Source organism: Peribacillus tepidiphilus, assembly GCF_009466385.1.
Lineage (GTDB): Bacteria > Bacillota > Bacilli > Bacillales > DSM-1321 > Bacillus_BN > Bacillus_BN tepidiphilus.
In genome coordinates, this window is the sequence record NZ_WIAQ01000004.1 from 115,344 (window position 1) to 165,467 (window position 50,124).

General features: G+C 36.8%; 50 protein-coding genes and 1 pseudogene (1 of these 51 cut by a window edge). 8 read left to right on the top strand and 43 right to left on the bottom strand.

Annotated features, from left to right (window positions below; translation table 11 throughout):
* The 20 genes and pseudogenes from ftsA to GD441_RS04740 all read right to left on the bottom strand — a co-directional run.
* On the bottom strand, positions 1–1,174 hold the 5' portion of the coding sequence (gene ftsA, locus GD441_RS04645) for a cell division protein FtsA (RefSeq protein ID WP_153124212.1). The gene continues 122 nt to the left of window position 1, outside the view; 1,174 of the gene's 1,296 nt are visible here — the first part of the coding sequence; it begins with the start codon at positions 1,172–1,174; the stop codon falls past the left edge of the window.
* Positions 1,175–1,404: 230 nt separating this feature from the next.
* Complete coding sequence (locus GD441_RS04650) at positions 1,405–1,758, bottom strand: small basic family protein (RefSeq protein WP_153124214.1); 354 nt, start codon at positions 1,756–1,758, stop codon at positions 1,405–1,407.
* Positions 1,759–2,481: a DUF881 domain-containing protein gene (locus GD441_RS04655; protein WP_225434129.1), complete on the bottom strand. Its 723-nt coding sequence runs from the start codon at positions 2,479–2,481 to the stop codon at positions 1,759–1,761.
* Between the two features lie 36 nt (positions 2,482–2,517).
* On the bottom strand, positions 2,518–3,210 hold the full coding sequence (locus GD441_RS04660) for a DUF881 domain-containing protein (RefSeq protein WP_153124215.1): 693 nt from the start codon (positions 3,208–3,210) through the stop codon (positions 2,518–2,520).
* The gene (locus GD441_RS04665) at positions 3,194–4,000 is read right to left on the bottom strand and encodes a cell division protein FtsQ/DivIB (RefSeq protein WP_153124217.1); all 807 of its coding nucleotides are present in this window, start codon (positions 3,998–4,000) and stop codon (positions 3,194–3,196) included. The genes GD441_RS04660 and GD441_RS04665 overlap by 17 nt, the downstream gene beginning before the upstream one ends.
* 338 nt (positions 4,001–4,338) lie before the next feature.
* The gene (gene murB, locus GD441_RS04670; RefSeq protein WP_153124219.1) at positions 4,339–5,247 is read right to left on the bottom strand and encodes a UDP-N-acetylmuramate dehydrogenase; all 909 of its coding nucleotides are present in this window, start codon (positions 5,245–5,247) and stop codon (positions 4,339–4,341) included.
* 62 nt (positions 5,248–5,309) lie between these two features.
* The gene (gene murG, locus GD441_RS04675) at positions 5,310–6,407 is read right to left on the bottom strand and encodes an undecaprenyldiphospho-muramoylpentapeptide beta-N-acetylglucosaminyltransferase (protein ID WP_153124221.1); all 1,098 of its coding nucleotides are present in this window, start codon (positions 6,405–6,407) and stop codon (positions 5,310–5,312) included.
* 382 nt (positions 6,408–6,789) lie between these two features.
* Entirely contained in the window at positions 6,790–7,890 is a 1,101-nt protein-coding gene (gene spoVE, locus GD441_RS04680; protein WP_153124223.1) for a stage V sporulation protein E, read from the bottom strand.
* Positions 7,891–8,168: 278 nt separating this feature from the next.
* Entirely contained in the window at positions 8,169–9,521 is a 1,353-nt protein-coding gene (murD, locus tag GD441_RS04685) for a UDP-N-acetylmuramoyl-L-alanine--D-glutamate ligase (protein WP_153124225.1), read from the bottom strand.
* Positions 9,522–10,499 (bottom strand): phospho-N-acetylmuramoyl-pentapeptide-transferase, encoded by a 978-nt coding sequence (mraY, locus tag GD441_RS04690; protein ID WP_153124227.1) that lies wholly within the window; start codon positions 10,497–10,499, stop codon positions 9,522–9,524.
* A gap of 116 nt (positions 10,500–10,615) precedes the next feature.
* Entirely contained in the window at positions 10,616–12,097 is a 1,482-nt protein-coding gene (locus GD441_RS04695; protein WP_153124229.1) for a UDP-N-acetylmuramoyl-L-alanyl-D-glutamate--2,6-diaminopimelate ligase, read from the bottom strand.
* Between the two features lie 369 nt (positions 12,098–12,466).
* Complete coding sequence (locus GD441_RS04700) at positions 12,467–14,380, bottom strand: stage V sporulation protein D (protein ID WP_153124230.1); 1,914 nt, start codon at positions 14,378–14,380, stop codon at positions 12,467–12,469.
* 101 nt (positions 14,381–14,481) lie between these two features.
* Positions 14,482–16,671: a penicillin-binding protein gene (locus GD441_RS04705; RefSeq protein ID WP_153124233.1), complete on the bottom strand. Its 2,190-nt coding sequence runs from the start codon at positions 16,669–16,671 to the stop codon at positions 14,482–14,484.
* On the bottom strand, positions 16,671–17,024 hold the full coding sequence (gene ftsL / locus GD441_RS04710; RefSeq protein ID WP_153124315.1) for a cell division protein FtsL: 354 nt from the start codon (positions 17,022–17,024) through the stop codon (positions 16,671–16,673). The genes GD441_RS04705 and ftsL overlap by 1 nt, the downstream gene beginning before the upstream one ends.
* 30 nt (positions 17,025–17,054) lie before the next feature.
* Positions 17,055–17,993 (bottom strand): 16S rRNA (cytosine(1402)-N(4))-methyltransferase RsmH, encoded by a 939-nt coding sequence (gene rsmH, locus GD441_RS04715; RefSeq protein WP_153124235.1) that lies wholly within the window; start codon positions 17,991–17,993, stop codon positions 17,055–17,057.
* A gap of 43 nt (positions 17,994–18,036) precedes the next feature.
* Entirely contained in the window at positions 18,037–18,468 is a 432-nt protein-coding gene (gene mraZ / locus GD441_RS04720; RefSeq protein ID WP_153124237.1) for a division/cell wall cluster transcriptional repressor MraZ, read from the bottom strand.
* A 393-nt stretch (positions 18,469–18,861) separates the two neighbouring features.
* A pseudogene (locus GD441_RS17095) lies at positions 18,862–18,994 on the bottom strand (transposase); the annotation flags it as partial.
* Positions 18,995–19,423: 429 nt separating this feature from the next.
* Positions 19,424–21,058, bottom strand: coding sequence for a bacillithiol biosynthesis cysteine-adding enzyme BshC (gene bshC / locus GD441_RS04730; RefSeq protein WP_153124242.1), 1,635 nt, complete (start codon positions 21,056–21,058; stop codon positions 19,424–19,426).
* A gap of 113 nt (positions 21,059–21,171) precedes the next feature.
* The gene (locus GD441_RS04735; protein WP_153124243.1) at positions 21,172–21,558 is read right to left on the bottom strand and encodes a DUF3397 domain-containing protein; all 387 of its coding nucleotides are present in this window, start codon (positions 21,556–21,558) and stop codon (positions 21,172–21,174) included.
* A complete protein-coding gene (locus tag GD441_RS04740) occupies positions 21,559–22,446 on the bottom strand; it encodes a 2-dehydropantoate 2-reductase (protein WP_153124245.1) in 888 nt (295 codons plus the stop codon).
* Between the two features lie 270 nt (positions 22,447–22,716).
* Here GD441_RS04740 and GD441_RS04745 point away from each other — a divergent pair, with 270 nt between their 5' ends.
* Positions 22,717–23,166, top strand: a complete 450-nt coding sequence (locus tag GD441_RS04745) for an N-acetyltransferase (RefSeq protein ID WP_153124247.1) — start codon at positions 22,717–22,719, stop codon at positions 23,164–23,166.
* A gap of 75 nt (positions 23,167–23,241) precedes the next feature.
* Here the strand turns inward: GD441_RS04745 and GD441_RS04750 are convergent, their stop codons facing one another.
* The 4 genes from GD441_RS04750 to GD441_RS04765 all read right to left on the bottom strand — a co-directional run bounded on the left by GD441_RS04750 (position 23,242) and on the right by GD441_RS04765 (position 25,639).
* Entirely contained in the window at positions 23,242–23,865 is a 624-nt protein-coding gene (locus tag GD441_RS04750; RefSeq protein WP_153124249.1) for an RsfA family transcriptional regulator, read from the bottom strand.
* 88 nt (positions 23,866–23,953) lie between these two features.
* On the bottom strand, positions 23,954–24,703 hold the full coding sequence (locus GD441_RS04755) for an enoyl-CoA hydratase/isomerase family protein (protein ID WP_153124251.1): 750 nt from the start codon (positions 24,701–24,703) through the stop codon (positions 23,954–23,956).
* A 169-nt stretch (positions 24,704–24,872) separates the two neighbouring features.
* Positions 24,873–25,046, bottom strand: a complete 174-nt coding sequence (gene rpmF, locus GD441_RS04760) for a 50S ribosomal protein L32 (protein WP_108669800.1) — start codon at positions 25,044–25,046, stop codon at positions 24,873–24,875.
* A gap of 74 nt (positions 25,047–25,120) precedes the next feature.
* Entirely contained in the window at positions 25,121–25,639 is a 519-nt protein-coding gene (locus GD441_RS04765; RefSeq protein ID WP_153124253.1) for a YceD family protein, read from the bottom strand.
* A 171-nt stretch (positions 25,640–25,810) separates the two neighbouring features.
* Here GD441_RS04765 and GD441_RS04770 point away from each other — a divergent pair, with 171 nt between their 5' ends.
* A complete protein-coding gene (locus tag GD441_RS04770) occupies positions 25,811–27,007 on the top strand; it encodes a nucleotidyltransferase (RefSeq protein WP_191992095.1) in 1,197 nt (398 codons plus the stop codon).
* Positions 27,008–27,151: 144 nt separating this feature from the next.
* On the opposite strand, the gene GD441_RS04775 is transcribed toward GD441_RS04770, so the two are convergent.
* Together GD441_RS04775 and GD441_RS04780 are read right to left on the bottom strand one after the other, a co-directional pair.
* Positions 27,152–28,168, bottom strand: coding sequence for a SepM family pheromone-processing serine protease (locus GD441_RS04775; RefSeq protein ID WP_153124255.1), 1,017 nt, complete (start codon positions 28,166–28,168; stop codon positions 27,152–27,154).
* Positions 28,152–28,961: a patatin-like phospholipase family protein gene (locus GD441_RS04780; protein ID WP_153124256.1), complete on the bottom strand. Its 810-nt coding sequence runs from the start codon at positions 28,959–28,961 to the stop codon at positions 28,152–28,154. Before GD441_RS04780 ends, GD441_RS04775 begins: the two co-directional genes overlap by 17 nt.
* Positions 28,962–29,185: 224 nt before the next feature.
* On the opposite strand from GD441_RS04780, the gene ylbJ reads away from it, so the two are divergent.
* Positions 29,186–30,400, top strand: coding sequence for a sporulation integral membrane protein YlbJ (gene ylbJ / locus GD441_RS04785; protein ID WP_153124258.1), 1,215 nt, complete (start codon positions 29,186–29,188; stop codon positions 30,398–30,400).
* A 76-nt stretch (positions 30,401–30,476) separates the two neighbouring features.
* Here the strand turns inward: ylbJ and coaD are convergent, their stop codons facing one another.
* The 3 genes from coaD to GD441_RS04800 all read right to left on the bottom strand — a co-directional run bounded on the left by coaD (position 30,477) and on the right by GD441_RS04800 (position 33,384).
* On the bottom strand, positions 30,477–30,962 hold the full coding sequence (gene coaD / locus GD441_RS04790; protein ID WP_153124260.1) for a pantetheine-phosphate adenylyltransferase: 486 nt from the start codon (positions 30,960–30,962) through the stop codon (positions 30,477–30,479).
* Positions 30,963–30,973: 11 nt separating this feature from the next.
* The gene (gene rsmD / locus GD441_RS04795; protein WP_153124262.1) at positions 30,974–31,543 is read right to left on the bottom strand and encodes a 16S rRNA (guanine(966)-N(2))-methyltransferase RsmD; all 570 of its coding nucleotides are present in this window, start codon (positions 31,541–31,543) and stop codon (positions 30,974–30,976) included.
* Between the two features lie 428 nt (positions 31,544–31,971).
* The gene (locus GD441_RS04800; RefSeq protein ID WP_153124264.1) at positions 31,972–33,384 is read right to left on the bottom strand and encodes a stalk domain-containing protein; all 1,413 of its coding nucleotides are present in this window, start codon (positions 33,382–33,384) and stop codon (positions 31,972–31,974) included.
* 172 nt (positions 33,385–33,556) lie between these two features.
* Between GD441_RS04800 and GD441_RS04805 the strand changes: the two genes are divergently transcribed.
* Positions 33,557–33,946: a DUF7147 family protein gene (locus GD441_RS04805; protein WP_153124266.1), complete on the top strand. Its 390-nt coding sequence runs from the start codon at positions 33,557–33,559 to the stop codon at positions 33,944–33,946.
* 136 nt (positions 33,947–34,082) lie between these two features.
* Here the strand turns inward: GD441_RS04805 and GD441_RS04810 are convergent, their stop codons facing one another.
* The 5 genes from GD441_RS04810 to GD441_RS04830 form a co-directional block, all read right to left on the bottom strand.
* Positions 34,083–34,358 (bottom strand): YlbG family protein, encoded by a 276-nt coding sequence (locus tag GD441_RS04810; protein ID WP_153124268.1) that lies wholly within the window; start codon positions 34,356–34,358, stop codon positions 34,083–34,085.
* Positions 34,359–35,150: 792 nt separating this feature from the next.
* Positions 35,151–35,591, bottom strand: coding sequence for a YlbF/YmcA family competence regulator (locus tag GD441_RS04815; RefSeq protein WP_153124270.1), 441 nt, complete (start codon positions 35,589–35,591; stop codon positions 35,151–35,153).
* 61 nt (positions 35,592–35,652) lie between these two features.
* Complete coding sequence (locus GD441_RS04820) at positions 35,653–36,084, bottom strand: hypothetical protein (RefSeq protein WP_153124271.1); 432 nt, start codon at positions 36,082–36,084, stop codon at positions 35,653–35,655.
* A gap of 55 nt (positions 36,085–36,139) precedes the next feature.
* Positions 36,140–36,382, bottom strand: coding sequence for a YlbE-like family protein (locus tag GD441_RS04825; RefSeq protein ID WP_153124273.1), 243 nt, complete (start codon positions 36,380–36,382; stop codon positions 36,140–36,142).
* 20 nt (positions 36,383–36,402) lie between these two features.
* Positions 36,403–36,810, bottom strand: a complete 408-nt coding sequence (locus GD441_RS04830) for a YlbD family protein (protein ID WP_153124276.1) — start codon at positions 36,808–36,810, stop codon at positions 36,403–36,405.
* A 167-nt stretch (positions 36,811–36,977) separates the two neighbouring features.
* On the opposite strand from GD441_RS04830, the gene GD441_RS04835 reads away from it, so the two are divergent.
* On the top strand, positions 36,978–37,460 hold the full coding sequence (locus tag GD441_RS04835; protein ID WP_191992097.1) for a PaaI family thioesterase: 483 nt from the start codon (positions 36,978–36,980) through the stop codon (positions 37,458–37,460).
* A gap of 165 nt (positions 37,461–37,625) precedes the next feature.
* Here GD441_RS04835 and GD441_RS04840 read toward each other — a convergent pair whose 3' ends face one another.
* A complete protein-coding gene (locus tag GD441_RS04840) occupies positions 37,626–38,660 on the bottom strand; it encodes a CAP domain-containing protein (protein ID WP_153124280.1) in 1,035 nt (344 codons plus the stop codon).
* Positions 38,661–39,002: 342 nt separating this feature from the next.
* Here GD441_RS04840 and GD441_RS04845 point away from each other — a divergent pair, with 342 nt between their 5' ends.
* A complete protein-coding gene (locus GD441_RS04845) occupies positions 39,003–39,365 on the top strand; it encodes a YugN family protein (protein WP_153124282.1) in 363 nt (120 codons plus the stop codon).
* A gap of 239 nt (positions 39,366–39,604) precedes the next feature.
* A complete protein-coding gene (gene ytvI, locus GD441_RS04850; RefSeq protein WP_225434130.1) occupies positions 39,605–40,663 on the top strand; it encodes a sporulation integral membrane protein YtvI in 1,059 nt (352 codons plus the stop codon).
* 74 nt (positions 40,664–40,737) lie between these two features.
* Here ytvI and GD441_RS04855 read toward each other — a convergent pair whose 3' ends face one another.
* The 8 genes from GD441_RS04855 to cyoE all read right to left on the bottom strand — a co-directional run bounded on the left by GD441_RS04855 (position 40,738) and on the right by cyoE (position 48,091).
* Positions 40,738–41,250: a hypothetical protein gene (locus GD441_RS04855; protein ID WP_153124285.1), complete on the bottom strand. Its 513-nt coding sequence runs from the start codon at positions 41,248–41,250 to the stop codon at positions 40,738–40,740.
* Positions 41,251–41,390: 140 nt separating this feature from the next.
* Positions 41,391–41,852, bottom strand: a complete 462-nt coding sequence (locus GD441_RS04860; protein WP_153124287.1) for a DUF420 domain-containing protein — start codon at positions 41,850–41,852, stop codon at positions 41,391–41,393.
* 168 nt (positions 41,853–42,020) lie between these two features.
* Entirely contained in the window at positions 42,021–42,926 is a 906-nt protein-coding gene (gene ctaG / locus GD441_RS04865) for a cytochrome c oxidase assembly factor CtaG (RefSeq protein ID WP_191992098.1), read from the bottom strand.
* 150 nt (positions 42,927–43,076) lie between these two features.
* Positions 43,077–43,412, bottom strand: a complete 336-nt coding sequence (ctaF, locus tag GD441_RS04870; RefSeq protein WP_153124289.1) for a cytochrome c oxidase subunit IVB — start codon at positions 43,410–43,412, stop codon at positions 43,077–43,079.
* A gap of 4 nt (positions 43,413–43,416) precedes the next feature.
* A complete protein-coding gene (locus tag GD441_RS04875) occupies positions 43,417–44,046 on the bottom strand; it encodes a cytochrome (ubi)quinol oxidase subunit III (RefSeq protein WP_153124291.1) in 630 nt (209 codons plus the stop codon).
* Positions 44,046–45,917, bottom strand: a complete 1,872-nt coding sequence (gene ctaD, locus GD441_RS04880; protein WP_153124293.1) for a cytochrome c oxidase subunit I — start codon at positions 45,915–45,917, stop codon at positions 44,046–44,048. Before ctaD ends, GD441_RS04875 begins: the two co-directional genes overlap by 1 nt.
* 35 nt (positions 45,918–45,952) lie before the next feature.
* On the bottom strand, positions 45,953–47,035 hold the full coding sequence (coxB, locus tag GD441_RS04885) for a cytochrome c oxidase subunit II (RefSeq protein WP_153124295.1): 1,083 nt from the start codon (positions 47,033–47,035) through the stop codon (positions 45,953–45,955).
* Between the two features lie 117 nt (positions 47,036–47,152).
* Positions 47,153–48,091, bottom strand: coding sequence for a heme o synthase (cyoE, locus tag GD441_RS04890; protein WP_153124298.1), 939 nt, complete (start codon positions 48,089–48,091; stop codon positions 47,153–47,155).
* 798 nt (positions 48,092–48,889) lie between these two features.
* Here cyoE and GD441_RS04895 point away from each other — a divergent pair.
* Positions 48,890–49,867 carry a COX15/CtaA family protein gene (locus GD441_RS04895; RefSeq protein WP_153124301.1) on the top strand — a complete coding sequence of 326 codons (978 nt, stop codon included), beginning with the start codon at positions 48,890–48,892 and terminating at the stop codon, positions 49,865–49,867.
* Positions 49,868–50,124: the final 257 nt, after the last annotated feature.

The following is a 50,124-nucleotide window of genomic DNA, read 5'->3' on the forward strand; positions in this document are numbered from 1 at the left end:
AAACGGATACAGCTACAGGAGAATTGTTAAGTGAACTTCCTTGAAAACGTGCTTTTTTACAAGCGTGTTTTATTAATCCGACAGCTGTAGTATATTGCGGCTCTCTTACTCCGATATAATTTGGCTCAGCTGTCCGAACCCGATTTTGGAAAATACATTGTGATAGTTCTAGAACACCCGGCATTTTAACAACTCCTCCGGTTAGAACAAAACCACCTGGAACATCCTGGTAACCATGTCGTTTAATTTCATCTTGAATCATCTCGAAGACTTCAGTTAAACGAGCTTCAATTATTTCAGCAATCATCAACTGATTGCAGGACTGCATTTGATCACTACCAATAATCGGAATATTGAACACTTCATCTTCCGAAGCTTCGTCATAGAAGGCATGTCCGTGTTTTATTTTGATCCGTTCCGCATCTTCCATGGTAGTACGCAGAACAATCGAAAGATCTTTTGTAATGGTTTCTCCTCCAATTGGAATGACGCTTGAAAATTTCATATGTCCGCCTTCAAATAGAGCAACTGTTGTCGAGCCCCCGCCAATATCAACAAGAGCTACACCTAGTTCTTTTTCATCTTTTGATAAGACTAGGGAGCCGGCTGCCATTGGCTGTAGCGCAATTTCTGAAATCTCAAGTCCAGCCCGTTCTACACATCGAAGTGTGTTATGTAACATTGTTTTTAATCCAGTGATCAAAATCCCTTTCATCTCTAATCGGACGCCAATCATTCCACGTGGATCATTGATTTCATCAAGCTCATCCACTTTATAATGGATCGGTATGACATCAATAATTTCTCGGTCGGACGGAATGGTCATTAATTCTGCAGCTTCCCGGACTCTAGCAACATCCTGTTCTGTTATTTCTTTATTTTCACTTGAAACCGCAACAACTCCATGACAGGGTTGAAGCATGATATGATTCCCACTGATCCCCACCACAACCCGTTTAATTTCCATGCCAATCATTCTTTCGGCCTGCTCTACAGCTTTCTGGATTGAGTGTACGGTTTCGTCTATGTCAACGATAGATCCTTTTCTTAAGCCTTCTGATTTTACATTCCCGACGCCAAGAATGTTCAGGGAATCATTGACCATTTCCCCAATAATTACCTTTACACTGGATGTACCGATGTCAAGACTTACGTAGATTTCATTGCTGTTCATCCCATGGCACCTCCTCAAAAAATAAATAATATGTAAGAACAACAATATAATTATTAAAATAATTCTTTTTTTATAGAATAGTATATTTGTTCACAAAATACTATAGAAACTCTATTCGTCACAGGCTTTTTTTTCCCCTTTAAAATTACGGGAATTTTTTTAAAAAACAAAGGAATTTTCTTATTATGCTATTTTTCGAAATGCAGCGATCCTAACATATTTTACTAGAATTAGACAGATTTCTTCGAATCAGACCATTTTATCAATAAAATTCTTCTAATGACGGCTATATTTTGGAACAATCTTACTCCAAAAGCAAATACCGCTGCTAAATACAAGTCTACACCAAGATGCACACCTAGAAAAGCTAAACTTGCTGCTAAAATGATGTTAAAAAAGAATCCAGATACAAATACCTTTTCATCATATAAATTTTGCAAATGGGCCCTGATCCCACCAAATAACGTATCCAGAGCAGCTAATACAGCAATGGATAAGTAATTAGAATATTCAGAGGGAATTTTCAAATCGGTCAACAAACCGAGGACAATTCCTACCATGAGTCCGAAAAACGGAAGCCACATTTATAAATCCCCTCCGTTCTCTCCATCAATAGGCTCCAAATGTTTTATTCGAATGACACTTCCATATGGCTCTAATGTAATTTCTTGACTTACAACCGATACATGAACCTTTAAATTTTCGATAAAAAAATCTTCAATGATCTGGGAAGCTTTTAATCGATCACGTAATTTGTTGGCATCTTCCGCAATTACCTTAATTTCTATCGGAAATTGTGTTAATGGGAAACCATCCATTTTAGTGATACCGTTTATATCTCTTATTACGGTTGTATGAATCATTCTTTGTCCATTTATCGAGACATGAAGTGCCCCGTACATATTCAATTCATTCAACAATCTTTTTAATAGCTCTGGAGATATCTCTGAGTCAACCTCTTGCCTTATCAATTCTTCTTCGAGAGGCTCAATCTTAACAATAACACCTGGTCCTTTAATGGCTATAAGTCCTGCCTCTTTTTTTAGTTCATGTAAAGTCTGCCGAAGTACTTGTTCCTTGCTTTGCTTTTTTTCCGTTTCATAGCTTGCTAGCTTTTGATCAAGGTTCCTTGCTTCTTTTATTAAATTGGCTTGTAGCTTTTGCTCTTTCAGTAAATCCGCTCTTAGCTCCCAAACATCTCTCGTATCTCGAATTTTTGGTTCATTTATACTCTGAAATTGTATGGCAATCATAAATCCAATAATGATTGTCACAACCGTAAACTCAAGCCTGTTCCTTTTTGTCACTACATTACACCAATCTTTCTAAAACCCTATTAATTTTTAACTACCCAATATTGGATCTAAAATAATTTCATCCTTTTTTTCTAAGGTAAATAGGATATTTTCATTCACAAGCTGGTCCTTTACTCCACCTGTGATATTAAGGGCTGATTCGAGTACATTCGGATCGCCTATAGCAGTTATGACAAAAGGAGCTGGCTGTTGATTACCGTCTACATTAATGACAGGACCGTTACAAACGATATAAGAGTTGTGCTTAAGTCGCTGGCCATTGATCGCAATGGCAGTAGCTCCTGAAATATAAAGCTCGTTGATTACTTTAAAAATATGGTGTTCATGAACGATATAATTGTTCACATTTTCTTCTGCGGCGTCATATTCTCCATCTGCCAGTGTCACCTCTACCCCTTTTCCTTTCACCTTTACTTTCCCGAGAAATAATCTGTATTTTTCTGTATCTTCAACGAGATTAAAAAAAACTTGTTCTTCTTGTGCTAGTTCTTTCTCAATGTTTGTAATCTTTTCCTGCTTTTCAAGAATTTCCTGTTGGAGTTTTCTGTTCTTTTCTTCTTGCTCAATCAACTGTTTTCTAAGCTGATATTCTTTTTCCCAGCTATTTTTATTAATATCAGCAGTACTTTCGTTGTTCGTAATGTTATAAGAAAAAGCAATCATAAAACCTAATACGAGCAAAACTAGAGAAAGGACGACATGTTTACCCATCACTTTCATGATCTGTATCTTTTCTCCCTTTCTCTTCTGTCTTTTGCTCCTCTGTGTCGTATGCTCTGAAATATGATCCTACTTCTAGGTCAATAACTCCTTTTATTTTCGGGTCAAGTTGACTGACGATAGAAGGATAATGGATCAGCTTTTGAGATAATGTTCTAGAAGAAGCACTCACTTCAAAGCCATCATTCATAAAAATTTGGACATGATAGGGATCCGTTGTTTTAGGTTTATGATGTACTTCTGAAATGGAATTGTTTATCTCTGCAGGAAGTTGTTCAAGTTCTTCAATTAATTGTTTCAAGGCAGGCCCTTTTGAAAAACCGAATAGAACCGGTGCGTTTACAGGAATTTCACCGTCCTTTAATGGAGGTAGTATTTCACTGTTGGATAAAATAGGGAAGAATTTCGATTCCTTAGATAAATAGGCAATCCTATCATATTCTTTAATGGTGATGATCACCTTATTAGGAAACCGCACCGAAACATTCGCATCTTGGATTTCACGTTGTTTTTCTAGAGTGCGTATGATTTCTTCACGGTCAATTTTCCAAATACTTTCATCTTTCTTTATTTGTGCATAAGATAAAACTTTTTCAGATGTTATGTATTTATTCCCTTTTACTAAGATGCTTCGGACGTGACTTATTGGAGAAAGAAAATAAAGAACACAGATGAGTAATAGGAAAAAGAATGACAGTAAAAAAATCAGTCGTCTATTTGTTTTTTTCTTCCTCATTTGTTTGAGCTTTGGAATGCGCTCTTCAATCGATATAACTTTTTTTTGCTCCACCATGTCACCTCTTTACTTCCCTGCACAATAAGCTTGTCCTAAAAATAAGGTTCTTGTAATTGCCTTTATTGCAAAACTTGCTATGGATGGACTAGTATGACTAAAGCTAGTCCATCCAACCTCAATGACTCTAGAAAACGCTCAAATTTCTCAATGAAAAGCGTTTTTCAATGAGCCTGAATAGGTGTTACATTTTTTTATCTACAACACAAAAAAATGATTTTTATCTTATGAAAAACGAACATTCAATGTATGAAATGGTGATTTCTAGGCTTTTATTATACCATATTGTTACAATATCAATATGTGTATAATTAAAAAGTAACAGAGATTTTCATTTATTTTCTTCCAATTATTTCAACCTCTGTCTCCATTTTGACGCCATACTTTTCTAAAATGACATCTTTTACATGTTGAATTAAAGCAAGGACGTCTTCAGATGTTGCATTCCCTGCATTGACAATAAAATTCCCGTGCATTTCAGAAATTTTGGCGCCGCCTATACGATGTCCTTTTAGGCCTGCTTCCTGAATTAATCTCCCAGCATATTGTGGCAATGGATTTCGGAAAATACTACCTGCACAAGGATAGTTGTAAGGCTGTGTTTCTTTACGGTAATTTTTATTTTCCTGGATTTTCGCAACAATCTCCTCTCGATTTCCTTTCTCAAGCTTAAAGACTGCTTCAATTACAATACCAGGCCGCTTTTTTTGTAACACTGAAGTGCGATAGGAGAATTCCATTTCTTCGTTTGAAAGCCATTCAAAAGTTCCGTCTTCAAACAGAATATGAGCTTTTACAAGGATTTTTGAAATATCAGAGCCATGGGCACCTGCGTTCATATATACCGCACCACCTACCGAACCAGGAATGCCTCCAGCAAACTCCATACCTGACAATCCTTTTCTACTAATTTGTGTTGCCAAGCTTACTAATGAATAGCCTCCGCCAACCTTTATCACATCATCATCTATTTCTAAATGATCTATGCCGGCACCAAGCTTGATGACAACTCCTTCAATTCCCTTATCTGAGACAAGAAGATTGGAACCTCTACCTATTGCTCGCCATTTCAAATTATACTTTCTAATAATCTTCATTGTTTTTTCTAGGTTTTCAATAGAAGAGGGCTCAACAAATAAATCTGCCGGTCCCCCAATTTTTATCGTTGTATGATTAGCAAGCGGTTCTTGTTCCAATACTTTTCCTACTTGCAAGTCCATTAATTCTTTCATTACTTCCTTCATACATAACCCTCCATATCCATCACAAGAGATCGGTTACTGACATACTATGTGAAAAATGTAAATCAGTTCTTTTTGGTTAATTGCTTTATGAGATGGAACAGCCTATCTGCTGCATCTTGTATCCCTTGTTTTTTTGCCGCTGTTTTCATGCTGTGCAGCTTTTCATTATCAAGTAAGATCGAATCAATCATAGATACTAAGCTTTTACCAGATAGATCTTTTTCTAGAAGAATTTCAGCAGCTCCATGACTGACCAATGCACGTGCATTTTTTTCTTGATGATTGTTTGTAACATACGGGCTTGGAATTAAGATACTAGGTATTCCAAGGGCTGTCAGCTCAGCCAATGTAGTGGCTCCTGCCCTCGCAACTGTCAAGTCGACGCCCGCCAAAACTTCTGGCATATTATGCACAAACGGTTTGATTACAACATTAGCCGGGTTACCTATTAAACGGATCTCTTCTGAGACCTTTTCATAATGCACATCTCCCGTTACATATAATACTTGATATGGCTTTTCACCAAGCTCAGACATTACCTTTAGTACTGCTTCGTTAATTGGCCTTGCCCCTCTGCTTCCTCCAACGATTAACACAGTTGCTCTATGTGGATCAAGTCCCACAGATCGAAGACCCTTTTCACCATCCTGGTTTAAAACTTCTGATGCCCTCGGATTTCCCGTTAGGATTGTTTTTTGTTTCGGAAAATAATTTTTCGCCTCTTCAAAGCAAACTGCGATCTTATCGACATATTTACTCAAGAATTTATTCGTTAATCCTGGTACGCTGTTTTGTTCATGAATGATTGTTGGAATACCTAGCTTTGCAGCGGCATAAACAACAGGTCCACATACATAACCTCCTGTACCAATGACGACATCTGCTCCGAATTCCTTGAGTATTTTTTTACTCTCCTGTACACCTTTTAGGAATCTTACGATTGTTTTTATATTTTCAAACGATAACTTTCTTTTAAAGCCTGTTATATGAATAGATTTAAATGGTATATTTTCTCTAGGCACCAGTTTGCTTTCAAGTCCTTGTTGAGTTCCAATATAAAGAAAAGTACAGTCTTTTTGCTGTTTTTTTATTTCTCTGATCAGTGCAAGTGCAGGGTAGATATGTCCACCCGTTCCTCCTCCGCTAACCACAATCTTCATCTCATTCACCCCAGCTATGTATCGAAATAATTCTGCGATCTTTCTTTCCCAAAAAGGAATCATGTAATAATGGAAAATAAATGTCACTTCTGTACAATAATAACATTTTATCTTATAAATGAAACTAGGGCATTGTACGAATTACCCTTTTTAACTATATTGTAACAAAATAATAATTCTGCAATAATTAAAGTTTTTATCATTTATCCAGCAAAATTAAATTATACTAAAATAATTTAATGAAAGATACAAGGGAAACCCTCAAAATAATTTCCTTTTAAACAAAAAAAAGGATGCCCTGTAAAAGCGCTGATTCGCCTGAATCAATATCTAAGTTTACACAAATTCAGGCATTCAGCACTATGAGCTACCTCTATCAACATTAATATCGAGAATATCGGCTTATATTTAATAGAACCCCAATTGCTATTAACATTAGAGTAAGTGATGATCCACCATAACTTAAGAATGGGAGAGTAATTCCTGTCACTGGCATTAATCCTGTAACCACTCCAATATTTATCATAACTTGAATTGCAATCATCGCAATAATTCCCACTGCCAGAAAACTTCCATATAAATCTGGTGCTCCTAAAGCAATGCGAATTCCTCTCCAAAGAAGCAAGGAAAATAATAAGATAATAAAAGATCCGCCAATAAAGCCAAGCTCTTCTGCTAAAATAGCAAATATGAAATCTGTTTGTGGTTCTGGCAAATAAAAAAATTTTTGTCTGCTTTGACCCAAACCAAGGCCAAAAAGACCACCTGGACCAATAGCGAGCAGCGATTGAATCATTTGAAATCCGCTTCCTAATGGATCTTCCCATGGATCCAAAAATGAAGTGATTCTTTTCATCCGATAAGGGGCAGACAGCACCAGAGCTACAAAGCCAGCAACCCCTAGCAATCCCAAACCGATAAAATGACTAATTCTCGCTCCAGAAATGAAAATCATCACGATACATGTCCCAATCATAACTGTTCCAGTCCCTAAATCAGGCTGAAGCATAATCATACCAAAGGCCAAAAATACAAGAGAAAGAGAGGGAACCAATCCCTTTTTAAAAGACGTAATATATTTTTGCCTTTCCGATAAGTATTTTGCCAGAAAAGCGATCATCGCAAGCTTCATAAATTCGGATGGCTGAATCGAAAAGGCACCTACTCCAATCCAACTACGTGATCCGTTGCGCTCTACCCCAATACCGGGGATTAATACCATAACCAGTAAAACAAAGCAGACAATTACAAATACTTTTGCCCATGTTCTCCATGTCCAGTAGTCGATATTCATAATAAAAAACATGGCAGCAACACCAACACCTGCAAACAGTACTTGCCTTTTCGCAAAATAGAAAGAATCTCCAAATTTGTAGGTAGCCCAAATTGCTGAGGCACTATATACCATAATTAAGCCAATCGATAAAAGTGTGAGAGTAACAATGATTAATATGAAGTCAGGATTTGATTTTTTTAAGGGCACAAAACACACCTCTAACTCAAGATTAGAGCCTTATTGAATTATAGGCAAAAAAAGAGACTGACAACATCCAAAATCCATGCTTACAAGTAGACTGAAAAAGTGTACACTTTCCAAATCTTCGCACACTAAAAAAAGTCCATCCTTACATTTAGCATTTATTTGGGTCAGCCTCTTATCTTATGATGTCGAAATGATTGTATGCAGGCGTCTGCAGGGTTTTCTGTTACCCTTTAAGCTCGCACTGTCCAGGATGATCGTCCGGCCTATAAAACAAGCTCTTATTTCAGTTTATGCACAGCCTCCATAAAAATGTCTCCTCTTACTTCAAAAGTTTTATATTGATCCCAGCTTGCACAGGCTGGGGAGAGAAGAATCGTATCGCCTTCTTCAGAAAGTCCGAAAGCGACAGGAACGGCTTCTTTTACATTATCGACACGTTTAATTTGAGTTATTCCAACTTCTTTAGCCACTCGTTCAATTTTTTCTGCAGTTTGACCAAATGTAACAAGCGCCTTTACATGTTTTAAGGCAGGCTTCAGTTCGTCAAATTCATTTCCCCGATCAAGTCCTCCCGCAAGTAAAATAACAGGACCATCAAAAGAAGTTAAAGCTTTTGTGGCAGCAAGAATATTCGTTGCTTTAGAATCGTTATAAAATTTCCTATTTTGGATCGTCGCTACATATTGAAGACGGTGTTTTACACCGTGAAAAGAAGTTAATACATAATGAATTGCCTCGTTCGAAACTCCCTTTAGTTTACAAACAGCGACTGCCGCCAATATATTTTCTAGATTGTGTTTTCCAGGCAAAGCTACTTCTGATACAGACATTACCGGCTCTCCCTGGAACATGATGAATCCACCTTCTAAATAGGCGCCGTTTTCCACCTTGTGTTCTGTCGAAAACGGAATTAAGATGGCCTTTGACCTCCTTGTTAGTGCTACAACATCATCTTGATCATAATTAAATACCAAATAATCTTCTTCCGACTGGTTAATCGTTATATTCGCTTTAGCAGAAGCGTATTCTTCCTTGCTCGAATGGTAATCCAAATGAGCATCATACAGGTTTGTTATTACCGCTATTTGCGGTTTAAACTCTTCAATCCCCATTAGCTGAAAAGAAGAAAGCTCTATGACGATCGTATTCTCTTTAGTTGCTTCCTGGACCACCCCTGAAGCAACAGTACCAATATTTCCAGCAATCAGTGGGTGGCTTCCACCTTTTTTCAACATTTCATATATAAGGGTTGTCGTTGTTGTTTTACCGTTTGTTCCTGTAATTCCAACAAACGGAGCTTCACTGACCAAATAGGCAAGTTCTACTTCTGTTATGACCGGAATTCCTTTTTCTAGCGCCCCTTTCACTAAAGGATTGCTATATGGGATGCCCGGATTTTTAACGATATATTGAAATCCTTCATCTAACAACTCAATTGGATGGTCTCCACAAATCACTTTTATTCCTTGTTCCAGCAGACCTTGCGCCTCAGGATTTTCAGAGATGGGCTTTTTATCATTCACGGTTACAAAAGCACCGAGCTTATGCAAAAGTGAAGCTGCACTTACACCACTTTTGGCAAGGCCTAATACAAGAACTTTTTTCCTTAAGAACTTTGTTGTCTCTTTCAATTATAACCACACCTCTAAATATATTCCTAAAATAGCAAATAATAGTCCAACAGACCAGAACGTTACTACAACTCGCCATTCCGACCACCCAATTAACTCATAATGATGATGGAGCGGGCTCATTTTAAAAATTCTTTTACCTGTCATTTTAAACGAAGCCACTTGAAGGATTACGGACAATGTCTCAATGACAAAAACCCCTCCAATAATGACAAGTAATAGCTCAAGGTCTGTCAACAATGCTACTGTAGCCAAAGCTCCTCCCAATGCTAGAGATCCGGTATCTCCCATAAATACCTTGGCAGGATGTGCATTGAACACTAAAAAGCCGAGCACTGCTCCCACAACAGCTACAGAGAAAATAGCAACATCGTATTGTGCATTATTCCAAGCAAGAACAGCGTATGCTCCAAAAGCAATAGCAGCAGTCCCGGAAACTAATCCATCCAATCCATCCGTTAGGTTGACTGCATTTGAAAAACCAACCTGCCAAAAGATGATAAATAGAATATACAGCCAGCCTAGGTTAATGGATAAATCTGTCCCCGGAATCCCTATTTCTGGATTGAAACCTTCTGTACCTTTATAAACCCAATAAAAAATAATAGCAATGACAATCTGACCAATCAGCTTTTGAAGGGATGTAAGACCCAAATTCCTTTTCATGACGACTTTAATAAAATCATCAAGGAAACCTAATAGACCAAACCCCAAGGTAACAAGAAGGAGCAAATACATTTTAATTGATGGTTCTGAAAATTTCCCGATCATAATCATGGTTGATGCCGTAATGGATATGAGAATGACGATTCCACCCATAGTAGGTGTTCCAGATTTTTTTTGATGCGATTGTGGTCCTTCTTCTCGGATGCTTTGACCGAATTTTAATCTTCTTAGAAAAGGAATGAAGACTGGAGAAAGAAGAACCGTAATTAAAAACCCGGTAATAATGGTAAAGAATATAACCTGTTCTAGCATACGCCTTCTCCCTCCCTCTTAATGCCCTTGAATAGGCTAAAAATAATGCTTGTATATTTTTGTATAATTTCTTTGTTATTTGCTAAAAATTCCACACACATTCTATTCACACTCGTTTATTTATTTTCATTATTTTTTAATCTTTTTTCGATCGCTTCTTTTGCCACTAAACGGTCATCAAAATCTAATATTTGATTCCCAATAATTTGATAGGTTTCATGACCTTTTCCAGCTATTAAAATGACATCTTTGCTCTTTGCATGACAAACAGCATATTCAATTGCTTCCTTGCGATCGACAATCGTTTTATAAGCTTGCCCTTCCACTCCTTTTTCCATATCAGCAAGAATCGATTCTGGATCCTCACTTCTAGGATTATCAGAAGTAAAGATTGGATAGGTTGCGTTTTCACATGCTATCTTTGCCATAATTGGTCGTTTTGTACGATCCCTGTCACCTCCACAGCCTACGATGACATATATATCGCCTTCAGCAAATTCCTTCACAGTATTCAACACATTTTCCAAGCTATCGGGAGTATGAGCATAATCTACTATGACAGTGAATTCCTGTCCAGCATCTACAAGCTCAAATCTGCCAGAAACTCCTTTTACATCCTCAATGGATTGAATAATGGAATCAAGTGGCAATCCTGCACAATATGCCGCTGTGATGGCTGCCAATACATTATAGACGCTAAATTTTCCGACAAGTTTCAAATTGACAACCTTCTTTTGTGCGAAGGCATGCAATTCAAACTGGGTGCCTGAAGAATGAATTTTAATATTTTTGGCCATTATATCAGCATTTTGGTGGATGCCATACGTTATAACATGGGCCGCGGTCCAGCTGGAAAAATCTTTAGAAGCTTCATCATCCGCATTTAAAACAGCGTATTTTTTCTTCCCTTCTTCATACGTATTCCCTAGCTGAGAAAATAACAGAGACTTGGCAAACCTATACCGATCCATTGTTTTATGAAAATCGAGATGGTCTTGAGTTAAATTCGTAAATACGGCAATGTCATAGTCACAGCCGTGAACGCGCCCAAGCTCAAGAGCGTGTGAAGATACTTCCATAACGGCAGTTTCTACCTGTTGATTCACCATTTCATGAAAAGTTTTTTGAAGAGTTACACTATCTGGTGTGGTGTTTTTTGTTTCAAAGATTTCATCGCCAATTTTTGTATACATTGTGCCAATTAAGCCTGTCTTTTGACCATGATCTTTAAAAATCTTTTCAATCAAATGACTGGTCGTTGTCTTTCCATTCGTACCAGTAATTCCAATTAGACGAAGTTTTTGTGTAGGATGACCATAAAAGGCATCTGCTAGGACAGCCATTGCCCGCGTTGTATTTTTGACAATAATGACAGGAACTGAAACTTCAAGCGGTCTTTCTGCTAGAACAGCAACAGCTCCGTTTTCAACAGCTGATTGGGCAAAATCATGACCGTCAACCGTATAGCCTTTAATGCAGATAAAGAGGCTTCCTTTTTGAACTTTTCTATTATCATTTTCAATGGATGTAATGATTGGATTGTTTAGTACATCTCCTTCATATGAAGGAAGATTCTCTAACAATGTAAGTAAATGCATTCTTCCCTTCCTCTCAATCTAAAATGAGGTAACTAAATTATTTTAACGCAAAAATAGAGTTACTGCTATGTGATAAGAGTAACATATTTCAGACTGCCGGGAAACGCTCGGATTGATCATCAAGAACTCTTTACTACGGCTTATTACCTTTAGGGATTACTCACTTATCGTCCGAACTCGTTCTCCAACTGGCAAGCGTGGTTATAAAACTTAAATGCAAATGTAATATTTCTTTTCTGTACTCTAACTTTTTCTCCCCATACAATTATTCCCTTCATCCACAAACTCTTTTATACCTCAATTTTTTTCATTCGTAAACAAAGCGGCTTGATCTAAATCAGCCGCTTCATTATTGTACACTCCCATTTCTTATTCGCCAAGATAAATTCGAATGGTGGAGCCTTCTTTTACCTTGACTCCTGCATCAGGTGCTTGCTTAACAACCTTGTTCCCTTTCCCTGCAATATCAAGTTTTAATGTAAATAATTGATTTGTCAGTTCTTTCTTAGTCATTCCTACTAAATTAGGTACTTCTATCATAATCGGATCGAGCCACGATTTTTCTTTTTCGATTTGTTTTTCTCTTGGTTTTACGTCAAGTGCCACTAATGCGTCTTCCATAATATTTCCTACGATTGGAGCAGCAACGACCCCACCAAACTGGACCGTTCCTTTTGGATTGTCAACCGCTACATAAATAACGATTTGTGGATCATCAGCCGGTGCAAAACCGATAAAGGAAACAATATGGTTGTTTTCCATATATCTGCCGTCCTTTACTTTTTGGGCAGTACCAGTCTTTCCACCTACACGATAAGAATCGATGAATGCCCCTTTACCGGACCCTTTTGCTACTACTGATTCTAACGCATATCGGATCTGCTCTGAAGTTTGTTCAGAAATTACTTTCCGTTTTGATTCAGGAGTTTTTCGCATAATGACTTCTCCAGTTGCAGAGTCAATTAGCTCCTTTGCAATATAAGGAGTATAAAGTGTTCCTCCATTAACCGCTGCTGATACAGCTGCTACTTGTTGAATCGGAGTGACCGAAACACCCTGACCAAAGGCAGTTGTAGCATGTTCTACCGGGCCTACCCTTTTCATATTAAACATAATGCCTGTACCTTCACCTTGAAGATCAATTCCTGTTTTCTGACCAAAGCCGAATTGCTTAATATAATCAAATAATTTTTCTTTACCTACACGATTTCCAAGCTCCACAAAGCCCGGGTTACATGAGTTTTGTACTACTTCAAGAAAAGTTTGAGAGCCATGTCCTCCTCTTTTCCAGCAATGCAAGGTCGCTCCGGCAACCTCTACATGACCTGGATCGTAGAAATGCTCGTTTTCTAAATTCACTTTCTTTTCTTCCAAAGCCGCTGCCAACGTAATAATTTTAAATGTAGAACCCGGCTCATAAGTGCTCCAGACCGGTAAATTCCGATTATATATTTCCTGCGGAACGTCCTGATATTTGGAAGGATGGAATGTAGGTCGGCTGGACATGGCCAATATTTCTCCGTTATTTGGGTTCATGGCAATCCCGATAATACCATCTGGATTATATGTAGCCTCAGCTATATCAAACTCGCGTTCCATTATCGTTTGGATCCGACTGTCAATCGTTAGCTTTAAATTGGCTCCATCTTTTGGAGGAACGTAATCATCAGCCATACTCTTCATTCTTTGTCCCTTAGCATCCGAATAAAATTGTACATACCCTTTTTTCCCTTTTAATTGCTCTTCATAAGATAACTCAATTCCCATTAGCCCTTGATTATCAATTCCTGTAAACCCTAGTACATGAGAAAGATATTCTCCATACGGATAATGTCTTATAGAATCCTCGGCTATATATACACCGCTTAAATCCATTTCTTTTATTTTTTTTGCATTTTCGTGCGAAATTTTCCTCCCGGCTTTTAACCGAACACTCATCTCGCTTTTGGTCAATTCTTTATAAAGTTGGTCTTTTGGAGCATTCAATACAGCAGCCAGTTTTTCAGCAGTTTCCAGTGGATTCTTAATTTGCCTAGGTACAACAAAGACAGTAGGTGCGCTTTTATTTGTAGCCAGAGCAACTCCATTACGATCAAGTATTTCGCCTCTTTTTGGCTCAAATGTAATATTCCTGCTCCAAGAATCCTTCGCTTTTTCAGTAAGCATATCACCTAGGAAGAATTGTACAAATCCTAACCTAACATCAATAATAAAAAATATGAATAGTCCGACAATTAATGAGATAAATAACCTTTTTCTTACGGTCACATTGGATACACGCAACAATAAGCACCTCCAACTTACACTTGCTTAAGTGTATGCTTGTACACCGGCAAATAGAACAAGCCTGCACGTATATAGTGCAGGCTACAGACTGTCGAAGATCAATCATACACCTCGTTTTGATCTTTATTGACTTCTTCTTGCTCTATAGAGTCTTCAGGTGTTTTTAATTGGACTATACAATAGTCTCCTTCTTTAATAACGGACCCAGGCTTTACATTTTGCTTTTCGACATAGCCGCTTCCAACAGGATTTAAATCAAGCTTCGCAATTTGTGCAACCTTCATCACGTCCCTTAATGACCACCCCTCCATATTAGGCATGGTTATATCCCCTTCCGTTCTTAAAATAACCTTCTCTCCTTTAATGAGGTCACTTTCAGGCTTAGGGGATTGATCAATAATCCTGTTACCGTTCCCAAGCATTACTACTTCATATCCTGAGCTCTCTAATTCCTTTTTCGCACTTTCTGCCCTGCCATCACTAAAATCCTTGATTCGTGATGATGTTTTACTTTCTACATTCGAAGGCTTTATATTTAAATATTGCAGACTGTTTTTCATAACAGGATTAAAAATAGAAGAAACGGCATCAGAACCTGTTTTTGTTTCAGGTAATTCTGGCTGTTGTATAGCAATATACATGATTAACTGAGGATCGTCCTTCGGTGCCATTCCTAGAAAAGAAAAGACATAATTGTTTCTCCCCTTTAAATATCTCCCGTCCTCTCCTGGGATTTGAGCTGTACCTGTTTTCCCTGCAACCTTGTACCCTTCTATTTGGTACGGTTTTCCCGTTCCTTTTTCTGAAGTCACAACTGTTTCGAGATAATCACGTACTTTTTTTGCGGTTTCTGCTGAAATCGGTTGTCCTGCAACTTCAGGCTTGGTATCTTTTACAACGTTTTGATTCGAATCGATAATTTTTTCAATAATATATGGCTTCATCATCTTGCCGTTATTAGCAATAGCTGTAAATGCCTGAATTTGCTGTATAGGGGTGATGGCAGTACCTTGCCCGAAGGCTGTTGTAATTTTTTCGATAGGATATCTATATAAAATTTTTCCTCCTACTTCATTTGGAAGATCAATACCTGTAGGTTTTTCAAATCCGAATTTTGTAAGATATTCCCGAAATTTCTTCTCTCCCAGTTTTTCCATTGCAATCGTTGCGAAACCAACGTTTGAAGATCGTTGCAAACCTTCCAGAAAAGTTATTTTCATCCCTCTTTTAATACCACTGTGATCACTTGGTCCACCTTTATAGGAGCCTGTAATAAACGTATCATTCGGGTTAAACTTCCCTTCTTCTACTGCTGCTGCTAGAGTGAACACCTTCATCGTTGAACCAGGCTCAAAGTTCTCTTCTATCGCTAAATTTTTCCAATTATCATTTAATCCTTTTCTTGTTGTCGGATCAAAAGACGGTCTTTGTCCCATTGCGTAAATTTGACCGGTTTTGGGATTAGCAACAATCGCTATGATTTTTTTCGGTTTATATTCTTTTTGAACTTGATTCATTGAATCTTCAAGGAAGGTTTGGATTTTCTTATCGATCGTCAATTGGACTGTGTTTCCGTTTTTGGGAGGGATGACCTTTTCTTTCTTATTAGGAAGAAGGAATCCCCATCTATCACTTTCATAAATTACTTTCCCGTTTCGCTCTTCGAGTTGAGATTGAAGAGTTTTCTCAAGTCCTAGCATTCCTACAGTTTTTTCTTTTCCAGTCTTCTCATCTTCCTTTGTTTCAACATAACCGATGACATGGGATGCAAAGACACCATTCGGATAAAAACGCTTTGAGTCTCTTCTAAACGTAATTCCCGGCAAATGCAATTTTTCTATTTTGACCTTCGTGCTGTGTGAAAGATTTCTTCCTGCAATACCAAATTCAACTTGAAACAAATGATCTTTTTGAAGCCTTTCCAATATCTCTTCTTGATCCATGTCGATGTATTTAGACAACTTTTCTGCAGTCATCTCAGGGTCCACCACATGTTTCGGATTGTTTTGATCCGTAGTTATGTCTTCATCCAAAATGGCAACCAAAGTATAAGAAGGTGTGTCTTCCGCAATAACCTCCCCTTGATTGTCAAGGATGCTTCCTCGCGATGCCTCCAATGTCCGGTATTTTGTATGTTTCATCTCTGCGCGTGCCGCAAGCATTTCCCCGCCAGCTTCTCCAGTAAACTGAATATAAAGAAAACGACAGGCTAATATAAAAAAGAGCAGACCGAATAATATAAATAATCCCGCTGCTCCGTAGTTCATACTTTTTTTCTTTATGTACATTATTTCTGCACAACCTTAACGTTATTTTCATTTAGTTTTAAACCTAATTTAGACGCTTTTTCCCAAATGCGCTCATATGTACTTAACTCGCTCACCTGGACTTTTAAATCGTTATTCACACGATATTGGTCTTCAATTGCAGTATTCATTTTTTGGATATCTTTATTTACTTCATAAATAGCATATTGGTTAGAAATGATTTTTACTGCTGTAACAGTCATAATGAAAGCAAATGCAACAAACAAAATTTTTTCACCAATAGTAATTTTCGGTTTTCTTACTACTACAGTTTGTACAGTGGTTTGCTGATCTTGTTGTTGCAAATTTTGCTGTTGGATTTTTCTAGCTAGCATACTCAAATGTTTCCCCTCCTGTTTTTTATATTAATTCGGTAATTTCTCTGCGATTCGTAGTTTTGCAGAACGAGCACGATGATTTTCAGCCAGTTCTTTCTCACTTGGAAGGATTGGTTTTCTTGTAATCACTTTCAATGTTGGTTTAAACTCGTCTGGAACTACTGGCAACCCCGGAGGCAACGGCGGTGTTTCACTAGCTTTTTTAAACACAGTTTTACAAATCCGATCTTCGAGCGAATGAAAGGTAATCACAGAAATTCTACCGCCTGGGTTAAGCAATTCAATACTTTGGTGTAATGAGTCTTCAAATACTTTAAGCTCATCATTCACTGCAATTCGAATGGCTTGAAATACTCGCTTAGCAGGGTGTCCTCCCGTTCTCCTAGCAGCTGCCGGAATTCCTTCCTTAATCAATTCCACCAATTCAAAAGTTGTTTCAATTGGCTTCTTTTCTCGAGCAGCTTCAATTTTTCTGGCAATTTGCTTAGAGAATTTTTCCTCCCCATATTGGAAAAAGATCCTTGTTAATTCTTGAAAAGACCATTTATTTACAATGTCATATGCAGATAGTTCAGCCTGCTGATTCATTCTCATATCTAGCGGAGCATCATGCTGATAGCTAAAGCCTCGCTCAGGTGTATCTAATTGTGGGGAAGAAACACCCAAATCATATAACACGCCATCTACTTTATGAATCCCTCTTTTGCTCAACTCTTCAGCTATATGTTTGAAATTGCTTTGGATTAGTGTGACTTTTTCACCATGCTGTTTAAACTTATCTTTCGCATTTTGAATAGCGGTTTCATCTTGGTCAAAGGCAAATAATCTTCCTCGATCAGAAAGTTGGGAAAGCAAATAACTGCTGTGTCCCCCTCCTCCTAAAGTACAATCTACATATATTCCATCAGGCTTAATATTCAAGCCGTCTACTGTTTCTTTTAATAATACGGTTGTGTGCTGGAACAAACCATTCACTCCATTCCTTTGGTTTTTGTTGTTATTCACTGAATTAAATATCAAAACCAATCATATTTTCGGCAATTTCAGCGAATGAGTCTTCAGATGCTCGGAAATAGTCTTCCCAAAGTGGCTTGCTCCAAATCTCGATCCTGTTTGATACTCCAAGTATCACACATTCTTTTTCAAGTTGGGCATAGCCAGTGAGTGGAGAAGGAATGTTAATTCGTCCTTGTTTATCAAGTTCACATTCAGTTGCGCCTGAAAAGAAAAATCTCGTAAAGGCGCGGGCATCCTTTTTTGTTAGAGGTAGGGCTTTTAGTTTCTCTTCAAGTAGCTTCCATTCGTCCAAAGGGTAACCAAATAAACACTGATCCAGTCCGCGCGTCAATACAAATTGTTCCCCCAACTGTTCTCTAAACTTTGAAGGAACAATAAGGCGGCCTTTATGATCAATGTTATGATGGTACTCGCCCATGAACATATCCACTACCCCCACTTTCTATCTCAAATTTACCACATCCCCCCACTTTTCTCCACACTTTTAATATTCTTTTTTACTTTGAAATATCCTTTTAACAAAATTTTTGCTTTTCGTCACAAACCTTCAAAGAAAGACAGATCCTAAAACGATTAAATTTGAAACCAGGAATCATTTTCTCGAAACACATCATGATTTGTTTAGATATGCAGAAAGTATACTATTGTATTTTTTAAAAAAACTCACCAATTGATGAGCCTTGAGTTGCACTTATGCAGATGGGATTGTCTATAAAGTCCCTAAAATGAAGCAAGTGGAGAAAAACGCTCCGTTTTTCTCCACTTGCTTTTGTGTTATTTGGATTTTTCTCTGAAAGTAACTGGCGGATGCCTGCTACTTTCAGTATGTTGTGGGCTAATGCCACAATCCCAAACTCGATATACACCTTGTCGAGACCCCGCAAAGAAAATCTGCGGAACGACCGATTGCCCTTGATGTAACCGAACACACTTTCTACTTCGACTTTGCGCTCACTTACATTTTACTAGAAAGGACGATTTTTTTGTTTTTATTTTTGGCCGTTTTCGTAAAGTTTGTTACTTTTTTAGTGTAATTTAACGATACGATCTGAGTTGATTGTAGCGGAGGGTACTTGACTCCTCGAAAATGCATTCGCATTTCCTTCGTGCGGTGTTTATTCGAGGAAGCTTATTCAATGTCCTGCGGGAAAAAGAGGGAAGTGGGAGACCCCGCAGGCGGGAACGCCGAGGAGTGACATCCCTCCCCGCGGAAAGCAAGTGCCTGGAGCGGAAATCAACGGGCAAACTTTATAGTCTAAAAACATCATTCTATGTGATAAAAAAGAGGCTCCAGAAAGTCAGGAAAACTGACTTTCTGGACAATCCCATCTACAAATAAAAATCACCGACTCGCTAGCAATAGGCTGTGAGTCGATTCTTTAAATATATATAATTTTATGTTGATTATTAAATTCCAGTTCAAGCTTCATCAAATCATCAATGAACGTGTCCCCATATTTATTGAGATAATAGTATATATTCACAATTCTTTCTTGGAGTGATGCCTCAGGATAAAGATGGTTTGCTACATTTTTAAAGGAATCGAGGATGTGTCGATGCTTTTGCCTCATACTATCAATGATTTTCCCATAAATGAAGTCAAGTTGTTCGTTAATGAAATCAGCATTTTTTTTGAGAAGCGGCTCTAATCCTCTGTCATGGACTAGCGCGGCTTGCGAAAACATTTTATGGTGATTGTTCAATTGTCCCTTCATTTGATAGAACAAAAGCTCTAAGCTTTCATCCTTTTCACTGATAAGAAATCTCTTTTCTGCTTCTTCTGTCCCTTTTGTAAGCACTTCATACAAATCCAGATCGAGTTCATGGAGTTCTTTTTCTATCTGCCGTTCAACAAAAGTCATATTTAATCTAGCAACAATCGGTGGCATTTTCATGTCAAAAAGCTCAAATGCCTTTTTTAGCTCGGCCCAATAGGATATTTCCCCAGGACCGGCAATAAAGGCTAATACTGGAAATAGCATTTCCTGCATAAGCGGTCTTGTAACTACATTGTTGCTTAAACGCTCTGGATGTATTTTTGCCATTTCAAGCAATTCTTTATAAGAAAACTCCAGTTTATGGGCTTTATCTGAAAATACGGATGAGTCTTTATTGAAATGTAAAAGGATTCTGTTTTTCACTTCCTTGTCATAGTAAAAAAGGTTTGCTGAGTTCGCTTCCATTTCAATTGTTTTCTTATAGCCTTGGATTGAAAGGAATGATTGCTGCTCTAATACGGCGCTTGTAATCTCACTATGATGCTCAATCATTGCTTCAAAATAGCTAGACTCCAATTTTCTTAATCTAGGATCAGCTGCATCCACTAATAATAGACCGTACTCCTTAAACCAATCATTTATTATGGATACAAAAAAATCAGTTAGGCTGAAACTAGAAGAAATCTTCTGTTTTAATGAAACAATAAGATCTTTTGTATAAGCCGTTTCCCCGAACGATCGAAAGATTTCTTGGATCCATGCACTAGCCTCTGTTTCAATTAATGGCGTATCAGAAACCATCGTTTTTGTTTTCTGATGATATGGATAAGTTATCTTCTCATAATGATCGCCTTTTAAAGCAAACACATGGTTCACTTCTTGCAAGTCGTGATCTTCACCAGCAATCCAAAAAACAGGGATCACTTTTTTCCCAAGCTCGACTGATTGTTTTTCCGCCAATTTGATAATGGAAATGATTTTATGTATCGTATAAAGAGGACCGCTCAAAAGACCTGCCTGCTGTCCTCCAATCACTACAGTACTGTCGGGATCTTTTAGGGCTTCTATATGATCTCGAACTGCTTCACTCATACCAAAGCGGTTCATATATTGAGCTATTGTATTTGAGAGTTCTTCCCTTTGAAATCTTTTTTCCTTTAATTCCTGAATTCTTCTATTATATACATTCACTTCAGCTAAATCATAATGAAAAAAATCTCGAATATTCATTTTGCTTTTTATGTAATCCGAAGCAAATGGATTTATAGAAGGCAAAGCCATTTCTTTAACTTCCATCACAGTACTTCCTTTCCAATACAACTAACACCCTTTAGAGTATACCATTTCCAATGTAGAAAAGAAAAAAAGTTGCCTATCAGCTTGTAGGACCGCTACTGGATGGAGCTTATTTAAAAGACATCCCTCACTCTTACAATCATACCGTATAGCACCAGTAGTAGATAAGCACAAAAAAACAATAAAAAGTTCACTCTCCAAAAACCTTTAAAGATTTTATCCAGAACAATTTCCTCTTTAACCTTATAGTGCACGAGAACGACTATAATCGCCATGATCAACATCGTTAGAATTATTACCCAGATTAAAGACAGTCCCCAAATGGCTTTTATTAAATAATGAACAGAACAAATAAAAAGGATCGTACTCAAATCGATTGAAGCTTGAACAGCTTTTCGATGATTTTTTGTTATTTGCTTGGAAATGACAAAAAAAACGATATACCCGAGAACCGGAATGGTTATGAATGTGGCCACCAGCCAAGAAAAAACAACAGTCATCTATTTCCCCTTCCCCAAAAGCTCTTTCCCCTTTATCATTGAATAAAGCATTTTTGACAGAGGAGCATTTTTGCTTTCTTTTTGTGCTACATGTAACACATAGCCTACTATCGCATCGATTTCTGTTTCCCTCTTCTCTTCTATATCTCGAAGCATAGAGGAACGATTGCGGGCTGTTTTCTTACAGATTTCTTCGATATACTCCAAACCTTCTTTTTCATGAAGATTTAATATGTCACATAGCTCTTTCACATATGCACCCATCAATTCTTTGTAATATGGATTTGAAATCAACTTGCCATTTTCTACCTCTAATATAGCAGTCAAAGGGTTAATGGCAGCGTTTGCTAGTAATTTTTCAATTAACATCCCATAATAATGGTCTTCAAGAATGAAAGGGAAATCCTTATGCGGAGTTTGCAACAGAAAAGATTTTTTTTCCCCTCTATATGGAGCAATTTTTATTTGGCCAATACCCGTATGTTTGACAACATTTTCATCAAGTCTTAATGCCCCATGCTCAACAATCCCAAGAAAAATATTAGGATTATGCAAATGAACCATTTTCTCCAAATGTCCCATGCCGTTTTGTAAAAATAAAAGGTCCGCTTTGGTCGATTGAAGATGAGGGAGAATCCCATTAAGATGATATTGCTTAACGGAAACAACAATCAAGTCTTGCTCAAGGAGGGATTTTCCAAATTCAATTGAAACAGCTTGAATTTTTTTTCTATATGTATTTTCTCCTTTGATGCAAACTATTCCTTTTTGATTGATAGAATCGGCCTGTTTTTTGGTTCTTGTAAAAATAGTAACATCATGCTGATCGGATGAATAATAAGCAAATAATAATCCAATTGAACCTCCACCAATTACTCCAACTCTCACATTTCACCCCTCCAGTTTTTCATGCTTCATTATCTTATCGGAGCAGGGTCCTGTCGTATCAATAAGTTTCATGTACATATCTTAACAAATTCATCCTATTAAAGAAAATAGCCTATGCCAAAAATACCATTTCAAAAGATTTTTCACCTTATCGTCCACTCCATCAGAAAGCGTTTACTTTTTAAGAGGATTTTTTCAGAATTTATTATATAATGAAATTATACAGATAAAAAAACAAGACTGTACATCAAGACAAAGGGGGATAAAAGGATGGAATATAATGTTGAACCATTATTGGTCAATTATAAGACATTAGAGGAATTCAAAAAATTTAAGGAGTATGGAATCCAAGAGCTTTCTATGCATGAGGACTTAGAAGCAAATATCATTGAAAACGATAGTGAATCTCCATTCTACGGGATCTATTTTGGAGACAAACTCGTAGCTAGAATGTCTTTATATCGTAGAAGTGCCAAGTTTGATCAATATTTCGAGCCGCCACAAGACTATTTGGAGTTATGGAAGCTTGAAGTGCTTCCAGATTATCAAGGAAAAGGGTATGGAAGAGCACTTGTTGAATTTGCCAAACATTATAATCTGCCAATTAAAACAAACGCTCGCTTACAATCACATGATTTTTGGAGGAAGATGGGCTTCGAAACGGTAACATATAATATGGAAAGAGATCTCGGACAAAATCCTTTAGTTTGGAAGCCATAAATAAAATAATAGGAAGAGGGAGGGCTTACCCAATCCACAATATCAAGTTGTGGAAAATCTGCTCTCCCTCTTTTATTACTTTTTCAGGCGTTCTAAGTTACCATTTCGGTCCATTTGGAATTTTACTTTTTCTGACTTTTTATCATCTTCCAAAATTACTAGCTTACGTGCCCGTTCCATTATATCCAGAAGTGCTCGATAATCTTCCTCTACATGGGACAGTTGATTTGTTATCGTTTCGTATTGAAATTTTAGCTTACTATTTTCTTCAGATAGACTCATATTTTCTGCTTCCAATTTTTTAATGGTCTGTATTAACTCATTGTTTTTGCTTTCAATGGATTGTAAATAAGCCACCACTTCTTTCATACTAATATCGGTTTGAAACGGATAATCGTTGTTTTCTTTTGGAATAGGAATCATTTCAACTTTTAATTCACTCTGTTTAACGTTTGAAATTTCTACTCTTTTTTTATTTTCTTTTCTATGCTTTTTTGCCAATTCAATCCCTGTTTTATATTGCTTCCGCACAAATGAATTCCATCTAAAGCCACATGCTGCAGCGGTACGAGATAATTTCTTCCCAACTTCTTCAAATGCAACTAACTGAGTACTGCCCTCTCTAATATGACGCAAAACTACTTCAGCTAGCAATAAATCTTCATCTTGGCTCCAAGCATCTTGTCTCGTTATTGACATTTTACGTCCCTCCTAACAAGTGTTACTAAATGATTATGCACTTGCTAGAAAAGATAGAATGTCTTTAGCTAGACTTTAGTAAATTTTACTAAATTTTTGTAATAAACCTCCGAACAGCTGCATGATGAGCTTCACTCTCCCAAAGCTTAGAGCAAGTCTTAATTTCTTCTATGATCCTTTCTCGAAGCTGAGTTTGCTCCCATTTTCGAATAAGCATTTTTTTATAGGCCATCAAAACATCTACCTCTTTTGATAGAAAATCTTCAAGAGCTGATTCAACGCTTTCTATTTCGATTATTTTGTTTATATACCCTAGCTCAAAACCTTCTTTAGCTGAATAAATACGGGCAGAAGAAAGCATCTCCAATACAGTGTATGGTAGAAGCTTTTCGAATAAAATGGTTCCACCTCCCCACCCTGTAGTAATCGCTTGGTTTCCTTGAACAAACCCAAACTTTGCTTCCTTTTTCATCCAACGAAAATCACAGGCAGCTGCAATTTCACATCCTCCACCCACTGCAGTTCCATTAATAAATGCGATGGTTGGCTTTGGTAATGTCAATAATTTATATAAGATTCCACCCATTTTTGATAGCATTTCCCACGCCTCTTCTTCCGTTTTCAATGCATGGAATTCACTCAAATCTCCACCCGAGCAAAAGGCTTTATCACCACTCCCCCGAATCATAACAACTTTAATTTGGTCATTTTCAGCCGCTTCGGATAAAGACTGATTTAATTCATCCATAATGGCAAAATTTATCGCGTTTCTTTTTTCAGGGCGGTTAAATTGTAATGTGAAAAGACCATTTTCCATTTTTCTTTTAAGTACAGCCATTCATTGTCGATCCCTTCTTGTACAAAATTCGATTCATACTTAATATTCTTCAATTCCTGTATATTTCCTTTAAAAACCATTAAGCTACTTAGGGATTTTAGAATAATAAAAAAAGAGACCATGACTTGATTTTCAAATCAAGTCATGGTCTCTTTTATCGTCAAAGAAATTATTTGTTAACTACTTCTTTTCCTTTGTATGTTCCACAAGCTTTACATACACGGTGAGCTAATTTCATTTCACCGCAGTTTGGGCATTCTACCATACCTGGAACTTGAAGCTTAAAATGTGTACGACGTTTTCTTTTTACAGTCTTAGACGTTCTTCTGAAAGGTACAGCCATTATTCCCACCTCCTTAAAAAGAGTTAAGAAGTAAAGGGGAGATTAATCCCGAATCTTCTTTTTCATTTTCACGTTTACTTTTCATCTTCAAAGAATTTTGCAAGACCAGCAAGTCTAGGATCGACTTTCTTCTCCTGTTTTACAGCATCTTCAGAAAGTACGGTCCAGTCGTTTCCTGATTGAGGGGCTGCCCCCTTTGGATTTGCCTCTTCACAAAAAACTTGCATTGGAACTTCTAACAATAAGTTCTCTTTTATGATCGGCACAAGGTCAATTACATCACCTTCCACAACATACACGTTGTCCTCATCCGGCTCATAATCAGCCTTCAATAGAAAGGTTTCTGTAGTATTGATGTCGATTGGATAAGAAACATCAACAAGCGTTCGTGAGCAAGGTAAAATATATTCACCCTTCAAATGCAGATGGAAAGTGACTTTAGAAGGACTAATATCTGCTTTACCGGAAACTTGAATTTCCGAAACGTCACGAATTTGTTTATCCAATTCTTTCAAGTCAGAGACATCTAACTTTTCGTCAAGAATTAGACCTTTATCCCGATATTTTTGAAGTTGAGTAATTGTCCATTTCAAATGAATCACCTCAAGGCAACAAAGGTAATTATAGCTGTCATTCTACCGTTTGTCAATATTTTTTCTTTACAGTACAATGTAGTCAGAAATAGTCTTATTTCCGACTGTTTTTATTTATATAAGTATATATTTTACCACTAATATGAAGATAAACATACACGGAGGATTAAAATGAAGGCTGTAGGTTTAGTCGTCGAATATAATCCGTTTCATAACGGTCATCAATATCATTTACATACAAGTAAAAATGAAACCAACGCTGACGTAGTTATAGCAGTCATGAGTGGTTCTTTCCTTCAGAGAGGAGAGCCTGCACTCGTCAGTAAATGGACTCGGACGGAAATGGCTTTGCGTGGAGGAGCAGATCTTGTCTTTGAACTTCCTTACGTTTATTGTACGCAGCACGCTGAGCATTTTGCCTACGGCGCTATTCTTTTACTTGAGGCTGCAGGCTGTGATACTTTTTGCTTCGGCAGTGAACAAGGGAAAATCGAGCCATTTCTATCGCTTTATCAATTAATAAAAGAAAAGAAAGCAGAATATGATCAATACGTGGTCAAATATATATCCGAAGGCAACAGTTATCCCAAAGCCTCTTCACTCGCCTTCTATGAACTTGTATCAGACGTTTTAGACTTACCTGACCTAACAAAACCGAATAATATCCTTGGTTTTCAATACGTGAAGGCAGCGTTAGACCATTCCTTCCGCATTAAACCCTGCACGATTCGAAGAATCCATTCAGATTATCACGATCAGGAACTTCCGGATCAGCCCATCGCAAGTGCGACAAGTATCAGGAAGGCTCTGATGAGACAACAGGACCTAGAATCCACTTCATCTTACCTTCCTTCTGAAAGCTTTTTACTGCTTAGATCATACGGAGAATTTCATGATTGGGAAAAATATTGGCCTCTCCTAAAGTATAAGATTATGTCGTCTTCAACAGATGAGTTAGAAGCCATTTATGAAGCCGAAGAAGGCATCCAATACCGAATGAAAGAAAATGTCCTTGAAGCCTCTTCTTTCAACGAATTCGTCTCTAAAGTCAAAACAAAGCGATATACTTGGACAAGAATTCAAAGATTATGTGTTCATATTCTTAATCATGTGAAAAAAGAGCAGATGAAATCTGCAATGAACCAAAACAGCTATTTGCGGATTTTAGGAATGACAGAAAAAGGACGGAAATATTTAAATCTGAACAAGAAAAAGATCGAGCTGCCGCTAATTTCAAGAATTTCATCAGTTCAGCATTTAGGACTAGAATTAGATATTTCCTCAGCTTTTATACATTCCTTAGCATTAGATTTCCCTTCACAAAAAAAATTAAGAAAGAGAGAATTTCAGCCTCCGATTTTTTTATGAAAAAGAAGGAGCTTTCCGAAAAGGGCAACTTCATTTGAAAATCATGAATGGTGATCGTTCAATATTCTTAAACATAAAAAGGGCATCCAAAAAGCCGAAAATTCGACTTATTGGACAGCCCCTTCTTTTATTTCCCTTTTTTACTTACCTAGGTTTTAACGTTTGTAAAAAATCTAAGGCTTCTTTAAAGCTATCAACAGGGATGACTTTCATATCCGATCCAATGTTCTTCGCTGTTTTCACTGCTGCACGATAGTTTGAATCCTTTGCCCCGTTTTCATTTGGTGCCAAGAAAATATCCGCACCTGACTTATCAGCCGCTATAATTTTTTGCTCGATACCTCCGATCGGTCCCACTTCTCCATTTTCATTAATCGTTCCTGTCCCGGCAATTTTGTAACCCTTAGTAATGTCGTCTTTTGTTAACTGATTATAAATTTCCAACGAGAACATTAACCCCGCGGAAGGTCCCCCAATTTGATCGGTATCGATTGTTACTCGCGGTTCAGTAGTGATTTTTAGGTCATCCACAAGTGTAATACCTATTCCTACTTTGTCTGTCCCTTTTAAGGGCTTTAACATAACCCTCTCAGTCATATTGGTATCACCTCTTGTGAAAGTAATGGACACCGTCGTTCCTTCTTGTTTTCTAGATATGTATTCAATAAATTGTTTAGAGGATGTAAATTTAATTCCATCAATTTTACTTATTCGATCACCAGGCATTAGTTTTTCTTCAGCCGGCATACCCTCTAATACATTGACTACATAAACCCCATCATACGATACTTTTATTTTTTTGCCAGCTGCTTTATAAGCATTGATTATTGCAGCGTCCTTTGAGCCTTCCATCATTTGCAGCTGTCTAACAGAATATTCTTCTTCTGTTTCATCATCTTCTTTAATCATATGCTCAGGGTATATTTTCTGATATTCACTCCATTTTGCCAATAAGTATGAATAAATATTAGCCTTGCCCATTCGGACTGTAGTAAGCATCAATGCACCTTTTGCATCGTTTCCACCTTCGACGTGAATAATTGGTTCAAGTTCTTTTGCTATTCCGGGTTGACTAACATAAAATGGCAAATGATAAAAAAAAGAAATCGCAAAAAGTATTAAAATGATAAGAAAGGAGCGAAATCTAATTCTGCTGTTCATCCGTTTTGGACTCCTTCCATTTTTCAATACATTCCAGTATTCTGGAAATGTTTCGTCTTGCTTCATCTTCTCCAATACTAATAATTTCATCTATATTTGTAAATGCTTTTGAATTATATTTTTCAACTCTAGGACGAAGCATGATATCAGCAGCAATACTTCTAAGCTCAACCAGCTCCATCTGCAAAATATCAAGGCTCTGCATGATGACATCGTAAATCGAGGTTATTTCCATGTTTTGTTTGACATGGGCAACATCAACTGCAATCACAATGTCTGCACCCATATCTTTTACGACTGAAACCGGTACGCGATCCACCACACCTCCATCTACAAGCAACCGATCATCGATTTTTTCAGGAACAAAAATCCCCGGTATAGAAATACTTGCCCTCACTGCATCAGATACAGGCCCTTCTGAAAAAACAACCTTTTCACCGGTTTTGATATCTGTAGCTACAACTCGTAGTGGAATATCTAAATCCTCTATGTTTTTTCCTTTTGTAAAAATTTTGATAAATTCCTTTACTCTTTTCCCTGCGACAAAGCCCATTTTCGGTACAGTAAAATCAAGATAGTACTTTCTTTTAAAATGAGTAGATATTTTGTACAGTTGCTCTAAATCGGTACCTGCAGCATAAAATCCACCAATTAATGCACCCATACTGCTGCCAGATATATAGTCAATTTTTATTTGATTTTCTTTTAGAACCTTTAACACCCCTAAATGGGCAAATCCTCTAGCTCCACCAGAACCAAGTGCCAACCCAATTTTCGGTTCACGACTTGCCAAATTAAGCCCTCCTTTCTATATATTGTCATTGTATGGTTCAAATGATTTTCTCATGTAAGCTCATGTTCTAAATTATGTATCTAAAAAGTATATTTTGTTATATGAGGACAAGGTTTTGTTGGAACAGAAGGTTTATTCATACGAACTTTCGTTCTGTTATGTATATTTTATCATGGTACAAATACCATGCAAAGATTGAACAATGCCGCAGGGAGGCCGTTTCATTGAATAGATCGATCATTAAAACATTAGCTTTGGCTTTTATCGCAACCGTGTTTGCAGCTTCTCTAATAGCATTCCCTCAGCAGGCTTTTGATGCGTCCATTAGGGGATTAACGATGTGGTGGGAAATCGTATTTCCATCCTTACTTCCATTTTTTATCATTTCCGAAATGCTGATTGGTTTTGGAGTAGTTACATTTATTGGTGTGTTACTTGAACCTTTCATGCAACCACTTTTCCGGGTTCCAGGAGTAGGGGGATTTGTTTGGGCAATGGGAATGGCTTCAGGTTATCCTTCAGGTGCAAAACTAACTGCAAGACTTCGAATTGAGGGACAACTTTCCAAAATAGAAGCAGAAAGACTCGTATCCTTCACCAATTCTTCAAATCCATTATTTATTTTTGGAGCAGTTTCCGTTGGTTTTTTTCATAATCCTAAACTGGGAGTTATCTTTGCCCTCTCCCATTATGCGGGGAATCTATGTGTTGGTCTATTGATGAGATGGCATGGTAGTACAAGCGGAGACAATTCCATTTCAAAAAGGTCATCGATGTCAATTAAAGAAGCATTACGTGCTTTACATAGGACAAGATTGAAGGAAAAGCGTCCTTTCGGAAAGCTCTTGGGTGACGCAGTCATTTCTTCCATCCAAACACTCTTAATGATCGGCGGCTTTATTATCTTATTCTCAGTACTTAATAAACTTCTTTATCATACGAATATTACAGGTTTTCTTGCTGAAGGCTTAAAATCTTTACTCTTGATTTTGGGATTTCCTGAAAAACTAAGTATCCCATTTATTTCAGGTCTATTTGAAATAACCCTAGGTTCACAAATGACTAGCCAAGTAGCTGAAGCTTCTCTGATGCAGCAAGCCATTATTACAAGTTTTATCCTTGCTTTTAGTGGGTTTAGTGTCCAAGCGCAAGTAGCTAGTATTCTGGCTGAAACCGATATTCGCTTTCTCCCATTTTTTACAGCACGACTCGTACATGGATGCCTTGCCGGTATTTTTACCATGCTGATATGGAAACCCATTTATGAAGGGGAGAAATTTAATGACTATCCTGCCAACACACTCCCTGTAATGAACCTTGGACAAAGTTCTTGGCTAACTGAGATTTATGAAATGATGACTACCATAGGCCCACTGATCACCATACTTGGAATATCGATTTATGTGTGGTTGTATTGGAAACGTCATTTTATAAAATAAGCACCCCTTTATGATCATAATGGGGTGCTTCAGACTATTGACTAACGCTCGCATTCCTCGCAAACCATGCTCTTTATTATTTATTACTGTATTTTTCTTTCAGGGCATTTTCAACGACTTTAGGTACAAGCTCTGAAATGTTCCCACCGTATTTAGCAACCTCTTTTACAATACTGGAGCTTAAGAAAGAGTATTGGTTATTCGTCATAATAAAAAACGTCTCAATATGGTCATTTAAAATTCTATTCATGGATGTTATTTGCATTTCATATTCAAAGTCAGAAACTGCTCGCAACCCACGAATAATTGCATTGGCGTTTTTACTTTTCGCATAATCGACAAGCAGTCCTTGATAAGAATCAATTTTCACATTAGGAATATGCTTTGTAACTTCATTAATCAACTTCAATCTTTCTTCTACTGAAAAGAGCGGATTTTTTGATGAATTATTAAGAACTACTACATACACTTCATCAAATACTTTCGCGCCTCTTTGAATAATATCTAAATGACCAAGCGTAATCGGGTCAAAACTTCCAGGACACACTGCAATTTTCGACATTGATTTTCCTCCTACTCTTCCCAGTTTTCCAATGTTTTTCTATAGATTGAAACAGAGATCATTCCATACGTTTCAAATTTCCAACGTTCAAAATGATTGACCCTATCAGGCAACGTAACGTCTGCTGCATGCTCACAAACGATATAACCGTTTTCTGTCAAAAGGTTGTGGTTGCCAATGAATTCCAACAATTCTACTAGCCTTTGTTTTTTATATGGGGGATCAAGCAAAATTAAATCGAAGCATAACTCTCTTTTTACAATAGCTTTTAAAGCACGTTCGCTATCATTTTTATAAACTTCAGCTCGATCTGTAAAATGGCACGCTTCTAAATTTTGTTTTATAGTTTGTATAGCTTTATATTCACGATCTATAAAAAGCGCTTTATCCATACCTCGGCTAAGTGCTTCTATACCCAAGCCACCGCTGCCAGCAAAAAGGTCCAAAACAAGACCGCCATTAAAATATGGGCCGATGATATTAAAAATAGATTCTTTTACTTTGTCAGTGGTTGGACGAGTGGAGCTCCCCGGTACAGCCTTTAACGGTCTTCCTTTACATTCACCAGATACGACCCTCATATTGATTCACCCATTTTTCACATTTTCATAATCCTTTCTTATCCTAACATATTCGTGATTTTTCAGCCAATAGTAAAAGCAATACGAATGAAGAAGTAGAAATATAAAAACATTTTTATAATTATACTGAAATAATATTCTTCAAACGTATAACTACCAGAAAATTGGCCATAATGACTAGTAACAGCATCTCAAATCGAGGATGTTGTTGCCAACCGCGGAGAAGACTTACGTTTCCCCATAAGTTCTTCCTCCGGTTTCTCCTCTCCCTTTCCCTTCTATCCAATTTGGAAATAGAAGGACCCTGCAGAAAGATTCTGCAGGGCTTTTTTTATACGTATTATGGAATTCCTTTAAATATCGAAAGGGACTTAGTGACTTTTCAAACTATTAAACAACACCTTTATTGAACACAACTTATCATTTGCTTACGTTTCTTCAATAAGGATCGTATCAGCTTGGTTTTTGATGGTTACACCGAATAGATCCTGAAGCCACTCTTCCTCAATATAAATTTTATTGCCAATTTTAGTGAGGGGATTGGTTCGCACACCATAGTCCTCTCCATTATAAATAAAAACATTCTCGTTTAAAAAAAATCGAAGAAGATTGTCGTTTTTGCTAAGGAGGATCTGATTTTGGTCAATAACACTATACTCATAATCAAGCATAGTGACAACTTGCTGAAATGGGTATAACCGTTTGTTTTCAAAATAAATCAGTCCATCTTTAATACCATTCCGATTAACAAGTATTTTTCGATTGTCCTCATATCTCAAAGGATAGAACGGAGTATTTTCTCTATGATTTTGAGAAAAGAAATGTGTCTCAAGACCTTTAACCTTTGAAAAGGCATCATCAAGACTAACAGCTGACAGAGGTTTTTTCATATTTTTCACTGTGTCAGCAAAGGTCTCAATACCATTTGCTCCAAGTTCCTTCCTTAATGTTGCCGTTAATAATTTCACTTTTTCCCCGCCAAACGACTGATTATACATCACATTTGCCAATACTGACTGAAGCCATTTTTCATTTTTGTTTTTAAATGGAAAGATTTTTTCAATATGATGGACAAACAGCTTTTCAGAAAGAGCCTGATAATTTGGCATTGCAGGAAAAATCATAAACGTATCATCCAAAACCTCTTTATGCTGATTCGTTAGGATTACTGTAGCAGAAGAAAACTGAGGCAAATCCGTTAATACTTTTTCCAGCTTATCTCTCTCAAAAGGAATAGATGTATCATAATATACATGAATTTTATCAGAAATGTTATGATATGCCAGCTCATTTACTTGATGGTAAATTGGAAAGATCGGTCCGTCATTTTGAAATACATAATAATTAATGTATTCCTTCTTTGTCTTACCTATTAATTGCCCACCTGCTCCCCAATCCCCCTTGCGATTAAACTTCAAGGTTAGCTCTACCCTGGTTTTACCCATATCAATACCATTCAATTGTATTGCCCAGTTTTGAAGTAAGAAAGCTCTCGCGTTCGAAGTAAATGGGATGGAATATCGGAATGTGACTTCTGAACTATTTTTTTTCACAAGTAATTGGCCATCAGTTGTAATTTCACAAGCTTTTGGATTTTCACACTTTATATCGACATTCAACGGATTCAATAGCTTGTACGATCCTTTTTGAATTTTCTTAATCGTATGCTTAATATTTAATACGCGATTATCATCACTCATGATCAACACCTGTTCTAACAAAAGCTTCTTTTCTTGAATAGGTGAACCTTCTTTTTTTGAATAGACATTCCACTGCCAAAAAAGCATTCCACCAATCGCCATCATTAATAGCAGCATACTTGTAAGAAATGTCCTCATCATATTCATGACTCCTTACCTATTTCTCCTATAACTAACTTACCAAATATAATAGGAAAAGGGCACCCCATTTTTAACAATCTTGGGAAAATATTTAGAAGAGGGTCTCTTTTAAGTTCGTTTAAAAGATGATACATTAAAAGGAGTTTTAATAGAAATAAGGGAGAGAGATGCAGTGATTCAAAGATTTATTGAACTCGGTGAGGGCTATTCAGATTTATACGAATTACTTGAAATCGGAAAAAATAATAGGCATCGAGTTTCGAGCCTCATAGCTTTTCATAGCAAGAAAAAAGAAAATGATGTCACTTCTCTAGCGATTGTGCTTGCCCCTACTGATCCTGGGGATTTCCAGCCAATCTATATTTGCCGGGAAGGCATTCCAAATCCGCATATAAAACCAAGCAAAAGGTACGATCTATTTAAGGAACTATCTGAAGCCATCAATGTCCCGATCATTGAGTTAGACATCAAGTCTTCCGATTTTTTCGCTGAAAAAGAACTATTCTATCAACACTTAATTGGCATTCTCAGAATGAATCGTATCATACCGCCTATGAAATAAGAAAAAGGGGCAGTCTAATAAGTCCCTTAAATAAAGCAAGTGGAGAATAACGATCCGTTTTTTCTCCACTTGCTTTTGTGTATTTCGATTTTTCTTTGATAAGAGCTGGCGGATGCCTGCTACTTTCAGTCTATTATTATAACCCCATCTTATAATCATATTCTTTCGCCTTATCTGGCTTTGAGTTTTCATACTCTGTTTTCAAGAATGGCTTGTAGGAAACCTCTACTTTTTTGACAAAGGAAAAGGACTTAAGCTTTTCAACTGTCGCTTGCACATCAGAAACATTTGTATAAAGAACGACATATTTCAGTCTCTTTGAAACATAATGTACATTACCAAATCTTCTTAGCATTTTCACTTGCTTTAAAGTGTGTAAATAAGCAATAATCCCTTGTCTCGCTCCGAACATATCTCAATCTCCCAGAAAACATTTGTATTAAGTGTAGCATACCCTTTCTTTCACTTTCAATAAATAAAACGGTCCATGCTTTTTAGTGAAAAAAATAAATCCTTCCCATTATTATTATTTCCATAAAGTGAGGTGATCGATTTGGACTTGAATATCATCTGGCAGCATTTTATAAATGAATTAAACAGCTTACCATCCATCTCAAAAGCATGCTATAAAAAATCTGCAGGTATACCATTTTTATACATTTATACGTCAGATCCTGTAGATGAAATCCTTCTAGAAATTCAAAGATCATCCTCAATGGTTATGAAAGGAAAACAACTGCATTGTGAAACCACATTTGTTAGACAAGAGAGTATCTTGTTCGTGTTTAGGCATCGTTTTTTCGTTCCACAAAGAAAAATGTTCTGCTGCGGAAACTTATGTCCTGATTGCATCAGGTATACTGATCAAAGCTAATAATACAGTTAGGGATTGTCCAGAAAGTCAGTTTTCCTGACTTTCTGGAGCCTCTTTTTATCATTATATTTAAAAAATAAAGTTCTTTTCACATAGAATGATGTTTTTAGACTATAAAGTTTGCCCGTTGATTTCCGCTCCAGCAAATACAAAAAAGACATCAAAAACGCGAAAAACTGGACCTATCATGAGCAAGAGGATTGTTTTTTTTTGCCCGAATGGAAGAAAGGTTACGTTTAAAAAATACCAAAACAAAAGCAAGTGGAGAAAAATGGATCGTTTTTCTCTACTTGCTTAATTTTTAGGGACTTTTTAGACAACCCCTAGATTTTATTTTGAGCAGCCACAGCTGCCTCCTGAACCGCAGCCGCCTCCACAGCCAGTATCGAAAAATGGATTTCCGGTAGGGACTTTAATATGAGGAGAAACCGCATGACCAATGATCTGACTAATTTCATCCAGTATTGTCTGCAGTGCCGTTTCAGCTTTTTTGAAGGCTGCAATAGTGGGGTGTAGGTCCATCTCTCTTTTGGCCAGCCTTGTTTCCTCACTAACCTTTTTGTAATCGGGATGGTATTTTCCAAACCGCTGTACTTCTTCGTATGCATCCTTTAATTTTACAAAGGCGGCGATTTTTCGTTGAGCTTCCATGTCGCTCTTCATTTTATATAAAGAAATAAAATAATCTTCTCCAATTTCTGATTCTAGAATACTTTTTGCCAATTCCTCGGCAGCATTTAATATTTCTACCCTTTCCAATGTAGCAAGCATGTAAAAGCTCACCTCCACCACTATTTTACCATAGGAAAATATCTGAAGCTAATATATGATCTTAAAGAGAGTTCTTGATATGTACAATAAACTCCTTTTTACTAATAAAATTCCTTTCCGTTCCATTGTATAAATAAAGGGAAATTGTATGTTTCCCTTCAGATAAGCCTTTTACGATAAAAGCAGCTGTTCCAATTTCTTTTGATTTTTTTCCATCCACATACAATACAATACTAGCCCTTGTTTTTCTTGAAGCTGATTGACTAAAGCTCATACCTTTTACAAAGCATTCGATAAACAGATCATTTCCTTTAACGAAATGCTGTACGTGCCATTTATCAACCAAAGCATTCCCTGTTGTTTCTATTACATCCTGTCCGTAATAAACAACTGACTCCATAGGGATTATTTTGTTTTCAGGTTCTGGGATTTTTTTTTGACATCCAAACAGCATGATGATGGAAGCGGAGAAAGCAACAATCATTTTCTTCATAAAAAAACCTCCTTTTGCCCTTATAGTTAGCAAAAAGAGGGGTTTTCATGTACCTTTATTGCCCTGTTGAATTCATTGCTTGAAACATATTCATCATCAGAGATGCCATCTGGACTCCATCAGATAGCTTGGAAACGTGATGAGGAATCGATTTTTTAAAAAAGTATTTAGCTTCTGTTTCCATTTTTTCAAGCTCTTGTGGATTTCTCGATAATCGACGATACCAGATCGGTTGGGTTCTGATATATTTTTTCAAATCTTCGTTCCCTTGTATGACTTTATAAATATCTTGTCTCAAACCCTATCATCCTTTCTTTGTTAATCCTTACGAATAGCAAATGGATGAGACTCTCTTTTGTTTTCTTCTTTATGGTTTACGTCTGATTTCTGAAATTGAGAAATGACACCAGAAATTGCTCCAAGGGCTTGATTTAAATTGGAGATGTGCTGTTGAATTGTATTCATATCCATTGTCTTTAATGAACCTAATATGTTTGAAATCATGTCACTTTTATCATCTTTTTTTTCTGTTTCGGGTTGATCTTCCTTGCTAGCAGAAACCTCTGGATAACCTCTCCATCTTTCATTGTCTTCTCCGAGCATATACCACTCTTCAAACAATTCTTGCCATGTACTCTTCCCTCTTCTTACTTCTGAAACCAATGAAGGATGCTTTTTAACAAATGCTTTAAATTCTTCAACAGATGCTCGTCTTCTGTCAGCCATTTCCCTTCACTCCTATCAAAGACTTTCGCCTATTTCAGAATATGCAGCTGAAAAATAGTTGTGACAGAAAGAAAATAAAGATTTTTGAAATTTTAAAATACTTTGACGAGTCTGATATTTTATTTCTATAATAAAAATGGATATAAACAATTTTAGGAAGTGATATAGTGCAAAAAGCATCGTTACAAGAAATACAGGATTTATTAATAAATCTGCCAAATGAAGATATCGAAATCATCCAAAACGTTGTAAAAAAGCTGGTCCTTAACAAAGACAATAAAAATACTTATATTCATAAAATCCTTGGTCTGGAAAAAGAATGGAGAAATGATACCCTGATCATGAGGATGCCAATCACTCCTTTATCCCATAATACCTTGGGTGCTGTTCATGGGGGAATTATTGCAACCTTGCTCGATACTACGATGGGTACTCATGCAAACTCTTCCATTTTACCAGAGCAGGCTACTGTCACAGTGGACCTCCAAATTCGTTATTTAAAAGTTGCCAACGGAAAAGAACTAACCTGTAAAAGTAGAATCATTCAAAAAGGAAAAAATATTGTAGTAACCGAAGGAAAAGTCTTAAAAGAAGATGGAAAGGTATGTGCCATTGCAACGGGTAGTTTTTTTATTATTCCAAAAAAATAATAACAAGAGGTGATCAAGTTGGTAACAGCTATTGTTATCCAAAGAATTGAAAGAGCAAAAAGAAAAGTGGCTTAAGGCAGGTCTTGTAAATTGAATAAGGCTCAAAAAATCAAACCACTTTGTCGATTTTTTGAGCCATTAAAAAAATAATATATATAATTGCTTTTACTGCCTAATAAAATTCTGAGTATAGTATTTATTATATACTCCAACACCAAGATGAGTAAAATCATGATTCAACATTGCCTCGCGATGACCGACACTATTAAGCCAACCTGCAACAGCTGCAATTCCATCTACGTAATGAGCAGCAATATTTTCTCCTGCCATCTCATACTGTACATCCGCCTTTTTAAGCCTATCTGCCAATTCTCCTTCATTTGGTGAAGTATGAGAGAAATAATTTTCCTCAAACATCTCATTACTGTGCGAAAAAGCTACCTCCGCCAATTTCTCATCCCAGAGAAGAGGCTCCAATTCATATCTTTTTCTAAGGACATTCGTAATATCAAATATTTGTTTCTCATCTCCTGCTTGAACAGCTGCCCATTCATTCTCGGTTAACATAACGTCCTCAGCAAGCTTCCCGCGATAAGTAAGTTCATATGGCCTATGCTTTACTAATGTTTCTTCGTTGCTAAAGCGAATGCTTGAAATCTTTCCAGTATATTTATCCAAATATATCTGAGCAAAAACATTACCTAATTTAACAAGCGGACGCATATGCAAGTCATCTTCAGACAATTCAAAACGATAGGAACTGCCATTCCACTCTATATCGACAGCAGTTTCCAAAAAGTTCTTCTTATAAATCTCTTCCACTGATTGGCCGATTGAAAAAGGATACAGATTCAATTTTTCTCCTAATCCATAAACGGATACGATTTTCCCATTTTGAACTGCCGCCTGGAAATAATAATCATCTTTTTGGTTGTACACCCACCAAGTATATCCATAGGAAGAAGGATCCATTCTAGAGGGCTTCCCGTACAATTTAATAAGCTCATTCGTTTTTTTTCCTATTAAAGTTCCTAAACCTTCCGTTATTGTAACGGCTTGTCCATCCTGATTCTGATTATTACTTTGTTTGGATGACTCTAAGGCTGAATCCCAATTCTTTGTCCGAACTGAGCTATCTTGAATTAGCGGACCGTCCTCTTTATTGCTGCCTATATTTAAATAGATACCTACTACAAACAAAAGTGCAGCTAGAAATAAAATTTTGCTGAGTGCCTTCAGAGTACTCCCCCCAAGCCTTTATTATATAATTTTAATAATATTATAACACTGTTCAGGTAGTTATTAATAGATATCTAATTCAATGAAAAGTCAATAATAAATCTATTGAAAGCATTGTCATTTTTGTGAATAGTTAAAAACTATCATGCTTGTCATTGCAACTTGATTGGATTCGTAATATTATTAAACAAGAGGAAAATTTACAAAAGCTTTGCATCACTGGAAATCATACCTTTGAATACATAGCAAGCTACAATTGAAATCTATTTTCCACCCAAAAGATTGTTATAGGAGGGAATATTGGTGAGATTTGAAAACACAGGTCTTGAAAAAATGAAAGCGGATTTAAACCGTCTTGATGAAGTAATGAGCGAACACGGACTGATTCGTGCAGAACAATGGGATTATGAAAGAGTAAACTATGACAGAAAATTTGAACTAAAAGAAGGCGTTTTCTATCTCCGTGTTCAAGGATATGCCGTAGAAGGAGACGTAGGAGCACATAGAGCGGTTATTCAATTAATGATTCCTCTTCTTGGCAAGCACTACTATCCACATGGTGTAGAGTATGGAGAAGGAGAAAACTTCCCTGCTAGTCTCGTAAAAAAATGCGAGCAAATCTTGGCTGATGTTAAAGCAGATATTGAAAAATTTGCCACCGTCTAAGTCTTTTTAAAACGCATGAAGCTATTCATGCGTTTTTCTATTAGAGTTCTGATCAGTTTTGCAACATGAAAAGGATTCTCTCAAATTTGTGATACAGTTGTCAAATTAACCGACTCCTGTTTTTTAGTTAGAAGTCATTGTTATATTTAATCTGTAATTTAATGATTGATTTAATGTACATTTTGTCCATGTGCTGGATTAAAAAGTTCATTTTGCTTTCGATAGAAAGGAGCGTCACCTTGTCTGGTCTTCTTACAAAAAAAATACTTAAACTCGCTACTGTGATAACCCTCACGATTATGGTGGGATTTTTCATTTTACCAGTTTCCGTACCGTTGCTTGCTGCCTTTATTACAGCATTATTATTGGAACCTTTGGCCAAAGTCCTTCAAAAAAGAACTCAAATGAAACATCAGCTTTCTGTAACGATTATTTTTATCCTTTTTGTGGCATTTATCGGAATCTCAAGCTTTTTTCTAACCACAAAAGTGATCACTGAAGCAGTAAACTTTGTTCAAAATGCACCTGATTATGTTAATGAAGTGAATAAAGCCTGGCTTAAATATGAAAAGGATTTAATTCATGCTTCTGAAGAATTGCCGGATTATATTGTCATCGAAATCAGTACCCAGATCCAGAAAACATTCGACCGAATTAAGAATGATGTTGCCAGTTCCATTAACATTCAAAGTGTTACAAAGATCATGAAAGAAATCCCAAACTATTTAGTGAGCTTTTTAGTTTACCTGATAGCCCTATTTTTGTTCTTGCTTGACTTACCAAGATTGAGAGTACGATTTTATAATCATTTAACAGAAAAAACAGCAGATAAAGTGAACTTTATGTCTTCCCGTCTTTCCTATGTTGTTTTTGGATTTTTAAAAGCTCAATTTCTTGTGAGTGTTTTGATTTTTATCAGCTCGCTGATTGGACTGCTGTTAATAAAACCAGAAGTTGCACTCGTAATGTCTATTATCATTTGGGTTATCGATTTTATTCCAATCATTGGATCTATCGTAATACTAGGTCCATGGGCACTTTTTCATCTTATCACAGGTGATATAACATTAGGAACACAGCTATCCGTACTGGCAGCCGTCCTTCTAATCATCCGCAGAACTGTTGAACCGAAAGTGATGGGAAGCCATATTGGCCTATCCCCTTTATCTACACTAGTTGCCATGTATCTAGGTTTAAAACTCTTTGGCATTCTAGGATTCATTATTGGACCGCTTTTGCTAATTGCCTTTAATTCAGCAAGAGAAGCTGGGATTATTAGGTTTCAATTTAAACTCTAATAAGGAAAAAAGTGGATATCCCAAAATGTTATAAATGAATGACAATTTGGGACATCCTCATTATATTATTGATATTATCCATCATCAGGCTCCAATTCCCAAATTAAATACGGATCCTCCCTTTTCTTCAATTTAAAACCGATTTGTCTTAAAATATGGATTCTGAACGTTTGGGACATTAAGGTTTCTGTTCGGATCCTTGTCATTTTTCCTGATAGTTGTTTTAGTACAAATCTAATATATAAATAGATGCATTCTTTGAAATACACTTTCTCATCCTTTTCATTTAGAAAATAAAGTTCTAAAAAACCAGTTTCTTGATATTCTGTTTTCATATAAAGGATGATATCTCCTACCATTCTTTTTTCCAGCAAATCAGCCGTGATCCACAAATGCAATGAATCATCTTTGTTCTCTAAAAACTCCAAATACAAAGGAAGAAAACTTCTGAATCGATAGGAGGGCCATTCATGAGGGATTGTAATAGGGGACCTTGATGTAAGTTCATTTCGAAATAATAAAATAGACTTTGCCATTTCACTTGAGCAGGACATAATGATGATTTTTTCCGTCTTAAAATCCTTCAACATTCCCGCCCCCTTTATTTTTTTGAGAAATACGTATTCTGTCAGTTTGATTATGATCTTCAAACACGTTACCCAAAATAAAAAAAGATTCTGCCTTATATTCTATTCAGCAGAATCTACACTTCATTCCTATATTTTATTTAGAATCCCAAGATCGCTTTTATTACGGATGTTGTTTCTCCGCCTTCATAAAATACGTAAAGCAATAAGTAGACCGCAACACCAGTAATTGCTGTGAAAAACCAAATGATGCTTGTCACAGGACCGATTTTTCTATGTCTACTTAGATTTTTTTTGTAGCCTGACCAAAGTGTAATAATTCCCATTACAGCACCAATGGTAGCTAACGAAATATGAAAAATTAAGAAAATGGTGTAATAGATTTTGATGTTTTCTGGACCACCAAAAGCAGTGTTACCAATAAATATGGTTCTTGAAGCGTAAATTAAAAAAAAGATGACAGCGAAAACTGCTGCAAGCATCATTGTTTTTTGATGTGTCTCAATTTTTCTTTGTTTAATTTGAGCCCAGCCGATTGCAACAGTAATGGCACTTAAAACAATAAAGCTAGTACTAATTGTAGGTAAAATTGGCACCGACATTTAACTCATAACGTCCTCTCTATTATGTATTCATTCGTATCCATTGTATTCGAGTAATCATGAAAATTCAATATCATTATCCCATGAAAAGCCAAAGCAGTTCTCCACCCAAAAAAAGAAGCAATTCCTCCGAGAGATTGCTTCAGTCTATAATTGCTCCCAAAATTGTTATTCTACTGATTGGAGATCAGGAATCGGATCAATTTTTTCAGCATCAGCATTTTCTTTTCGATACCACTCATAGAAGATTTGTGCCAGAACCGTTCCATATACGATTTCTTGAATAATTTTCATTAATACTCCACCAAGTTGCTGATCTTCTAATAAAGGTAGCCAATTAAACATTTCAGGCCCACTTAATGACAGACCTGATAAAGCGGATGTCGGTACACACAACTCTAAAGCCTGAGCCCAAGCGCGGGGATCGGAAAAAGTCGCATACATCGGATTATCGGCGAAAATGATTAACGCACATGCTGGTGTCAATAGTACACCGTTCGCAAAAATATACCCAATTCGTTTGATTCCATATAAATATTGATATTCTTGTAAGTGATTCACCAATGGCCACCACATAAAAATGGCTGAAATGAATAATATTGTAGTATAAGTAGCATGCAACACCATATCTACCTTTATCACATCAAATATTAATGGAATATGGTAGAAAGAAAATAATCCATTAAATACTACTAATGCAATGAGTGGTTTTGTGAAAAAATGAAATACTCCACCAACCAGTCTTATTTCCAACAGCTTTCTCCACATCCAATGCGGTAAGGAGGCTATCAACATAGGAGGGATCACCAAATACAAAAATGCCATTTGTGTCATATGAGCACTAAACATAATATGGCTGAGCAAATCAAGTGGTGAACCTTTAATGACATATAATAGAACAATCGTCGAAACAAAAAGGATGCCTTGCTTCTTAGTCAACGCTTCTGCTTCAGACGATAATTGATCTTTATATTTTGTAACTGCTAGAAAAAATAATAACGTAACAATTGTTAATACAACAAAAAAATAAGGGCTCCACATTGCACGAAAACCGAACATTTCGAGTGACAGCATTTTTTTCACCTCTGCTTTACAAATCCTATTAATACCATTATACAGGACAAGTAAGATTCTACCAAACAACAGGAATTACCAATTATATTATGTAAAATTTTCATTGTAAAAGAAAAATCGGCCTAATGAAAAAGCCGATTTTTCCCGATATTAAATCCAAACGATTGTAACGAACGTTAGAACCGTAATAAGACCAACAAGTAGACCAGAATATAGGAATAACGCTGGTGCTTCATGACCCTTATGACTCATATGCATAAAGTAGTAAAGCTGGAAGATTACTTGAACAGCCGCTAACAATACGATGAAAGGAACAGTAAACCAGTGAGAAAAACCTTCATAACCCACTGCAACAAAAGCTACTAGCGTTAAGAATATCATCAAGCTGAAGGAGATTACTTGATATCTCATATCTTCAGCATTCTTTTTACGGCGGTACTCAAGGTCGATTTTCGGGTTCGCTGAATTTACATGGTTATTTTCCATCAGTTTATCCCACCATTCCCATTAAGTATACAACGGTAAAAATGAATACCCAAACAACGTCGATAAAGTGCCAGTAAAGGCTCGCTACGTAAAATTTCGGAGCGTTATATAAATTTAAGCCTCTTTTAGCATTTCTGAGCATTAATGCTGTGATCCAACATAAACCAAATGCTACGTGACCTCCGTGGAAGCCAACTAAAGTGTAGAAAGCAGATCCAAAAGCACTGCTTGTAAAAGTATGGTGGAATTCATGAACATAATGATTGAACTCGTATATTTCGAGCCCAAGGAAGGCCGCACCTAACAAAACAGTGATTAATAACCAAGCCTGCATTCTTTTGAAGTCATAGTTTTTCATATGATACATTGCATATACACTTGTTAATGAACTTGTTAATAGTAACATCGTAGCAACAAAAACAAGCGGTAGTTCAAATAAATCTTTTGCTAAAGCATGATCTGAACTAGGAACCTTATCTTTTAAAGCAAGGTAGGTAGCAAATAAGGAAGAGAAAAGTACTGTTTCTCCGCCAAGGAAAAGCCAAAAGCCAATAAATTTATTTTTTCCTTCAAGCGTAGCTTTTTCCGGAGAAGAAGGCCAAGTTGCTTCCGTAAATTTTTCTTCTACGTGCATTATGCTTTACCTCCCTTGTCTTCATCGATTAAATCTTCTTTATGAATGTGGTATCCAAGATCATCCTTAACTGAACGGTATAACATTGCAAGCAAAGTAATTGCCATACCGATAATTAATACTGGAAGTGCCCATTCTTTATCGCCATCTACACGATACATAGCGCCAAATGCAGCAACAAATAAACCAAACGAAATAACCACCGGTGTGAAAGAGTTGTTTGGCATATGGATATCACCAAGCGGCTCTGCTGGTGTCATCTCCTTTTTGCCCTCCATTTTTTCTAACCAATATGCATCCAGGCCGCGAACGAGCGGAAGCTGCTTAAAGTTATAGTAAGGTGGTGGAGAAGAGATTGCCCATTCAAGGGTACGACCGTCACCCCACGGATCGTTTCCGACTTTCTCATTTTTAACAGATGTAATGATTACGTTCACTAGTAAAACCACAGTTGCAATTGCCATTAAGAATGCACCAATTGTCGAAATCAAGTTTCCAGTTTCAAGTCCTTGACCAGGCAAAAATGTGAATACACGACGCGGCATACCCATTAAGCCTAAGAAGTGCTGGATAAAGAAAGTTAAATGGAACCCGATAAAGAATAACCAAAAAGTTATTTTACCAAGCTTTTCGCTTAACATCGTACCAAACATTTTTGGCCAATAGAAATGAGCACCAGCTAATAATGCAAACACTACACCACCAACAATTACGTAGTGGAAGTGAGCGACTACGAAATAAGAATCATGGTATTGATAGTCAGCAGCTGCAGCAGCGTTCATGACCCCTGTAACCCCACCGGCTACGAAAGAAGGAATAAATGCTACCGCATACATCATTGGAACTGTAAACTTTATGTTGCCTCCCCACATAGTTAAGAGCCAATTGAAGATTTTAATACCAGTAGGGACTGCAATGGCCATAGTAGCTACTGCAAAAATTGCGTTTGCAATTGGTCCCATCCCAGTAGTAAACATGTGGTGAGCCCATACCATGAAACCTAAGAATCCGATCAAAACGGTTGCGAATACCATGGAAGAATATCCAAACAAACGTTTTCTAGAAAATGTCGAGAATATTTCAGAGAAAATACCGAATGCAGGTAATACAAGAATGTATACCTCAGGATGCCCAAAAATCCAGAATAAATGCTCCCAGATAATCGTGTTACCTCCGGCTGCTACATCAAAGAAATTAGAGCCAAACATACGGTCAAAAATTAATAGGAACAGTCCCACTGTAAGTGGCGGGAATGCAAAAAGAATTAATGCTGATGCAACAAAAGTTGACCATGTGAACAGTGGCATACGCATATACGTCATACCAGGCGTACGCATATTGATGATTGTTACCAAGAAGTTAATACCAGCAATTAAGGTACCAGCCCCTGAAATTTGCAAGCCAAGTGCATAAAAGTCAATTCCATGACCTTTTGATTCTAGAGATAGGGAAGCGTATGATGTCCATCCAGCATCAGGAGCTCCATCTAAGAACCAAGATAGATTCAAGAATAATCCTCCAAAGAAGAATAACCAGAATCCTAAAGAGTTTAAAAATGGGAATGCAACGTCACGTGCCCCAATTTGAATAGGCACAACGGCGTTCATAAATGCAAAAATCAATGGCATCGCTGCTAAGAAGATCATGGTTGTACCATGCATTGTTAATATCTCGTTATACAAACCAGCGCTAACGAAATCGTTGTTTGGAACCGCTAGCTGAATGCGGATAAACATAGCTTCCAATCCACCGATTACAAAGAAGAAACCGCCGGCAATCAGGTATAAAATGGCGATTTTCTTATGGTCTACCGTAGTCAGGTAATCCCAAATCGTTGCGCCAAAACCCTTTTTTTGAGCGTATGTACTCACGCTTTAACCTCCCTTTTTATCAAAAGCTTTCCCCTTTATTTCTTTTGAACCTTTAAACCCATCAAATATGCTGTTAAAGCATCAATCTGCTGGTCAGAAAGATTTCCATAAGTATTTGTCATTGTATTTCCAGGCTTATATTTTTCAGGATCCTTCAGCCATTTTTTAAGGTTTTCTTCTGAATGCTCCATTACGCCTGCAATACGCTCTCTTTCACCAAAATTAGCCAAGTTTGGTGCTTGACGTGCTTGCTCTGGACGGCTGTCGTTAGGAGTGACTGCATGACATCCAATACAGCTCTTATTAAATATTTCTTGCCCTTCTTTAGCTAAGTCACCTGCAACAACAGGTTCTTTAACAGACTGCATGTCTTTTACCCATTGGTTGAATTCATCTTTGGACATTGTTTTTACTTTAAAATCCATCAAGGCGTGTGAAGGTCCACACAATTCAGCACATTTTCCATAAAATAGATTATTTGCTTCTTGTGCCTTCTTACTGTCGAATTCTAACCAGAATTGGTTCACGTTATCAGTATTGGTATCCATTTTCCCTCCGACAGCAGGTACCCAGAAAGAGTGCTTAACATCGGAAGCAGTTAAATTAAAGTAAACCCTTTCATCAGTAGGAACGACTAAGTCTTGACTTGTAATGATTCCTAGATCTGGATATTCAAATTCCCACCAGTAAAGATTCGCTCTCACATTCACAACAAGAGCATCTTTTGTTTTTCCATCTTTGTCCTTTTTCTCCATTGGAGCCACATCTGCCAGCTTGAATGTATAAGATACAGTTGGAACTGCGAGAACAAGTAATAGTAAAATGGGAATAACAGTCCAAATAATTTCTAGCTTATGGCTTCCTTCCACTTGCTTTGGAATGCTTTTGTCATCTCCCTTACGACGGAAACGAACGATTACGTAAATAAAGATGACAGTAACGACAATGATGACAAGCACCATGATGATTGTGCTGAGCATCATTAGGTTAAACTGTGTTTCTGCTACTTCACCGGCAGGTTTTAAAGTGGACAGGAACGGTTCCCCACAGCCGGCAAGGATCAGCGCCAACGTTGAGAATAATGCAAACAGACGCCATTTTTGTAGCCGTTTTTTCATAACTTTTGAAACCCCTCTTTCGTATAAATTTCTCACAAGTCAATCACAGGTTCACTAGTTGTGAGAATTCTCTCTATAAAAATTTCTTAAATAAAAATTAAGAAAGAATTCCTAGTTTTAAATAAGTGTTACAATAACCATTGCCACAAATAGAATGGTCAAATAATTTAAAGAATAGACAAACATCATTCTTGCCCACTTTAAATCGTCTTTCATTTTATACCCCTTTATGCCTAATGCAAGCCAGCCCACGTTTAAAATAACCGTTAATACTACTAATGGTGCTCCCAATTCTGTCAAAAAGTACGGCATTGGCATCAGTAGAAGAATCCAAAGCATGATGGAAATTTTTGTTCTGCCAAACCCTTTTACTACAGGAAGCATTGGGATTCCCGCTCTTCTATATTCCTCACATCGCTTCATAGCTAATGAATAAAAATGTGGTGGCTGCCAAATAAACATAATAAGAAATAGTGTCCATGCCAGCGGATCTAAATTACCATCAAGCGCTGCCCATCCAATTAATGGTGGGACAGCACCTGAAAAGCTCCCGATAATGGTATTAGAAACAAGTCTTCTTTTTGATAACATCGTATATAGAACGACATATGCAAAGATTCCGAATAAACCAATCAGTGCCGCTGTAAAGGTTGTTAAAGCCAAGAAAGTTAATCCAAGAATCGTTAAAGTAAATCCTAATAATAAAACTTTTTTAGGATTGACCTTTCCTGTTACGGTTGGCCTAGACTTTGTTCTTTCCATTAAATGATCGATGTCACGATCTATATAATTATTTAAACTGCATGAACCCGCAATAATAAGTGCGGAACCTACAAGAGCAAAAAACACTGTATCCAAATTTTTCAAAAAGCTTGCTCCTGAAAAATGTAATGCGAGCCACAAACCAGTAAAGGTTGTAATCATATTGGAATTAACAATGCCTATTTTTATTAATGCTAAAAAGTCCTTCCATGCAGAAGTTTCAGGTATATCAGCATGAAGGCCTGGTTCACTGTTCTTTATAGAAGCCTGTGCCAAAGCCTTAGTATTTGTCATCTCATTTCCTCCTCTGGCTATTCCCACAAATATAAAAATGTATCTATCTCTCTACTATAAAACATTATTTCATACATTTCTATATTTGTAATAATTGGGAAGATCAGTTGCTACGGCAAACGAATCGACTGAAATTAATTAACAAGTTTTGTACGTTGTAAATCTTTTAAACGTTTGCCTAAGATAATAAATACAAACCGTTCTCAGTATATTAAATCACATTTAAAGAACGTTTTGTGAACTTTTTTGGGATATTTTTTGTCTAAATTGTGTCGTACTTAAGAGGAAATGACTTTTTCAAAAATATTTGCCAATATTTTTCGATTTTAAGCCTTATTATCTAAATTTGCTTTTTATAGCTATTCCTTTCCAATATGGAAACAAAGCATTCATTTTGAAAGGAGTTTTTTACGGATCCCAAATTATTGAATGAAGAATATGCCTTAATTTCATTCATCCCTGTAATCAAAAACCTAGTATCTAACAAAGGAATTACGAAAATGTAAATTAGGTTTTTCTTCATACTCTTACTATATCTAACAAAATTAGTGAAAACTTTCAACTATTTTTACTATAAAAATAGAATAAATATTTCTGCTACAAAAATCTTGTAAAAAGGAATCAAATTGTGTAAGATCGTTGGGTATGTATCAATCTTCTGCAATTTTTGACAAAATATAAGATTTGTGGCTATCAAAATTTGAAAGCCTTTTATTTTTTCTATATAGTTGAGTTGTAGACTCATTACAAAATTCAAATACATATTTTTTTATTAATTCCATTTAGAGGTGAATTTTAGTGCCTAAAACTCTTAAATGGTTTGCGGTTCTTACAACCATGGGGATGTTGTTTATATTGCTTGGTGGAGCTTTGGTCACTAAGACTGACTCTGGTATGGGTTGCGGTAAATCTTGGCCGCTATGCCATGGTGAGATTATTCCAAGTGATATTACACCTGAACTTATCATAGAACTTGCTCACCGAGTAGTTTCTGCTGTTGTTGGATTTATGGTATTGATCTTGTCTTTCTGGTCTTGGAAAAAAATTGGTCATATTAGGGAAACAAAATTTCTCTCTTTTCTATCATTTTTTTTCCTGTTATTACAAGGGATGATCGGGGCTGCTGCAGTTAAATGGGGACAATCAGATTTTGTTTTGGCATTGCATTTTGGAATTTCCTTAATCTCGTTTTCTGCGGTATTTCTATTAACCCTATTAATTTTTGAGGTTGATAAAAAATTTGAAGCTGAAAAAGTTGTCATTGATAAAAGAATGACGTTTCACATTATCGGAATCCTAGTCTACACGTACTTTGTTGTTTATACAGGTGCCCTTGTACGTCATTTAAAAGCAAGCCTTGTATGCATAGACTGGCCAATGTGCGTGAATGGAAAATTTACTTTACCATCTAACTTGTATGAATGGGCGCAAATGGGTCATAGAATTTTTGCCGGATTGGCATTTTTATGGATTACTTATGCAGCATATATTGCTGTTAAGCATTACAAACACCAAAAGGTTGTTTATTGGGGTTGGATTACTTCATTTATTCTTGTTTTGCTTCAAGTTCTGGCAGGTGCATTGATCATTTTAACGAGACTAAACCTTTACATCGCGCTTGCTCACGCCCTTTTCATTTCGTGCTTGTTTGGAGTTCTAACCTATTTATTTCTTTTAGCATCCAGAAGCAAAAAAAATGCACAAGACCTACAAGAACCTATTAAGAAAGATCTACTTGATGAAATAACAGCTAATCAACCAAAAATAAATATTTAATGCTGAAATTTTACTTACCAAAATTTTTAAACCCATATTGCGGTTAAGAGATTTTTTACTTTTATCAATCGAGTAGGAGGGGGTGACTAACCCCCGACCTCTCACACCACCGTACGTACCGTTCGGTATACGGCGGTTCAATTAAGTATGACGTAGAGTCTGATACCTTTCAGTTAGACTTCTTAACCCTCGGTGACTCCAATAGGAGTTGTCGAGGGTTTTATGTAGAATGGGACTGCAGGCAATCCGCCAATATC

Coding starts and splice junctions, on each gene's coding strand:
- GD441_RS04800 (WP_153124264.1), bottom strand. CDS start 33,384: ATGATGAGGACATTTCTTACAAGTATGCTGCTATTAATGATGGCGATT.
- GD441_RS04695 (WP_153124229.1), bottom strand. CDS start 12,097: ATGCATTTACTTACATTGTTAGAGAATCTTCCTTCATATGAAGGAGAT.
- GD441_RS04770 (WP_191992095.1), top strand. CDS start 25,811: ATGAAGGCTGTAGGTTTAGTCGTCGAATATAATCCGTTTCATAACGGT.
- rpmF (WP_108669800.1), bottom strand. CDS start 25,046: ATGGCTGTACCTTTCAGAAGAACGTCTAAGACTGTAAAAAGAAAACGT.
- GD441_RS04755 (WP_153124251.1), bottom strand. CDS start 24,703: ATGGCTGTACTTAAAAGAAAAATGGAAAATGGTCTTTTCACATTACAA.
- murB (WP_153124219.1), bottom strand. CDS start 5,247: ATGAAGGAAGTAATGAAAGAATTAATGGACTTGCAAGTAGGAAAAGTA.
- murG (WP_153124221.1), bottom strand. CDS start 6,407: ATGAAGATTGTGGTTAGCGGAGGAGGAACGGGTGGACATATCTACCCT.
- GD441_RS04750 (WP_153124249.1), bottom strand. CDS start 23,865: ATGTCAATAACGAGACAAGATGCTTGGAGCCAAGATGAAGATTTATTG.
- GD441_RS04660 (WP_153124215.1), bottom strand. CDS start 3,210: ATGAAAGTGATGGGTAAACATGTCGTCCTTTCTCTAGTTTTGCTCGTA.
- mraZ (WP_153124237.1), bottom strand. CDS start 18,468: ATGTTCATGGGCGAGTACCATCATAACATTGATCATAAAGGCCGCCTT.
- mraY (WP_153124227.1), bottom strand. CDS start 10,499: ATGCTAGAACAGGTTATATTCTTTACCATTATTACCGGGTTTTTAATT.
- GD441_RS04860 (WP_153124287.1), bottom strand. CDS start 41,852: ATGTCGGTGCCAATTTTACCTACAATTAGTACTAGCTTTATTGTTTTA.
- bshC (WP_153124242.1), bottom strand. CDS start 21,058: ATGGAAGTTAAAGAAATGGCTTTGCCTTCTATAAATCCATTTGCTTCG.
- coxB (WP_153124295.1), bottom strand. CDS start 47,035: ATGAAAAAACGGCTACAAAAATGGCGTCTGTTTGCATTATTCTCAACG.
- GD441_RS04810 (WP_153124268.1), bottom strand. CDS start 34,358: ATGTTCGGAGCGAGACAAGGGATTATTGCTTATTTACACACTTTAAAG.
- ctaG (WP_191992098.1), bottom strand. CDS start 42,926: ATGCTGTCACTCGAAATGTTCGGTTTTCGTGCAATGTGGAGCCCTTAT.
- ftsL (WP_153124315.1), bottom strand. CDS start 17,024: ATGCTAGCTAGAAAAATCCAACAGCAAAATTTGCAACAACAAGATCAG.
- GD441_RS04705 (WP_153124233.1), bottom strand. CDS start 16,671: ATGTACATAAAGAAAAAAAGTATGAACTACGGAGCAGCGGGATTATTT.
- ctaF (WP_153124289.1), bottom strand. CDS start 43,412: ATGGAAAATAACCATGTAAATTCAGCGAACCCGAAAATCGACCTTGAG.
- rsmD (WP_153124262.1), bottom strand. CDS start 31,543: ATGAGGGTCGTATCTGGTGAATGTAAAGGAAGACCGTTAAAGGCTGTA.
- cyoE (WP_153124298.1), bottom strand. CDS start 48,091: ATGACAAATACTAAGGCTTTGGCACAGGCTTCTATAAAGAACAGTGAA.
- GD441_RS04815 (WP_153124270.1), bottom strand. CDS start 35,591: ATGCTTGCTACATTGGAAAGGGTAGAAATATTAAATGCTGCCGAGGAA.
- GD441_RS04775 (WP_153124255.1), bottom strand. CDS start 28,168: ATGAACAGCAGAATTAGATTTCGCTCCTTTCTTATCATTTTAATACTT.
- GD441_RS04830 (WP_153124276.1), bottom strand. CDS start 36,810: ATGGCTGACAGAAGACGAGCATCTGTTGAAGAATTTAAAGCATTTGTT.
- GD441_RS04650 (WP_153124214.1), bottom strand. CDS start 1,758: ATGTGGCTTCCGTTTTTCGGACTCATGGTAGGAATTGTCCTCGGTTTG.
- GD441_RS04745 (WP_153124247.1), top strand. CDS start 22,717: ATGGAATATAATGTTGAACCATTATTGGTCAATTATAAGACATTAGAG.
- GD441_RS04875 (WP_153124291.1), bottom strand. CDS start 44,046: ATGCACGTAGAAGAAAAATTTACGGAAGCAACTTGGCCTTCTTCTCCG.
- coaD (WP_153124260.1), bottom strand. CDS start 30,962: ATGTCGAAAATTGCAGTGTGTCCTGGAAGTTTTGACCCGATTACGCTT.
- GD441_RS04820 (WP_153124271.1), bottom strand. CDS start 36,084: ATGAAGAAAATGATTGTTGCTTTCTCCGCTTCCATCATCATGCTGTTT.
- GD441_RS04735 (WP_153124243.1), bottom strand. CDS start 21,558: ATGACTGTTGTTTTTTCTTGGCTGGTGGCCACATTCATAACCATTCCG.